This window comes from Stenotrophomonas sp. IS26 (genome assembly GCF_054188265.1).
The window spans coordinates 55,678-112,311 of the sequence record NZ_JBSZJV010000005.1 but is presented as its reverse complement, the minus strand read 5'-3'; the positions used below and the strand labels follow the sequence as shown (position 1 = coordinate 112,311).

The window sequence follows — 56,634 nt, the reverse complement described above, 5'->3', positions numbered from 1 at the left end:
CGCATGCCGATATCCAGGGTGCCGACCGCGATGTACGGAATGTTCGCGGCGCGGATGCCGTTGGCGGTATCACGCAGGGTGGCGGCAGACAGGTCGTTGCCGGTGCTGAAATCCTTGCGGATGCGATCGATGCTGAGCAGGCCGCCGCTTTCGCCTTCGACGTACTCCGCTTCAACCACTTCGTAGCCGGCGCTGCTGAAGGCACCGGTCATCGCGGTGTTGACCTCGGCGGCGTTGGCCACCTTCCAGCTGATGGTGTCGCTGCGCGCAGTGGTGCTGCCGCCGCTGGTCACCGACACCGACGCGTTCTGGTTGACGCTGCCGTTGGTGCTGACCGAGTTGCCACGGAAGGAGTCGCCTTCGCGGGTGTTTTCGTCATAGCTGCGGCTGGCGTCAACGCGGCGGTATTCCTTGTCCTGGAACGACTGCACGGTGTCCTGCGAGCGCGCCATGAACAGGAAGGTCAGCAGCGAGCGTTCGTTGCTGCGTGCGCCGGCCACGGCCGAGCCGGCATCCAGCTTGGTCTGCAGCAGCGTGGTGTTGATCTCGGCGCGAACGCTGATCGTGTAGGTCTTGGCCTTCTTGTCCTCGTTCTCCGACAGGGTCACGGTGGAGAGCACGAAGCGGTCGATCTCGCCGATGAACTCCGGACGGCGCGACTCGAACAGGCGCAGCTTGGCCGCGCCCGATTCGGCGATATAGGCTTCCAGTGCGTTGACCTTGGCTTTGTTCAGGGCCTGGGCACGGGTATCGGCGCTCAGGCGCAGACCATAGCTGGCCGAGCCCATGCCGCGGGAACTGGCGGTCTGCGCCGCGACCGGCGCGGTGACCATCAATGCAATGAGAATCAGCAGTACAGCACGAATCAACGACATGACTTGATCAACTCCTGGAGGGCCTGGATCTGTTGTTGCAGGGGGCGTCCGCCCGGCTTCTGCTCATCCAGCCAGGCGCGCGAATCCGCCCGTTTGGCAGCAGCGCCAGCGAACGCATCAAAGCCGGCCAACACGGTTTCGTAGTTGGCCGACCACTGGTCCACCCGCCACTGCGTGACCGGCACCACCTTGGTGGCACCCTTGCGCAGGGGCTGGTCGAAATACACCTTGCCGGAGAAGGGCTCGGTCACCTTTACCTGGAAGAACGCGCCGAACAGCATCGTCTTCATGGCCGCGGTTTCATTGACGACGCCGCTCTTCATTGCGTCGAGCGTCAGCGTGACCACGTAATCGGGTTCGGGAATCTTGAGCTGATACACCTTTCCGTCGGCAAAGCGCGCGGCCATCGCACCGCCGATCGCTTCCCCGGTGGCCGGTGGCAACAGGCCGATACCGGTGTTGGACGACAGCGTCTTGGACAGCTCATGGGCCAGCGTGGCGCGCAGGGTGCCTTCCATCGCAGGGTCGGGCAGCTTGACCCGGGCCGCATCGGACAACGTCACCCCACCCACCTGCAGCCGCCGCATCGAGGCGTTGGGAAGCTGCGCGTTGGCCAGGGTCTGTGCGAGTACCTGCGGCAGTGCGGTGGCAGCAGTGCCATAGAGCAGATCGGCGATGATCGCGTCGATATCCCCTTCGGACGGGCGGTCGTCCTGCAGGTCGATACGCTGCAGCGTCACCGGGTAGGAGGCGATGACCTGGCGCTCGCGGAAATCGAAGAACAGCGCCTGCAGTGCCACCTCCACCAGCACCTTGTACTGCTCGCCGATCGGCTCGACCGAGACCAGTTCACGGTCCAGCGCCGCGGCGAGCACGGTGGCGCTGGTGGTGCCATCCAGCTTGGCAAGCTGGTCGCTGATCAGCTGCAGGTGACTCGGCGGCTGGCGGCGCAGGGCACCGGCAAGCTGTTGGTTCAAGGCCTCCGCACCGCGCCGGTCGATGACCCGGGTGCTATGCGGCGCAACCTCGCTGCGGGCAGCCTGCTCGCCGGTATAGGCGAAGCCAGCCCAGTACGCCTGCTGTACCTTGTCGGCCGCATGCGCGAACGGGGTGATGAGGAACACGCACAGCAGCAACCACGCGCGCATCGCGCGTGGCGGTTTCTTCCCTGACGGCATCAGCCTTTGTCCCTGTGGTTGCTGACCGGGGGTCAGCCCCAGTCATGCTTGTGAAGGGCGCAACGATAGCCGCAACCATGCAGACCGACAAGATGAGATTGCGTCAGCCTTGTGCCAGAGCCTCCGCGCGCGCCTGCAACAGCGCGCGTTCGCGGCCGTTGGCGGTCAGCGCTGCTGCCCGCTCGAACGCCGCCCGTGCGTCGGCCGCACGGCCCAGCTGGGCCAGCAGGTCGCCCTGCACTACGGCCAGCGGCGCATAGTCGCGAAGGCGCGCATCAGCGCTGAGCTGCTCGACCAGCGGCCAGGCCGCCGCAGCTCCCTGCGCACGCGACACGGCAACGGCCCGATTGAGGTCCACCACCGGCGAAGGCTGCACCTGCGCAAGCCGCGCGTAAAGCGCCGCCATCCTTGCCCAATCGGTGTCTTCGGCGCGGCGTGCGCGTGCGTGGCACTCGGCGATGGCCGCCTGCAGTGCATAGGGATCGTCACCACCACCGAGCGCAATCGCCTGCTGCAGGGCCGCCTGGCCACGAGCGATCTGCAGCCAGTCCCAGCGCGTGCGGTCCTGGTCGGGCAGCAGGATCGGTGTGCCGGTCGCATCGGTGCGCGCGGCGGTGCGCGATGCCTGCAGTTCCATCAACGCGAGCAGCCCGTGCACCTGCGGCCAGGTCGGCAGGCGGCTGGCCAACACGCGGCCGAGCCGCAGCGCTTCATCGCACAAGGCCGGGCGCATCCAGTCGTCGCCGGCGCTGGCCGCATAGCCTTCGTTGAAGATCAGGTAGACCACCTCCAGTACCGAAGCCAACCGCTCCGGCAAGGCGGCCTGGCGCGGCACGTCGAACGGGACCTGCTTCTGCGCCAGGGTGCGTTTGGCACGCACGATGCGCTGGGCGATGGTCGGCTCCGAGGCGAGGAACGCGCGCGCGATCTCCTCGGTGGTCAGCCCGCCGAGCAGCCGCAGCGTCAACGCCACACGCGCATCGGCGGCCAGCACCGGATGGCAGGCGACGAACATCAACCGCAGCAGGTCATCGCCGATATCGTCTTCCAGCGCACCGCTGTCGTCCGGCGCCGGCAATGGCAGCGGCTCCAGCGCACTGCCGTACTGCGCATGCTGGCCGGCGACGCGCTGGTGCTGGCGCAGCACATCGATGGCGCGGTTGCGCGCGGTGGTCATCAGCCACGCTCCGGGATTGTCCGGCACGCCCTGGCTGGGCCAGCGCTCCAGCGCGGCCAGCCAGGTGTCCTGGACCAGCTCTTCGGCACGGCCGACATCGCCGCCAAGCAGGCGGGTCAGGCGGGCGGTCAACACTGGCGATTCCATGCGCCAGATCGTCTCCAGTCGTTGCGTCAGTGCCGTGTCCATGCGGCCGATCAGAGCACCGGTGCGGTCGGGGCACAAGCCGCACCGCGGCGTGCCGTCACCCGGGTTCGCCCTCCATGTGCGCGATCTCCCACAGGTGCCCATCCAGGTCCTGGAAGCCGCGCTGGTACATGAAACCGTAGTCACGCGCGGGCTGCGGCTCACGGGCACCGGCCTTCAGCGCCGTGTCCACCAGCACATCGACCGCCTTGCGGCTCTCGGCCGACAGGCAGGTGATCACCTCGGTCTGGCGGCGTGCATCGCTGATCGGTTGGGTCGTGAACTGCGCGAAGAAGGTCTCCACCAGCAACATCACAAAGATGCTGTCGCTGATGATCATGCAGGCCGCTTTCTCATCGGTGAAAGTCGGGTTGAAGGTGTAGCCGAGGGCGGCGAAGAATGCCTTGGAGGCCTCCAGATCACGCACCGGGAGATTGACGAAGATCATCTGCTGCGTCGCGTTGGACATGTGGACGGTTCCTGTTGAGCGGAAGAATCAAGGCTGCTTCATGCAGTTGACCATCCACGGCTTGCCGTAGCGGTCGATCAGAAAGCCCCAGCGATGGGCCCAGAAGGTTTCGGTCATCGGCATCTTGATCTCACCCCCGTCGGCCAGCGCCTTGAATACGCGCTCGGCCTCGTCGATCGAGTCGACCTCGATGTTGATCGTGGTGCTGCCCTGACCGTCCGGCGACGGGCCATCGGCGGCCATCAGCACCGCCGAGCCAACCTCCAGCTGGCTGTGGGCAACGTGGTCCAGCGTTTCCGGCGGCATCTCGCCACAGCCCTCCTTGCTCTCCATCGGTGGCATATCGCGGTACTTCATCTCCGAGGTGACCTTGCCGCCGAGCACCTGCGCGTAGAACGCCATGGCCTCATGGGTCTTGCCGTTGAAGCCGAGGAACGGAATCAGTTTCATGGGAATGCTCCAGGCATGCGGGATGGATTAATCGGCCGTGCCGATCTGGTCGCGCAGACGTTGTTCCTGCGCCTGTAATTCAGGAGTGAAGGCATCGCCGAAATCCTCGGCGCTGAGAATCGGGCGGAGCTCGACCACATCGCCCGGGGCGAACGGGGCGCGCTTGAGCCATTCGGTGGCCTCGTCCAGCGAGCGCACCTGCCAGAGCCAGAACCCGCAGACGAGCTCGCGCGTTTCAGCGAATGGCCCATCGATGACCCGCGGCGGTTCGCTGCCGAACGCCACCCGGCGGGCGCGCGAGCTCGGGTGCAAGCCCTCGCCGGCCAACATGATCCCGGCCTGGACCAACTGCTCGTTGTAGGCGCCCATGGCGCGGATGTCCTGCTCGGTGGGCAGTTGACCGGCCTCGGTGGCCGGCGTCGCCTTGACCAGTACCATGACTTTCACGGGGTGCTCCTGTGTGCCAGCCCGTAACCCGGGCCGTTCACTGGATACAACGTGCCCGCGGGGCGGAAATCGACACGCCGCACGGATGTATTTTTCCGCCCCTGAACAGGGCGCCGCTGCGGCGCTGCAACACGTCACGGGCGCGGGCTGGGGCATCATGCGGATTCCCCCGCCCACCCCGGTCCGGCCATGCAATTTCTTCTGCTGATCTATATCGACGAGGGCCTGTTGCAGGCCCTGCCCGGCGACGAATACGACCGCCTGATGCACGACTGCCTGCAGCACGCCGACCGGTTGCAGGCCGAGGGCACGCTGGTGCTCGCGCAGAAGCTGGAACCGGTCGACAGCGCGCGCACCGTACGTGTGCGTCAGGGCCAGACCCGGATCACCGATGGCCCGTTCGCCGAGACCCACGAACTGCTGGCCGGCTTCAACCTGATCAACGCGCCGGACCACACCGAGGCGATGCGCATCGCCCAGCAATTCCCGTGGTCGCGTTTCGGCAGCATCGAGGTGCGGCCCCTGGCCGACATGGACGCCGAGCGCGTGCGCGTCGGCGCCTGATGTCGCTCAGGGAAGCAGCGTGATCTTCAGATCGCGCGGGCCGACCGCCTCATTGCCACTGTAGTCGCGCGCACTGGCACGCAGGATGTACTCGCCGGCCGGCAACGCATCCGGCTGCCATCGCCCGGTCTCGACCAATCCGTCACGCACGGTGTTGGTGACCAGATAGCGGAACCGGGTGACCGCGCTGCCATGCACGGTGATGCCACTGGCCGGCGCATAGGCCACGCGGGTGGCGCTGTCTTCGCGCGGCATCCGGTTGAACACGATGTTGAAGCGCGGCTGCTCGTAGCCGGCCAGCGGCTGGCCCTGTGCGTCCAGCACCTGGTAGCCGACCTGGTACAGCCCCAACCGCCGCCGTGGCAGGTTGCGATCCACCTGGTCCCATGCTTCCACCACGATCTGCACGCCCGGGCCCTGGCGGGGGATCGCAACGCGTCCGTCGGCACCGGCCTTGATCGGCTGGTCCAGATCGTCCAGCACGGCGACCTCGGTGATGCGCGGCGCGAACGTATCGGCATAGCCGGTGAAGCCCAGCGCCACCGCATTGCGCTCGAAGCCACTGGCGCCCACGCTCAGGTGGACATGCGCCATGCGGTTGATGCTGCCCAGCGCTTCGCCGGCGGCGAAACGGGTGCCGCGACGCACGCGGATGCGCTCCAACGTGCCGTCCTCACCGAACAGCGGCTGCCAGCGCGCATCGAACGGACGATCGCGCGGGTCACGGCCGACCTTCATGTGGATGTACTTGAGTCGGCCCAGTGACAGGCCCTCGGCCTGGCCACCGACCGACCACGCCGCGAACGGCGTATCGACCTTGCCGTCGGCAATCGCCAGCACCGGCTGACCGACATCGCCGCGGATGTCGAAGCCACCGTGCAGGTGGTGGCGACTCTCGCCCTTGAAATCCCCGCGCACTTCACCCAGCGTGCCGACCACCTCATGCCACCCGTCCTGCGGGGCCAGTGGCCACCGGCCGGCGGTCTGCGGCAGCGGTGCGTCCGGCGCCGGGCCGATCAGCGCCGGCGGCGCGGTCTCTCCTGTCGCCAGCGCATGCAGCCGGTGCACACGGTAGGAAGCGGCATCGGCCAGGTACAGTCCCCCCTCGGCATCCAGCGCGAGCGCGGTCGGCCGGGCGAAGCGCGGCTGCGGCGGCACGCCGGCCAAGGCCAGCTGATGATCCTGCGCCGAGATCTGCACCACCTTGCCGTTGATGTCGCTGGCGTAGATCACCCCGTCGTGGGTTACTGCCACGGACAGGGGCCCACTGAGCAGACCACCGTCGGCCACGCGCGTGCTCAGCGTGCCATCCGGCGCAAGCTGGCGGATCGCGTTGTTGAACAGGTCGGCGATCAGCAGATTTCCCTGCGGATCCAGTGCCAGCGCCACCGGCGTATCCAGGCGGGTGCCCGCGCCGATGCCCTCCATCAGCCCTGGGCGCTCGCCACCAGCCAGGGTATGCACACGGCCATCGGGCTCGATCACGCGGATGCGGTCGTTGTAGGTATCGGCCACATACACGCGGCCACCGGCGGCCACCGCCACCCCCATCGGTCCATCGAACCGCGCCTGCGCGGCTGGCCCATCGACGAAGCCCCGCTGGCCATCCCCTGCCAGCGTGCTCACGGTGCCGTCCACCGCGATGCGGCGGATCACGTGGTTGCCGGTGTCGGCGACGTAGACGTTGCCGGCCGCATCCACCGCAATACCGGAGGGCGTGTTGAACTGCGCCTGCAAGGCAGCCCCATCGCGCCAGCCCTCGCCCTGCCCGGCCAGCGTGTCCACGCGGCCATCGGGATGGACGCGGCGGATGCGGTTGTTGTCGCCGGCATCGGCGATGTAGACCACCCCGTGCGCGTCCACCGCCAGTCCGTAGGGATCGGCGAAGCGCGCCTGGGCGGCGGGGCCTTCGGCGCTGCCACCGACACCGTCGCCGGCCAGCACGCTGAACTGCGGCGTCCAGCCGAGCACGGTCGCCACCGGGCCCGGCGGCGGCGCGGGCGCGGCCGGTTCGCGCAGGAAAGTCCATGCCAGGGCCGCCGCCATCAGGGCTGCTATCAGCACCACCATTGCCCATCGTCCGCGCGTCATCGCTGTCCTTGCCTGCTGCTGTTCGGAACACGACCTTAGCCGCTCGTGGCGTGCCTGCAAACCCTGCGCGGCGACAGCGACCTGTGTGGATGCCTCGTTCCTGTTTCAATACGGGCTGACGCCATGGACGGACGTACCGCATGAAACCAGTGATGTGCGGCACAGCGCGTGCCCAGCGCGGACGTTCCGCCCTGAAACGCCGCGCTATTTCGCCGGCGTTTCCACCTTGAACCCCATCGCTTCGCGGTAGCGCACGTACAACGCGCTGACCTTCTCCACATACGCCAGCGTCTCGGCATACGGCGGCACGCCCTTGTAGCGCGTCACCGCACCGATGCCCGCGTTGTACGCGGCCGCGGCCAGTACGCGGTCACCTTTGTAACGTCGCAGCAGCGCCTTCATGTAACGCGCGCCACCGCTGATCGACTGCTCGGCCGAGAGCGGATCGGCCACGCCGTATTCGGTGGCGGTATCGGGCATCAGCTGCATCACGCCCTGGGCGCCCTTGGGTGAGATCGCGCCGGCATCGAAGCCACTCTCGGCATGCGCGATCGCGCGCAGCCAGGCATCGTCCACGCCGGTGGCTTTGGCTGCCGCCTTGAACTGCTTGGCATGCCGGTTCAACTGCGGCGTGCCGACCTTGCCCAGGCCTTCGTGCGCCGGCTCGCCCGGGGGCGTGGCCACGGTGAACTTCAGGAACACGCGCGAGCCGGGCAGGTTGCGGGTGGAGTAGACCAGCGCACCGTCCTGCTCACGCTCATACAGCGTGCCGCTGAAGACGCCCATGTTGCCCCACAGGTTGGGGGTCTGCACGGCGTTGTCGTCGATCTGCTGCGGCGTGCATCTGGAGCCCGGTTCCGGTGCGGTGGCCAGGCTGACCGTGTTGCTCTGCACGCAGCGATAGACCGTGCGCGCCGATGCCAGGCCAGGCAACAGCAACGACACCAGGGCCAACGCGGCAGGCAGGGTCGGATTCATCGGGCTCGGATCGTGGCACGGAAGGGTGCGGCGCGATGATCCGGCCGGGGGCGCGAACCGAAGGTGAATACCGGGTGGCTATGCCGGCAAGCGCCGGCGACCTGCCCAAGGGTGACGGATTCAACCCCTAATGGAGCGTCCCGCCTCCTATCCGGCCCGTCCCGGCGCGCGGCATTGTTTCAATCCCCGCGCACTGATGGTCATATAGCGGCTCGGGGCGGTGAGTCCCCTGGCCCGCCGGGCTGCCATGGAACCCCTTTTCGACTAGGCATCGAGGTCTGCTTGAACCGCGTCAGGATCATTGCCGTCACTGTAGTGCTCGCCCTGCTTGGCGCCCTGGTGCCGATCGCCACGGTGTTCTATTTCACCTGGAGCCGCGCCAGCGAGTTCGAACAGGTGCGGCTGCAGACCACCGCCGAGCGCACCCTGCAGCGCGCGCACCGCGCCTACGAGGGCGCGTTGAACACCCTGCGTGAACTCAACCGCAGCACCCTGGTGCCCTGCTCGCCCGAGCACCTGCAGGTGATGCGCGGACTGGTGATGCGCACCCACTCGGCCGAGCAGATCGGGTACTTCGAGAACGGCCGGCTGGCCTGCACCTCGTGGGGGCCGATGGACCCCGGGGTCGTGCAGCCCCCACCGACCTATGTCACCGCCGAGGGCGCCGGCATTACGCTGGACATCCGTCCGCTCGCCGGCACGCCGCAGCAGCCCTTGATGGCCCTGAGTTACGGCCACTACGACATCCTGATGGATCCGGCGCGGTTGATCGATGTGATCGTCGATCCCAACGTGCGGCTGGCCGTCGCCAGCCCCGACGGACGGCTGATCGCCCAGCAGGACATCCAGGACCAGGCCCTGCTGCAACGGCTGTTGCGCGAGCCGGCAAGCGGTATCGAAGGGCAGACGCTGTATGCCACCGCGCAGGACCAGGAATGGCTGGCCATCGCCACCGCCCCACGCACCGATCTGGTTGCCGCATTCCGCCACCAGATCGGGCAGTTCATTCCGCTGGGGGTGCTGGGCGCGCTGGCGGCGATCGGCGGCGTGGTGTGGCTGTCGCGGCGGCGGCTGTCGCTGCGAGGCGAACTGGCCACCGCCGTGCGCAGGCGTGAGTTCTTCATGCACTACCAGCCGATCATCGAGCTGGATACCGGCATCTGCGTGGGCGCCGAATCGCTGGTGCGCTGGCGCCGTCCCGACGGCAGCCTGGTGCGGCCGGATCTGTTCATCCCGCTGGCCGAGGAGGCCGGGCTGATCGAGGCGCTGACCGACCAGGTCATCGACCACGTGATCGCGGACATGCGCGCGTTGCTGGTGCAGGACCGCAGCGCGCACATCGCGATCAATCTGGCCGCCGAGGATGTCAGCAGCGGACGGGCACTGAAGGTGCTGAGCACCAAGCTGCACGGGACAGGCATCCATCCCCAGCAGATCTGGCTGGAGGCGACCGAGCGCGGTTTCATCGATATCCGCCGGGCGCGCACCAGCCTGGCCAATGCACGGCGGATGGGGCACTGCGTGGCGATCGACGACTTCGGTGTCGGCTATTCCAGCCTGCAGTACCTCCAGCAACTGCCGCTGGATGCGCTGAAGATCGACAAGTCGTTCATCGATGCGATCGGGACCGACAGCGCCACCAGCCCGGTCACCTCGCACATCATCGACATGGCCAAGACCCTCGGGCTGTTCACCGTGGCGGAGGGCGTGGAAACCCCGGCCCAGCTTGCCTACCTGCAGGCGCGCCAGGTGGAGTTCGGGCAGGGCTGGCTGTTCTCCAAGGCCCTGCCGCCGGCCGAGTTCATCGCGTTCCACCAGCAACGTCAGCAGCAGTACGGGCAGGCACCGGAGGACATGCAGAACCCCAACAGCGACACGCCGGCCTGAGCCGTTGCGTTATTCCGCCTCCAGGCCGGCCAGCGTCATCACCCACGCCGGTACCTGGGGCTCGCCTGCGTAGAAGGCCTTCGGTGCGTTCTCCGCCATCGCCCAGCGCTGGATCCAGCTGATGCCGCCGGCCCCGTTGTAGCCATCGGCATGCTGATACGCCGGATCCTGCAGGGCCACCTCCAGCGAGATGAAGCGATAGCCGCGCCGGCGCGTGGCTGCGACCAGTTCTTCCACACAGTCCGCGCTGAGCGCATTGGCGTGGATCAACCACACCTGTGCAGGCAGCCGGCCCAGCAGCTGCTGCCCCTGCTGCTCGTAGTAGTCCAGCTTATTGAGCATGTAGGGCACATAGCCACGGCGCAGCTGGCGCAGGCGGGCCTCCCGCGCGATGGGATCGCTCTCGGTATCGCGCACGTGATCGTAGGCGAACGCCCAGATCCACTCGCTGTTGTCGACCGTCACCGGCGCGACCTGATAGCCGTGCTGCTGCAGGAACACGCCCAGCGCAGCACGTTCTTCCGGGGATTGCCCGGCACGCAGATAGGGATGCCGGAACCAGCGCGGTGCCTGCCCGGTTTCGGCCAGCAGTGGGCGCAGGGTAGCTTCACCGCGCAGGATGTCCTGCTCATACGCGGCCAAGCCGATCGCATGCAGATCGACATGGCCGAACGTATGGTTGCCCAGCTCGAACCCGGCATCGCGCCAGTCGCGCAGCATCTGCACGCGCGCAGGTTGCACCTGTCCATCCACCTCGAGTTTGACCTCATTGACGAACCCCACCACCGGCACGTCGGCCCGCTTCAGGGCTGCGATCAACTGTGCATGACGGGCGGCAAGCGCGGGCTCGGCGCGTTCGTCCAGACGCTGCCAGGGCAGATCATCGATCGTCAGCGCGATGCGTCGCTCCGGCTCGGCTGCGTGCGCGCTGCCGGCCACGCACAGCAGTGCCAGCACACCCCATCGAACGAATCCCTTGCGCACCCGCTGCTCCCATCGCGATACCCGGCCCCAGCATAGCGCCGGGTATCGCGGCCCACCTTGCCGTGTGCGGCGGCTGGGCTCAGTGCGCGATCGGGGCCCACGCACGCGGCTGGCGCAGCACCACCACCAACGTGGCGAGTAGCAGCACCAGCAGGACCGCGGGCAGCCAGCGTTCACCGACGGTTTCCAGCATCACGCCGCCGACGACGCCCGCCAGCGCGATGGCCAGATTCCAGCCCGTCACCACGAACGACTGCGCGATGTCCCCGGCCTCATCGGCACGACGCGCCACGGCGGTCTGGAACAGCGTGGGGACGCCACCGAAGGAGATTCCCCAGACCACCGTGCCGATCACCAGCACCCACGGCGAGCCCGGCCACAGGCCGAACGCCACGGCCGAGAGTGCAAAGGCTACCGTGCTGGCGACCACCAGCGCGCGCAGCCAGCGGTCCACCAGCAGCCCGGTGATCCAGATGCCGACCAGCGCGGCCACGCCGAACACCAGCAGCAGGCGATCCAGCCAGGCCGCCGCGCCGGACAGCGCCGCAAACGGTTCGATGTAGGTGTAGAGCACGTTGTGCGCCAGCACGTACAGGAACATCGTCAGCAACGCGGTGCGCATGCCGCGCAGCCGCAGTACGCTGACCAGCGGCTGCTGCGCCGCCGCGCCCGGGGCCGGCAGCGGGGGCAGCGCCAGCCGCGCCCACACCAGCAGGCCAACACTGAGCAGCGACATCAACCCGAACGCCCAGCGCCAACCGATGGTCTGGCCCAGCAGCGTACCGGCCGGAATGCCCAACGACAGTGCCAGCGGCGTGCCCACCATCGCCACCGCGATCGCGCGGCCCTGCAGCTGCGGCACCACCATGCGGCTGGCATAACCGGCCACCAGCGACCACAGCAGGCCCGCGCTGATGCCCGCGCAGAAGCGCGCGACCAGCATCAGGCCGTAGTGGTGCGTCATCGCGGTGATGGTGTTGACCACCACGAAGCCGGCGATCGCGGTGAGCATCAACGGGCGGCGTGGCCAGCGCCGGGTCAGTGCGGTCATCGGCAATGCGGCGACCAGCGAGCCCAGCGCGTAGATCGTGACCAGCTGGCCGACCAGCGCGCGGCTGACGCCGAGATCGGCGCTCATCGGCGAGAGCAGGCCGGCCGGAAGCGCCTCGGTGAGGATGGTGATGAAACCCGCGCAGGCCAGCGCCAGCAGCCCGCCGAACGGCAACCGGCTGGCGGCGTTGGGGTGGGGGATGGCGGTGGAACCGACCGCGTGCCCGCTCATGGGCGCGCCTGGGTGGGTGGCGCATCGAAGGAGGTGGGCTCGCGGAGCTCTGGTAGGGAGGACATGGGGGCACCAGCAGAAGGGGGAGCGCCACGGTAGGCGGTGAGCCGCCAGGGAAACAGCCGGTTGGCGCTCCGCACATTCCGGAGCCGCGAGGCCGCAATCGGCAAGTCGCGCTCCCTGCAAGGTCTTCGGCCTCCACCGCCCCCGCGCACCACACTGTTGCGGGCCGATGCCGCCGCCTCCTGCCCCGCCAGCGCTTCCGACCGCTACAGTTCCCCCCTTCCCCCCGTGCAACCGCCCATGTCAGCCTTGGACAATCTCGGCAACCTGCAGACTTTCGTGCAGGTCGCCGACACCCGCAGCTTCGTCGAAACCGGCCGCATGCTCGGCATCTCTGCCTCGGCGGCCGGCAAGACGGTATCGCGGCTGGAGCAGGCGCTGGGCGTGCGGCTGTTTCATCGCAGCACCCGCAGCGTCACCCTCACCGCCGAGGGCGAGCGCTTCCTGGTCCGGTGCCGGCGCATCCTGGATGAGCGTGACGCCGCCCGCGATGAACTGGTCCAGCAGACCGAGGCGCCCACGGGGGTGCTGCGGGTCAGTCTGCCGCTGGTCGGCGACATCTCGCTACCGCTGCTCACCGAGTTCATGGCCGCGTATCCCGGCATCCGCCTGGAGCTGGATTTCGATGACCGCCTGGTGGATGTGATCGAGGAAGGCTTCGATGCCGTGCTGCGGGTCAGCGCGCCAACGGACTCACGCCTGAGCGCGCGGCAGCTCGGCGTGTTTCCGCGCTATCTGGTCGCGTCCCCGGACTACCTGGCCCGCCGCGGTACGCCTCGCGTGCCCGAGGACCTGTTGCAGCACGACTGCCTGCACTACCGCTTCCCCAGCAGCGGCAAGCTGGAACCCTGGCCGCTGCCGCAGACGCCGGGCGCCGCGCCGCTCGCACTGCCGGTCTCGATGGTCAGCAATACGATCGAAGCGCGGCTGGCCTTCGCGCTGGCCGGGCGCGGCATCGCCTATATCCCCGAGCACTCGGTGCGCGAGGCACTGGCCAATGGTCGCCTGCAACGGGTGATGGCCGACCGCATCCATGCCTGCGGCACCTTCTACCTGCTGTGGCCCTCCGGCCGCCATGTGCTGCCCAAGCTGCGGGTCTTCATCGATTTCATCAGCGCCCGGCTGACCGGCGTCAGCTGCTGAGCAGGCGGCGTTCATCGCCCTGCCGCCGGGCGGTTTTATACTGGCCGCGCGGCAGTCAGCCGCCTTTGTTGCCGAGGTAGGCCTACATGCGCCATTGATGCCGCCGTCGTCTGACGGCCCGTCTCCACCCACCTGTTCCGCAGGAGGGGAGTCTTTGGCATCCAATGGAGGTCGCATGACCGCATTCGCTCTCACGCTCGATCGCGTGACGCATACCCTGCCCGACGGCCGGGTTCTGTTTTCCGAACTGTCCGCCGCGTTCGACGGCACCCCGACCGGCCTGGTCGGGCGCAACGGCGTGGGCAAAAGCCTGCTCGCGCACCTGCTCAGTGGCGATCTCACGCCCACGGCCGGCCGCATCCTGCGCAGCGGGCCGGTGCACCTGCTCACGCAGCACAGCGGCGTGCCCGCAGGCCGTATCGCCGATCTGGCCGGTGTCGGCGCAGTGCTCGACGCCCTGCACCGCATCGAAGCCGGCAGCGTCGATCCGGACGACTTCACCCGTGTGGGGGAGCGCTGGGACCTCCGCGAGCAGTTGCAGGCGCAATGGCAGCTGCTCGGGCTGCCCGCGCTGGATCCCCTGCGGCCGGCGGCCACGCTCAGTGGTGGCCAGGCGATGCAGGTCGCGCTGGCCGGTGCGTTCCTGTCCGGTGCCGAGGGCCTGATCCTGGATGAACCCAGCAACCACCTTGACGCCGCCCATCGCGCACGCCTGATCGAGGCGCTGCAGCGCTGGCACGGCGGCCTGATCGTGATCAGCCACGACCGCACGCTGCTGCGGCACATGGCGCGCACCGTCGAACTGTCGCCCGGCGGGCTGCGCCAGTACGGCGGCAACTACGATCTCTACACCGAACAGAAGCAGGACCAGCGGCGCAGCGCGGATGCCCAACTGGCCCTGCGCAAGCGCGAGCGCCGCCAGCAGCAGACCGAGCTGCGCGATCAGCGCGAAAAGATGGCGCATCGGCAGGCGCGCGCCACACGCGAGGCACGCACCGCCAACCAGGCACCGATCCTGCTCGGTGGCATGAAGAACCGCAGCGAGCAGAGCGCCGGCCGCTTGCAAACACAGCAGCACGAGCGCCGCACCGAACTGGATGCGCGCGTGCGCGAGGCTGCCGGCGAGGTGGAACAGGACATCGAGATCGCCCTGCTCGCCCCGGTGATCCACCAGCCCGGGCCCCAGCGCGTGGCCGAGCTCATCGCCGCCGAACTACCGTGGGTGCAGGCACCTTGGATGACGCTGGACCTCACGATGCAGCGCGGCCAGCGGATCGGCGTGCAGGGCCGCAACGGCAGTGGCAAATCCACGCTCTTGAAGGTGTTGGCGGGCACGTTGCAGCCGGTGTCGGGGCACGTCGATGTGGCGGCGAGCGTCGCCCTGCTCGATCAGTCGCTCACGATGCTGCCCGGCGACGCCTCGGCCCTGTCACTGCTGCAGCGCGCGCATCCGTTGGCCAGCGAAGGCACGCTGCGCACGCAGTTGGCCCTGCTCGGCCTGGATGCCGAGCGCAGCCTGCGGCCGTTGGCCACGCTCAGCGGTGGCGAACGCTTGAAGACGGCGCTGGCGTCCGTACTGTACGCGCAGACGCCGCCGCAACTGCTGCTGCTCGACGAACCCGGCAATCACCTCGACCTGCCCTCGCTGACCGCGCTGGAGCAGATGCTCCGCCAATACAGCGGCACGTTGATGATCGTGTCGCACGATGACGCGCTGCTGGAGGCGGTCGGCTTGACTGACGTTCTGACCGCGACGAGCGTCGGGTGGCAACTGACGGGCCGGCTTGAATCCTCATGATCGAGAGGATTATTCTCGTGTCGACACGCGTTCAATAGAAATCCTTACGTTAAAAAGGATTTTGGCGTATTCTCGCGCCACTACCGCAGAATCCACACGTTCGTAAGGATAATGCATGAAGGTCACGCTCAAGCACCATGAAGAACTCGGTCCCTTGGTCCGAGCCACGCGCAAGTGCCAGGGAATGCGTCAGGACGACACCGCCGAAGGCATCGGGGTCAGCGAGAACTTCCTTGCCAAGGTCGAGCGCGGCGGCGGCACTGTGCAGTGGCAGAAGCTGTTCCAGGTTCTAACGGAACTCGGCCTGCGCGTGGAGATCGATGTGCCCGACGCGGCCGTAGCACTGCTGCAGGAGCAGGACAGAATGCGCGGAGCGAAACGATGAATCCGTCATCCATCAACGCTGCCCAACCTGCGTTGGGTGACGTGTTCCTGGAAGGGCTGCACTATCCAGAGCGCTCGTTGTTGGCCACCCTGGATGGCCAGCCCGTCGGTACCTTGCACGAGCATCGAAACCTATGGCGGTTCGAGTACGCGCCCACCTGGCGTGATCATCCAGAAAGCTTCGACCTCTCGCCTTGGCTGCCGCGCAGCCACAGCCCCCTTCTGGACGGCAGTACTTCGCGCCCCGTGCAATGGTACTTCGACAATCTGCTCCCAGAAGATCAGCAGCGCACACGCATGGCGCAGGACGCTGGACTCCGCGGCAGCGATGACTTCGCCCTGCTGACCCACTACGGTGCTGAATCCGCGGGTTCGCTGACCCTGCTGCCCCCGCATGTAACACTGGCGCCAGGGAGCCGGGCGCGATTGCCGGATGCCGAACTCTCCCAGCGGATCCAGAACCTGCCGCGCCACTCACTGGCCGGCGGCGCGGAAAAGCGAATGTCGCTGGCCGGCGCACAACACAAATTGGCCGTCATCGAAGACCAAGGCTTGCTGTACCAGCCTGTCGGCACGGAAACGTCCACCCATGTTCTGAAGCCGGACAGTACCGACCCTGATTATCCGCACACGGTGATCAACGAGTATTTTGTCATGCGCCTGGCCCGCGCGATGGGGCTGATGGTGCCCGAGGTGCAGCGACGCTATGTGCCCGAGCCGGTCTTTCTGATCGAACGGTTTGACCGTGTAACGGACGGCGGCAGCACACGCCGCATGCATGCCATCGACGCCTGCCAACTGTTGAACCTCCAGCGCGGAGACAAATACAGTGCGGGAAGCCTTCGGACGTTGGATGCGGCGATCCACTACTGCCGCGAGAGACTTAACACGCGCAGGCGACTGTTTGACTGGTTGGTGTTCAATGTGCTGACTGGCAACGACGATGCCCATCTGAAGAACCTGAGCTTTCTCGTCGGCACAGGTGGCACCGACCTTGCCCCACACTACGATCTGCTCAGCACCGTCGCGGGCCGCAGCCGCGCCTACAAAGAGGACAGTCCGAGCTGGCCGCAAGCATCTACGCTTGCTTGGGATCTGCTCGGCGTACAGCGTTTCGCCGATATCACGCCAGCCTTGCTGGTCAATGCCGGGATACAGCTGGGCCTGCCGTCGCGCTTGGCGCAGCGGCGCCTTGCCGAGATGACATCCAGTGTCGTTCCGTTGGCTGAATCGGTAAAGGCGGCGATCGAAACAGAAAATTCGTACTGGGCTGATGTCGCCGGAGTGACCCTGTACGGCGAGATGCGCATGGTGCGAACGATCATCGAAGTGGTCATCAAGGAGATGGCAAGGCAACTGGCTACCTGAACCCCTGCATCCGTTTGCTCATGCGCGCGCCCACGCCGGAAACGCATCCGGCAACAACTGCCACAACAGCGGCCCGGCGCGCAGCTCCTCATCATTGAGCAGGCAGGCATCCAGCTCGGCACGCACCGCGTGCTCGTCCATCGCCACGCCGATCACCGCGAGCTCCTGGCGGCGGTCGCCCCACCAGGGATGCCACAGCCGGCGCATCGCCTGGTATTCGCCGGCATCGCCGACCTGATCCACGGTGGGCAGCGGCGCGGTCCAGCACGACGCCTGCTGGCGTGCCCAGCCGATATCCGTGTAGGGCACGCGCGTGGGCGGCAGCTCGGGCACGGTGTTCTCCAGGCCCGCCTCCATGCGCTCGCGCGAGGCGTACCAGACCCCCGCGACCGAGGTCTGCGTGGCCGCACCGACACTGGAGAGCTCGCCCACCGAGTCCATGCGGTTGGCCAGCCAGAAGAAGCCCTTGCTGCGGATCACGCTGCCCAGCCCGGTCTCCAGCAAGCGCGCAAAGCGTTGCGGATGGAACGGCCGGCGCGAGCGGTAGACGAAACTGGTGATGCCGTATTCCTCGGTCTCCGGCGTGTGCTGGCCACGCAGCGCCTGCATCCAGCCCGGTGCCAGCTGCGCTTTGACGAAGTCGTAGCGGCCGGTATCGAGCACCTCGTGCAGCGGCACGTTGCCGTGTTCGGACAGCACCAGCCGCGCATCGCGGTTCATCGCGCGCAGCACGGCCAGCGTGGATTGCAGCGTGTCGTCGTCGATCAGATCGCACTTGCTCACCACGATCACGTTGGCGAACTCGATCTGCTCGGCGAGGAGATTCACCACGCCGCGGTCGTCGTCCTCACCGGCCTGCTGGCCGCGGTCGATCAGCCGATCGCTGGAGCCGAAGTCGTGCAGGAACTGCGCGCCATCCACCACCGTCACCAGCGTATCCAGCCGCGCGATGTCGCTCAGACTGAAGCCATCCTCATCGCGTACCGAGAAGGTCGCCGCGACCGGCATCGGCTCGGCGATCCCGGTCGACTCGATCAGCAGGTAGTCATAGCGCCCCTCCGCCGCAAGCCTGCGCACCTCGTGCAGCAGGTCATCGCGCAGCGTGCAGCAGATGCAGCCGTTGCTGAACTCCACCAGCGTCTCCTCGGTGCGGCTCAGCGCCGCGCCGCCATCGCGGACCAGCTGCGCATCGACATTGATCTCGCTCATGTCGTTGACGATCACCGCCACCCGGCGGCCCTCGCGGTTGCGCAGCAGCTGATTGAGCAGGGTGGTCTTGCCGGCACCGAGGAAGCCGGACAGCACCGTCACCGGCAGACGGGAATCATGAAGGGCAGCAGAGGCAGTCATGGCGGAGCAGGTCTGGAGGGGAAGTGAAATGTTACTATATAACATTCACAGACCAAGACCCCCACGCCCCATGAAGCGATCCTCTGCCCTGTTGGATGCCGGCGCCATCGCGCTGTCCGGCCTATGCCTGCTGCACTGCCTGGCCCTGCCGCTGCTCGCGGCGATGCTCCCGCTGATGGGGGTGTGGGCCGAAGCCGAGTGGGTACATGCCCTGTTCGTGGCGATTGCCGCGCCGGTGACCGGCTTCGCGCTGTGGCGCGCGCACCGCCAGCACCGTCTGCCCGTGCTGGCGATGGCCGCCGCGTTGGTCGGGCTGCTGTTGCTGCTGGCCGGCGCCATGGGCTGGCCGAGCCACGAGGCCGAAACCCCGATGACCGTGGTCGGCAGCCTGCTGTTGGCCAGCACGCACGTGTGGAACGCCTGGCGGCGGCACCGGCACTGAGCCGGCGCGAGCGCTGCGTCGCCTACTTGCCGTAGGCGCGCAGCAGCTTGACCAGCACCTGGGCCTCGGCCGCGCGCTCGACCGGATCGTCTGGGCCGACCACGTGCTCCTGCAGGTGCTCATCGAGCAGCGCCATCAACAGTGCGTGTGCCGCCCCGCGCACGGCCGAGGCCTGCATCAGGACATCGGTGCAATCGGCCTCGGCCGACTGCAGGGAGGCTTCGAGTGCGGCGACCTGGCCCGCCATGCGGCGGACCCGGGCGAGCAAGGGTCTGCGGTGGTGTTGAACGTGCGACATGGGGCCGGAGCATATACCCTATGGGGGTATAGTCCAATGGTTGGATTGCCCCATGATCCTCAACGCTGCCGCCGACGCCCGCCGCCACACCCATCGCTTCGACGGTGGCAATCCCCTGGCCGAGCGCAGCACGCAGCGCGCGCTCTGGCTGACCACGGCGATGATGATCGTGGAGATCATCGGCGGGTGGTGGTTCAACTCCATGGCCGTGCTCGCCGACGGCTGGCACATGAGCTCGCACGCACTGGCGCTGGGGCTGTCTGTGTTCGCGTACGGTTTCGCACGCCGCCATGCACACGACCATCGCTTCACCTTCGGCACCTGGAAGGTCGAGATCCTGGCGGGTTACACCAGTGCCATTGCCCTGCTCGGCGTCGCGCTGCTGATGGCCGTGCAGTCCGGGCAGCGGCTGTTCGTGCCCAGTGCCATCCACTACAACGAGGCCATTGCGATCGCGGTGGTCGGGCTGGCGGTCAATCTGCTGTGCGCATGGTGGCTGCGCGACAACCATGACCACGGGCATCACCCGCATGGCCAACACCATGGGCATGGGCACCACCACGCGCATGAGCAGAGCGGTCACGGCGGTCACGCAGACCACCACGACCACGGTCATGGCGCCCATGGCACACAGGACCTCAACCTGCGCTCGGCCTACCTGCACGTCATCGCCGACGCCGCCACCTCGGTGCTCGCGATCGCCGCCCTGATCGGCGGCAAGGTCTGGGGGGCAGCGTGGCTGGACCCGGTGATGGGCCTGGTGGGCGCAGTACTGGTCACCGTCTGGGCGATCGGCCTGCTGCGCGACACCAGCCGCGTGTTGCTGGATGCGCAGATGGACGCACCGGTGGTGGCGGAGGTACGCGAGGTGATCGAACAGGGGCCGTGGTCGGCGCAGCTGTCCGACCTGCACGTCTGGCAGGTAGGCCGCGGCAAGTACGCGGTCGTGGCCAGCCTGGTGAGCGCCGATCCGCTCAGTGCCGATCAGATCCGTGAGGCGCTGTCTGTGCATGAAGAGCTGGTGCACGTGACCGTGGAAGTACACCGCCTGGACGCAGCGCTGCCTGCTTGATCGACGCACCACCGCACGGAGTGGCCACGTCGGCAGCCGTGCCTCACTGGCTGCCTCAGTGCTTGAACATCATCCCGACCAGGAACAGCACCAGCGGCGCAGCACTGAGCACCGCGCCGATGATGCCCAGCCACGGCCAGCGCTCCTGACGGACGCGCGAGCCCACCGTGGCGATCAGACCCACGGCGGCCGAGGCGAGTACGCCGATGGAGACGCCTGTGGTGCTGGCCCCCGCGGTGACCCCGTGGTTGGCAGCGGTGGCGATGTGGGCGGCGGCGGCACCGACGGGGAGGCCGAGGAAGCTGACCAGGCCGAGCAGCGGCAGTCGCTGGGCCGAGATTGGCACCGTCGACGGTGAGCGCGGCGCTTGCGGAGAATCGGGCAGCACGGGGTGTCTCCTGAGAATCGCATCACCGTACACCATCGCCCGCGGTGCACACAGACGGGATCTTTTCATGCCGTGTCGGACAATGCCGTCAACATCCGCCGACAGGAACCGCCATGCGCTTGTTGCCCAGCTTGTTCTCCAGCCTGCTCCTCCTGTCCCCGCTCTTGCTGACCGGTTGCGGCAACGACAACAGCGCCGGCGTGTTCTCCTCCGATCCAATGCTCGGCTGCTATGCCACCCACGCGCGCAAGCCCGCGGAGTTCCGTATCGAGCAGCAGCAGGGCCAGTACTACGTGTCCTTCAACCGCGATGAGCAATGGCAGCGCGACGCCACGCCGCTGCAGGAATCCAGCCGTGCCGAGATCGCCCAGTTCTTCCGCGACGAAGCCGACCAGATCAATAAGGCCCTGGTGCGCCCCGGTGGCGGCTTCGGCATCTTCAAGTTCAACCCGGGCGCCACACTCAAAGGCAAAGCAAAGGACAGCGACTACATGGCACTGGTCCTGATCGGCGCCGGGCCGGTCTTTCCGGTGAAGTGCCCCTGATGGCCAATGCCTGTTTCCCCCTCCCACCGAGCCACTGATACCGGCGGCGACCGACCGACCGCCCGCACCGGTGGCCCGGCCCGCAACACCCATCCCCTGCATCGCCCCACCCGCAACCCCACGCAGGCGGGGATCCCATCCCCGTACTTCAACATGGCTCTTCCGACTCGCGGCGGCCGCGATGGATCGAGCTGTACGGCCATTGCGTCGCGTCGCGCACATGCCCGTGCTTGACCGGGTTGTGGTGCACGTAGGCCACATGCCGCTGCAGGTCCTCGGCATCTACGATCCGATGCTCGCGAAAGCCGTTGTGCCAAAGCGGCCGCAGGCTGCGATCACGCCGGAGCTGCAGCCGTGGATCAGTCATCGGCAGCTGGCGGTCGAAGATCGCCTGGATCTGCGCCCACCGGCGATGCCCCTCCTCATCGCCCTCCGGTAGCGTCCACACCCCGTGCAGATGGTCCGGCAGCACCACGATCGCGTTGATCCGGAACGGCCGCGCCTGCTGCGCCACCCGGAACGCCAGCCGCAGGATCTGCGCCTGTTCCACCAGCAGGCTGCTGCTGCGATCGCGCAGGTGCGCACTGAAGAAGTACGCGGTACCGGTTGGCCAGAGGAAGTGGTCGTAGGACATTAACCAAGTATCCGAAGCGTCCCTGCGCAGTTCGATCAGCGCACTCCCCGCCGGCGCCTCGGATACCCGCGCACTCGTGGGTCGGAATCCTCGCAGCTCGGGGCCGCATGACGGCCGGCCAGCGGCTTCTCAGGTACGATGCCCACCCCTGACTGCCATACCGTCTGGCGTTCGCGCCGCGGCCTGAAATCCCGTGCCCCATTACACCGGCCCCCTGCTGACCCGCCCGCTCGCTGCGAGCCTGACCCGCGCCCGCGATGCCGGCACCGGGGAATGGACCGGCTCGCTCGACCTCGGCCGCTCCACCGGCACCGCCACGCTGGCGGCCGACCACTGGCAGTGGAAGGGGGAGACCTATGCCTATCCCGGCAAGACCAAGGACCGCACCCTGTACTACTGGGATGGCGAGGAGTTCCTGGCCATCTCGCGCTTCGGCTCGGCGTTGATCAAGCTGGTGCCGACCGACTGGGACGCGCCGACCTTCGAGATCGACGGGATCAAGATGCTGCCCAGCGCGCAGGTCTCCCCGTTCGAGGATGCCCGCCGCAAGGTCGCGTTGATCGCACCGGCCGGCAAAACCGTTCTGGATACCTGTGGCGGCCTGGGCTACTTCGCGGCGTGCTGCCTGGAAGGTGGGGTGACCCGTATCCGCTCGTTCGAGAAGAATCCGGATGTGCTGTGGCTGCGCACGCTCAATCCGTGGTCGCCCGATCCGGACGCGGAAAGCAGCGGCGGTCGTCTGGCGCTGAGCCAGGGGGACGTGTCGCAGGAGATCGAAGGGCTGGAGACCGCCTCGGTCGATGCGATCCTGCACGATCCGCCGCGCTTCGGCATCGCCGGCGAACTGTATTCACAGGTGTTCTACGACCAGCTCGCACGCGTCATCCGCAAGGGCGGCCGGATGTTCCACTACACCGGTGCGCCGAACAAACTGACCAGCGGCCGCGATGTGCCGCGCGAGGTCGCCAAGCGGCTGGAAAAGGCAGGCTTCAAGGCCGAGCTGGCGATGGATGGGGTGCTCGCGGTCAAGCGCTGAGCAAGGGGCTGGTCAACTGCCGCGTGGCAGTTTGGCCGCCCACATGTTGTCGACCAGATTGGGATTCTCTTTACAACAGAGACAACAGATAGGTCTTAGTGTGTTGCTTCTGACTGATGCGTAGAGCAACGCACAGTTCAAGAAAATGATAGTGGGCAGCATGATCTGACCGAGCTGAGCTCGTTCACCAGAGAACGCCGATGTCCATGTTCATTCTTCTACTCTCCGCAGCAGCCACGATGCCGGTCACGCCCCCGCCCGCCGCCTATCGTGATGAACACACCCAAGAGCGCGACGGCACCAAGCGCATCGTGCGCACCGCACAATGGTCTGATTTGGATGGTGGTTTACTCCCTGTGGAGCAGAAGCTTCGACCCAATCCAGATGGCTCCTTTTCCTATTTTTTCTCAGAGCAATCAATCGCGACCCAGTTGTACCACCACGCACTATGTGAGCAGGATGGAATGACAGCGGGCCAAGGCGAAGGCATTTTAAGCGGCCCCGATGCAATCGGAGGTTGGTCATGCGAACAAGACGATGACGAAGATCTCCCCGTGCCCCGACTGGAGCAGGATCCAGAGTCGACATCATCGTCAGAAGGAACGCTTTTGCATGACGACCGCTCAGCGGACTACGTGTTCGCCTACGCGCCGTCTGGCAACGTGGGAGTGAGTGAGAACTTCCGCGCTCACGGTAGCGTTCGTTTTCGCACAACCCGCGCCGGCAACGCGGAGGCCCTGATTGGCGTCGACAACAGGCGTTGTGTCTACAGAGTATCTCGATACTACTCGGCAGGTACAACCGGAAGCTTCGCACCTTGGGTGAATTGCATCGTACATGTACCCACTACTGTCCCCACAGAGACAGTCGGATGTATACCTTGGGGGTGCGCCACCGACCGTGGACGGGTTGTCGCCTATTAGTCAGCTGTGCCACAACGAGAAAGCATAGAAGCGCGAGCGATCAACTGCCGCGTGGCAGTTTAGCCGCCCACATGTTGTCGACCAGATTAGGATAGCGCCGCCCGTTTTCCTCGGCGCGCTGACGGGCCGCGCTCTTCTGCGCCTCGGAGAGCGGCTGCGACTTCTTCTTCCCATTGGGACTGGGCTTCTTCCAGGGCGGTGTCTGGGACTGGCGCATGGACGATCTCGTATGGGCGGGCGCTGGATTCCAGCTCAGCGGGTACAGCGTACAAGAACGCCCGACACGTGATCTCAACGTGCCGGGCGCGCATGGCGGAGAGCGACCTGCGACTTACTTCTTCAGGAAGTCCAACAGTGCCTTGTTGAACGCATCGGCATGGCTGGCATTGCAGCCGTGCGGCGCGTCCTTCAGGACCACCACTTCACTGCCCGCGATGGCCGCATGGGTGCGCTTGCCCGAGCCCTCGAACGGGACCGTGCCATCGCTGTCGCCGTGCAGCACCAGGGTCGGCACCGTGACCTTCTTGAGGTCGCCGCGGAAGTCGGTCGTGCCGAACGCCTTCATGCAGCCCAGCGCGGCGGTCTGGTCGGACTGCTGGCACAGCTTGATCGCGGCCTGGCGTTCTTCTTCGCTGACCTTGAGCTCGCCGTTGGCACTGAAGAAATCCTTGGTAAAGCCATCGAAGAAGGAGTCGCGGTCCTTCTCCAGGCCTTCGCGCATTTCATCGGCCTTTTCCTGCGTCAGCGGGCCCTCGGGGTTGTCGCTGGTCTTGAGCATGTACGGCGGCACCGCCGAGGCGAACACCACGCTGTGAAGGCGCGATTCGCCGTGCTTGGCGACATAGCGCGCCACTTCGCCACCGCCCATGGAGAAGCCGACCAGGGTGGCGTCCTTCAGGTCCAGATCCTCGATCACACCGGCCAGATCATCGGCGAGCGTGTCGTACTCGTACCCATCGGCCGGCTTGTCCGAGCGCCCGAAACCACGGCGGTCATAGGCCACCACGCGGTACCCCGCCTCGCGCAGCGCGGGGACCTGGGCCTTCCACGATTCGGCCGACAGCGGCCAGCCGTGGATCAGGACCACCGGGCGGCCGGTACCACCGGAATCTTCAACGTGCAGGCGAACGCGGGAAGCAGCCATGGGAACTCCTTGGAGCGATGGGGAATGAAGTTCGATCCTAGGGAGAGGCGGTTGGGTGAGCCGTGAAAGAAACCCCGGTGTTGCTGACGTGACGTGCACGGGGCTGACTGATACCCGCCGGTGCGTTCAGCGGTGCGATGCTGTCATCACTAGGCCACGATCTCAGCATCTGAGACGGCGCCGGACGATAGTTGCCATGGGGCATCGTCGACGCTGGGAACCGGTACATGGACTGTCATGAGATCACACCGGAAGCTGCGCAACGTGGGAAGCCAAGCGCGTCCGGAAGCGTCTGCTGTGGGCTGGCACTTACGTTGTTGTTGCATGGCCTCGGCGCGCATCCTGCAGCCCGTGCGGCATTGCGCGCTGCCCTGCGGCAGAGGCCGCTGAGCGAGTGCTGTGCCAGCTGCGCGCTGTTGCGTGGCCATGACGATCCATAGATACGCGCCAGCGACGTAGCCTGCGCGGCGCCATTGTCTGCCATGCAGGCCGGTCATTACTAATTACATAGTTGACACGGCCGATCCGTCGGGCGCACGATGCGGCCATCAACTAACGAACCAGTAGATAGCCATGGCCCGCCCCGTATCGCCTGCCCTGACCGACGCCGAACGCCGCATTCTGGAGGTGCTCTGGAAGAAGAAGGAGGCGTCCGTGCGCGAGGTCGCCGACGAGCTGTCCAAGAAGAAGCCGGTCGCCTATACGACCGTGCTGACCATGTTCAAGGTGCTGGACAAGAAGGGCTTGGTCCACCATCGCAGTGAGGGTCGCGCCTTCATCTACAGCGCCGCGATCACCCGCAGCGACGCGCGCAAGCAGGCGCTGGAGAATCTGCTCAAGTCCTTCTTCAACGATTCGCCTACCGTGCTGGCCCAGCACCTGATCGATGAGCACGACATGGACGCTGACGAGCTTAAAGCGCTGCAGCAGCGCGTGGACGACGCATCTCCTTCGAGGACGCCCAAATGACCGTGCATTGGACCCAGGCCCTGGCAACGATGGCCGTGCAACATCTCTGGCAGAGCGCCTTGTTGTTCGCGCTGGCTGTCCTTGTAGTGGGGCGCAGCCGGCTCAATGCAGAAGCGCGCTCCTGGGCGCTCTGCGTGGCCTTTGTGCTGGCCGCGGCGTCACCGCTGTTGGTCCTGCTGCCTCGCACCGTGCCGACGGCTGGTGAGATCGCGCAGCAGGCCGTACTGCCGTCAGCGACTGGAGCTCCAGTGCAGGTTCTCGCGCAGAAGTTGGACGGCATCACCAACACGATCCCCGCCTCCACCACGCCGACCCTGCTGCACGGCGCCGTGCTGATCTGGCTGCTCGGCACGCTATGGGGCCTGACCCGCTTGGGCCAAGGCGCATGGCAAGCGCGTCGCCTGCATCGCAGCGCGCGGCATTCGCTCCAGCACGAAGCGCTGCTGGGTGGAGAACTGCCTGCGGGTGCCAGCGTTGCACTATCCGATATCGCTCCGGGCCCGATGGTGGTTGGCCTGTGGTCGCCGCGCATTCTGGTGCCGACCACGATGGCATCCACCCTGCCCCCGGCCGCGCTGCGTGATCTGCTGCTGCATGAAGCCGCGCATATTCGTCGGCATGATCTGTGGATCACCGCTGCACAGCGTGCACTGCTCGCCGTGTACTGGTGGAGCCCGTTCCTGCGCCTGCTGGGCCGTCGGCTGGATCTCGCCCGCGAGATGGCTTGCGACGAGCAAGCGGCCCTGCGCACCGGCAGTGGCCCCGGGTACGCCAATTCCCTGCTGGCCGGTATCGCCGGACTGATGACACAGCGGGGACGCAGCGCGCCACTGGCCGTTGCCATGTCCGCCACCCGAAGTGGCTTGAGCCAGCGCATCGATGGGCTGCTGCGCCTGGACACGCGCTCGACCCGCTGGACAACGCGCTTCGGCTGGGGCGCGTTGTGTGCGGTTGCGCTGATCGCGCATGTTGGTGTCACCGTGGCCGCTACGCCGCGGTTGGGCAACGCGATCATCGTTGCAGAGAACGAAACCGCCACTACGTCGCGTACCGTTTCGCCGCACGCCGAGCAGCTGCTCAGCGCGGCCGGCAACGGCGACATCTCCCGCGTGCAGCAGCTGGTCAAGATGGGTATTGCCGTGGACACGCAGGTCGGTGGCGACGGCACCGCGCTGATCATCGCCGCCAAGCACGGCGAACTGGCGATGGTCGACGCCCTCCTCGTCCTAGGCGCGCAGCCCGACCTGGCCTCGCGCGGCGATGGCAATCCGCTGATCGCTGCGGCACGTCGCGGTCATCTGCCGGTCGTCGAGCGTCTGGTCGGCGCCGGGGCCGACGTCAACCGTATCGTCGCCTTGGACGAAACCCCGCTGATCAATGCCGCCCGCTCCGGTGACGTCGACACCGTGGCCTATCTGGTCGAGCACGGTGCCGACGTCAACCTGGGCGTGGTGGCCGACTTCGGGCAATGGCGCTCGCCACTGAACCAGGCACGCAACGATCGCGTCCGTGACTACCTCACCCAGCGTGGTGCGGTCGCCGGCAGACGCTGAGCGGACGCATTGCCCAAGGTTGACGCTGATCGGTGCGATGGCCTTCGTCGCCATCGCCCGCCACGCCATGCTCTCTTTCGCTGAGCCGTACCGCCCCAATCTGCGGCGTGCACGCGCATGCCTGTCTTTCGCGCATCGCCCCCTCATGAGGTATCGCATGGCTTACGCATCCACTCCGCAGGCACCAACCCCATTGCGATTCAACCGCGCTCAGAACGGCCTGCTGCGCGCGTCACTGTGTGCCGCGATGCTACTGCTGCTTGCCGGCCCTGCAGCGGCGGCGGACCGCGAAGACGCGACGATCCGCACGGCGCTCGCCTCCGGCCTGCGCCCCACCGTGGTGCCGGCCGATACCGCGCTGCCGCACTGGTCGCTGCAGGAACGCATGGCCCAGCACCATGTCCCGGGCGTTGCGATCGCCGTGCTACGCGACGGCAAGCTCGTTCATAGCGCCGGCTACGGCACACGCGAGGCTGGCACCCAGGCTGCCGTGAATGCAGACACGCTGTTCTCGGTCGGCTCGGTCAGCAAGGTGGTTACGGCCGCCACATCCCTGCGATTGGTCGCCGACGGCACCCTCGCACTGGACCGGAACATCGCCACCTACCTGCGCAGCTGGAAAGTACCCGCTACCCCGGCAGCACCGGCGCCGCGGCTGACCCTGCGCATGTTGATGTCCCACACCGCCGGGCTCGGCGTGCACGGCTTCGCCGACTACCTGCCCGGCGAACCGTTGCCCACACTGCTGCAGACATTGGACGGCGTCGCCCCGGCCAAGAACAAACCGATACGTCTGATCCATACACCCGGCAAACGGGGCGATTACTCTGGTGGTGGTGTGATGGTGGAACAGCTCGTGCTCGAAGATGTGACCGGCCAGCCGCTGGACACGCTCGCACGCAGGCAGGTCTTTGAGCCACTGCATATGCAGCGCAGTCGCTTCACCGATCCGCCGGCCACCACCGACAACATTGCCAAAGCGCATGACGGCGACGGCAAGCCCACCGCCCTGCCGCGCGGCTGGCAGTCCTTCCCCGAACAGGGCGCCTCAGGCCTGTGGACCAGCGCCAACGACCTGGTCGCGTTCGTCGCCGCCCTCACCGCCAGCTACCGCGGCAAAGGCAACTTCCTGCCGCACCCCATCGCGACCGACATGATGACCGAGGTCTCGCCTAGCTGGCACGGCCTTGGCCCGCGCCTGGACGGTGCCGGACAGACCCGGATCTTCCACCACGGCGGCTCCAACGACAGTTACCGGGCGTGGATCGAGGGGTATCTGGAGACGGGTGACGGCTTCGTCATTCTTACCAACGGTGAGAACGGTGCTGCGTTGGCGACGGAGATCCGCAATGCACTGTCGGATGCGATCGCGCGTGGGGTGAATCCCGCCGTGCGCACGGTTGCGCTGGACCTGCGCGAGCCGCGGTATGCGGACTATCCCGGGGTGTTCGAGCAGGATGAGAGCGTGCCGATGGCGCAGCGCCGTGCGTTGGCCGACATCTTCGACATCCCGGCGTTGGAGGTGAAGGTGGCTGGTGGGGAGGTGCGCGTGGGTGTGGCTGGGACGAAACGCGATGGGCGCGTGCTGCCAGTGTCGCCGAATCGTTTTGTGTCACCGGATATCGATGGGCTGGAGATCGAGTTCCATCGGAATGCGTTCGGGACGGTGGAGGCGTTGAGTGTGGTCTTTGGGGAGGGGCGTGGCTATTACGTGCGGCGGAAGCTAGCAACGCAGTAGCCGCCGGATCGATTCCTATCTGTTTGGACAATCACAACCACTCTCTTCATTGACCCAGTGTATTGCGATACGCTGGCTCTATCGAATCCAAGATTCGCATTAGAGTTACTTGCGCCATGGTGGAGCACTGGACAGACAGTGAGCTGGAAGCAGCAGTGGATGCTTACCTCAATATGTTGACTGATGAGTTGAATGGCCGCCGCGTCGTCAAGGCACACACCTATCGCGAGCTGTCTGAGAAGGTCGGGAGGAATGCCAAGGCGTGGGAGTTCCGCATGCAGAACATTTCCTATGTTCTAGATGGGCTCGGCTTGCAATGGATCGACGGTCTTAAGCCAGCCAAAAACGTGGGACAGGACGTTGCGGCACGCTTGGTCAAGCTGATCGACATGCGGCCATTTCCGCAGCAGACCAGCGCGCCCACTCTGGATCAAGTGACTCAGGACGCTGTAGCGGAAGGCGCATTCAATCCAGGGGCCGCTTCCGACCAGCGAACGCGGGTGCTTGCGAGCATTGTCCGCCGGCGCGGTCAGCCGGAATTTCGTGCGGCCTTGATCAAGGCATATGGCGGACGCTGTGCCGTCACTGGGTGTGACGTACTGGATGCACTCGAAGCCGCGCACATCTTTCCGTACTTGGATGGCGAGACAAACGCAGTAAGCAATGGTCTACTGCTCAGGGCAGACATCCATACATTGTTCGACCTGCGTCTGATTGCCATTGATCCAGATACGCGGATGGTTCTAGTCGCTCCTAGCTTGCGCGCCTCAACCTATGCGTCGCTAGAGGGAGTTTCGCTAGCGACTACGGCACCAGCCATTGACCGTGCCAGCCCGCACGCGCTGGTTTACCACCGAGCGAAGTGCGATTGGTAATCGACCAACCAATGGTCCGAAGGCAAAGCATTGCAGACACCGCCCGGTGAAATTCTCACCGGGCGCCGTCTCGCGATCATTGGTTACAGCGCAATCCGAGCAACAGATTCTTCGCTGCCCTTCGGCTCGCTGTCACCGTTCTTGACGGTCACGTACAGCACGTTCTTCTTGGCATCCAGTGCCAGGCTGTTCGGGTGCGTCGGCACCGCGTATGTGGCCACCTGCTTGTAGGTGTCGCTGTTGTACGCCGTCACGGTGCCGCCATCGCGGTTGGTCACGTACAGACGCTTGCGCGGCGCGTCCAGCAGAATGCCCAGCGGACCGGCATCGGTCGGGATGCTGGCCAGTTCCTTTCCGGTGCTGCGGTCCAGCACCAGCACACGCTGGCCAGGGTGCTTCGATTCGAAGCCCGAGCTGCTGGCCTGGTACTTGCGGATCATCTCCGAGCCCTGGTCGGTCACGAACAGGCGCTTGCCGCCCGGATCCAGCGCGATGTTCATCGGCTGCTCGGCAATGACCTTGAAACGCTGCTCGACCTTGCCGGTGTCGGTACCGACGGTGACGACCTCGGCCAGCAGGTTGGAGGTGTACACGCGCTTGGCCTTGGCATCCAGCGCCAGACCCGGCGCCTTGGCATTGCCCAAGCCCGGAATGGTGTTGATGACCTTCAGCGACTGCGTATCCACCACGAACAACACGCTGCCCTCGCCCGAGTGCCCGGTGACGTACAGACGGTTGTTGGCGCCATCGACGACCAGCTCGCGCAGATCGTGGGTGTAGGCGGCCTTGCCATCCTTGCCGACCTTCTTCTCCATCAGCTGCACGATGCCGACGGATTTGTTGGTGGCGGTATCGACCACGGTGACCGAGGTATCGACGGTGTTGCCGACGTACAGGCGGTTGTTGGCATCGTCCAGCACCACGCCGAACGCCTTGCGTTCCAGCGGGATGGCGGTTTCGACGGCCAGGGTTTCCGGATTCAGGCGCAGCACCTGGGACGGACCGGCGGCGTCGCCGAAGCCGCCCGAGGAGGCGACGAACACGGCGTTCTGCTTGGGGCTGAAGGCCAGCTCGTAGAGGCCCTGGGCGACGGCTTTGCGCTGGACGGCGGCGGTGCTGGCGGATGCTGTCGTCTGGTCAGCGGCGAACGCGGACGGCGCGCCAAGACTCAGGGAAATGGCGAAGGCCAGAGCGGCCGAGCGGATTACGGAATTGCGGTACATGCGAGCTTCCTTGAAGGGGCACGGGAGGGTGTCCTGGCTCGCTGGGCCGTACGTGTGACGGCCGGCCCCGCATCTGTCTGCGCTGGGTGGGCTGGCTGGGTTTGCGGGGGAATGGTAGCAGGATGGCCAGAATGGTGCCGCCAACGAGTTGGGGCCTGCCTGCGACACCCGTTGTCGCATCAGATCGCAGACTTAAACGGGACGGAACGAACGACGGGCAAGGACGCCCGATCTCCCAAGACAAAAGGAAATGCAATGTTCAGGATCATTGGAGCCGCGGTTGTGTATGGATTTGCACTGTACGGTCTTGGAGCCTGGCTGGCCGGTCAGCAGAGCGGCGACTCAGCGAACTGACGCAGCGCTGGTACAGTCAGATCGCACGGTTAGATGATGCGGCCTGATCGCCGCGTGCGCCGGATGCCTGCCACGCAAATACGCGCATGGCGCGTTTGCAGTGCTTTCGCAGAGTCGTTCGACAAACCAAAAGACAATAGGAGCCAGGTCTACCAATCGGTTGAGCTGACTCTTATTGCTATGGAAGATGCTCCAGATGATGTGACCCATCCGCGTCCGGACCTGCCGCCGCTGCTGCCTGCAGAAATCTACACGCCTGCAAGTTCACATCGACAAAGGCATCCCATGACATTGTCGCTGCGTAGTGTCGGCTGAACTGCAGATCGACCCGACAGATGTCGGGCCGATCTTCGTAAATGCCACACCTTCGCGTAGCCACTACGTAATGGCGACAGGTGCCATCGCCACGATCCAAGTATTGAGTCTGCTCAGCCGCGTTGACGTGCTGGCAACACAAGCCACATGCGCTGCACGGAAAGACCTCGCTCATGCCTTCGCAAGGCCACTCAACCAGGAACGGGTGGCAACAGTGTCGCCCAGCTGGAATGGCAGCTCAATCCCGCGCCGCTCGGCCTCCACTGTCAGCAACCATGCGCACTCAAGCTCGGAGTTGCAGGAGCTGAGATCTTCAGCGAATGCCACCATCGCACAAGGATCGACATTCAACTCCAGTTCTGCGAGCTGCAGAAGATATGCATCAAGTCGTCGATTGATCTCAACAAAATCGGCCAATGTCTGCACATGCGCGCTGCGTGCGACGAAGTCCCATATCTTCGCCGCTAATGGACTGTGCAACAGCGACCATGTCAGGCCAAGCGTCACCACGCCACTGATCAGTGCCGCCAAGAAGGAGGTGATTGGTCCACCCACGATAGGCGTCGCGGCCAGAGCCCCCAACTGGGTTAGCACCAGCGATGCCGCAACTGCGCCTGCACCTACGGTAAGTGCCGCCAATGCCGCTCGCTTTCTATCCGTGTCATTCAGTTTCCCCGGATTGAGGCACATGATCTTGATCGATTTGACCAAGGATCCCCACATTTCACGCATGACCTTGGCTGCGATCTTTGCTGACTTTGCAAAGATGTTGAACACGGTGGTGGTTATGCTCGCGGCGACGCCCCCGAGAAACGCGTCACCGAACTCCGTCATCAGATCGCGGAATCGTCGCTGCACTCGTCGCCAAATGCCTTGAAGCATCACACTAACGCGACGCAGGAATCGATCGAAGGTAAAGTTCCTTCCAAGGCTCTTCATCGCCCCGGGCAGCTTGGCACGAAGCTCGAACCAGACTTCGCCCGCGACGAGGCCAAGAACCTGACGCAGCCCCATACGGAATCCAGTATTGACCGACGCGGTGGCCGTGTCCTTAAGGAAACGGCTGCCAGTGTAGTACGTGACATTCACCTCTTTCTCGTAGGCTTCTCTGGCCTCGGCGTCACGTTGACGCATCCCCTCCTCATCAATGGACTTCAGCGTCTCGTTCCGCTTACCAATCTTGTTGATGCCGGCTTCCAGAGTGCGCGCCTCATGCTGCTGCTCCGGGGTGTCGCGAGGCATCACATCAAGCTTTCGCTGAAGCGCAGCGATTGTTTCCTGATTCTTCGCAATCGTCTTGGAGACATCTGACAGGTACTGATCAATCGGCTTGGCACCTTTAGACGAGTTGATCGTCTCGTGCGTCGACTGAAGATTGCTGCTGCGATTTGCGATCTCAATGCCGTCTATGCCCGCCAACACGCGACCAGGGTCGTCGTGGATTTCTTTGGCTGCAACGACGTGATCAAGTGCTCGCTTGTCGCCCGCTGCCATCAAGGTATTGCGGTAAGGGTCGTGCAGCGTTCCTGACTGGTGCGATGTCTTGTCAGCCGCACCCTGCGCCTTGTAAGTGGGGTGCGTGTGATAGGCCGTTGAATCATATGCGCCACGCTCTAAGTACCGTTGCTTTTCTGCTTCGGTGGCGAAGTGCCCCTGGCGAACATTGTGGATGGTATCCACGTCGCCACCTTCCTTGTCCTTCAGCAGTAGGAAATCCAGACCGAAGCTAGTGACCAAGCTGTTGACAACCGTCTTCTCCAACTCAGGGATCCAGTCGAAGTCGTGGTTTGCGTATGTCGTATTCATATGGCAGGCAGGAGGCAGGAGTGTGAAGGGGCGGCGGACGTGTCTAGTCCACCGCCAGGAGAATTACTGAGCGTTGAAGCGCATCGCGCTGTTGCGACCGGTGTCCAGCGCATCGTCAATCCCATCCGAGTTGAGGATCAATGATCCATCTGCATCGGTTTCCATTTCCGGCATGCCGTCAGCGTTAACAATCACATCGTCGTTCTTGACCTTCACCTTAAACATAGGAGTCGAGATGATGTCGGTAAGAATGGCGGCAAGGGCGTATCCGTTGCCGATGGCCAGCATGATTTCTTCCTCGAACTTCGCGAGCTCCTCATCCACGTCACGACCAAGACGCTTCAAGCTGCCGATGAGATTGTCGATACCCTCGAGAGTGTCCAAGTAGCGGTCAAAGTTGACCTGGATCTCTTCCAGTGCGGACTTCACCTTGCGAGCTGCCAAGTCGGTCTTCGCCATCAGCGTAGAGGCCGCTTCCAGCTTGGGAATTGCCCTGTCCACTTCAGCGCTCGCCTGCTTGGCATTCTTCAGCGCCATCTCGCCATGGCTGTCATATGCCCAGCCGGCGATAGCCAAAATAGGCGCGGCCACTGCCGCGCCCAGAATGGCCGTTCCGCCCGCCATGCCCAGCCCCCCCGCCGCGAGAGAGCCGCCACCAATAGCTGCCAACGTGGCATTGGTGGCCGCGACGCCCGCCAGACTAGAGATAGCAGTGCCCGTCGATGCAGCAGCAAAGGTCATGACGCCGCCATACACCGCAAAGCCAGCGGCAACGCCACCTGCGCCAGCGCCAGCAATACTACCGAGCACACCTACGGCAGAGTAGGTGTAGGCCTCCACCTTCTGGAGGGTATGCCGGGGCAGCTTGACCTCCAGCTTGAGATCTCGACTCTGGTTCAACTGCTGCAGAAGTGCAGCTGACAGCGTCGAGAAGCGCTCGAACTCCTTGCCGATGCTCAGCTCCAGGTTCCCGAGTGTATCCAGGGACTCCATGGTCTTCTTCTCTTGTCGGTCGAACTGATCACGGCGCACTTGATAGCGCGAGCGAGCGGATTCGACGATATCATCCGACTCACTGTGCTTCTTGTAGCCGTCGTACGCTTTCTTGGCGCCAAGGGACGCGGCGGCTGCTACGCCGAGACCGATGAGAATGGGAATGGGCATGTCCGTATTTCCTAGTGGTGGGTGGTTGTGGGCTTGATATGGAAGTTGGCCGATGGTTAGGCGAAGGCAGTGGCGTAAGAGGCTGCCGCCTCAAGAATTCGTTTGGCGACGCGCACACGCATCGACTCAGGAGAAAGCACGCGGATACGCTCGGCTTGGCTGAGCAACCACGTCACCATCTCTTGGTCGTCCGGTACCTCGACCTGCAGCCTGTGCCAGTCACTACCTTCAATTGGTTGCAGTGTCTGGTTCAACGCGAGCGGGGTTTCGGCCAGCGCCCATGCCAGTTGAGGGTGTACATCGGCGTTCAGTGCCATCGTCTCTTCGCTGATTCGGGGGCTGAAGGCAGCGGACTTGAGATAGCCCGACATATCGAATCCGCGATCGTCGGCTACCTCGTCGGTAACCCTAACCTCAATAAATCGATGGAGGGCGAAGTGCCTCAGGTCATCGAAATGCCCAACGCGGGCGATCAGATAGGTAGTGGCACCACGAGCCGCCAACCCCGCAGGGTGCAACCTCATTTCAATAGGCTGGGCTTTTGCTCGACTGAGGTATCGGCTTGTCAAGACGCGTCCCGTCAACAAGGCCGTCGCTACGTCGTCCCAGATCTGCGGCTCTACAACGGCAGGCAGCAATGGCTTCACGGGTGGCACCACGCGCACGCGGCGCGACCATTGCGAGAGGCCGTTCTGGTCCATTGTCTGCAGCAGCTCCCGGGCCTCGCAGAAATGAGGGTCGATAAGCGCAAGTACAGTCGGTGGTAGCACGTGGCGCAGATGCTCCTCGGCCATGGTCATTGCCAGTGCTGCCGCTGGGCTGATCACAGGCACCGTACTCTGGGCACTTGCGGCGAAGGACCAGCGATAAGGTCGAAGCCGACGCACTTCCTCGTCGCAATCTTCAGAGCTGCACACCAGTTGGAAGAGCGTGCTGAGCTTGCCTGAGAGATCACGCTGCAGTGAGCGCAGATTGATATCGAACCCTTCCGCCAAAAGTGAATCACGCAGCTCCACGGTTGATATGCTCCGCGGATAGCGTGGGATCAACCTAAGCAGGACGAGATTCCGGGCGAGCGGATCCTTGATTGAACGTTGTGTCATGGCGTCATGCTGGGCGCGGCATTTGCCGACCCCCTCTCATTCGGAACTGGGAGCAGCTTGCGGCCGGCATGCGACATACCGTGTCGCGTGATCACTTTCGACGTAATGCCGAAGAGGCTGGCAAGCCAAGGTCAACCGCGTGGCCCTTGCTAGGTGCGGCGGCTAGCAGACTCAGATTGGAGAGCGGCCCGATCTTTCAGTCTGGAGTGATGAGCTGCATCACTTTGATGGTGGTCCCATGACGCACTTGCGGCAGTACACCCGCCCGCGAGAGAAATCCGTTTCATCTCTAGCCCCCCTGTGGGCCGCTTAGCTTCGGGCAAGTCTACGTCATGGACGGGACATTTGGGCGGGCGTCCTAAACCACTTTTCGGAAAGCTCGAATGCTCCAGTTGCCCTAAAGTCAGCGACCGACTTGCCGATAGTCCTGTCGTGAATCTATAGACCTGCGAAGAATTTAGCCTTCTTTTTCTAGCTTGACCCTCACGGTCGTTCCCGGATTTTGACTGAGAGGTGGAAGAACTTCCGGGCCTCAGCTCACCAGCGCGCTGCTTGCATGAGAGTGTCGGAATTGGCCCAGAGCCAAATGAACTTCATCGAGAGGCGACGTCGCTGGCAGAACAGGTCTTCGAGAACGACGTCATCAAGGATGCGTTGCGAAAAAGTGGTGCCGGTAATTCCCCCGCTTTTAGCGGTCGCCAAAAATGGAACTACGCTGCCAGTGCAAGCTTCTGCATTGGCGTGATGCCGCCGAGCGCCACGTTTGGGCGCTCGTGGTTGTAAGTCCATAGCCAACGAGTGGCGATGTCCTGGACCTGTTCGATGTCATTGAACAGATTGCTAGCAAGCCAAGCGTAACGCACGGTCCGGTTGTAGCGCTCGATGTAGGCGTTCTGCTGAGGATTGCCTGGCTGAATGTAGAGCAGCGCAATGTCTTGCCGCTCGGCCCATGCTTGCAGCGCTCCGCTGATGTACTCGGGCCCGTTGTCGCAGCGTATGGCGCGGGGCTTTCCGCGGCATTGAATGACCTATTCCAAGCTGCGGATGACGCGCGGCGCAGGCAAGGAGATGTCGACCTCCATCGCCAGTCCCTGGCGGTTGAAGTCATCCAGTACGTTGAGCACCCGGAAGCTGCGTCCATCAGCCAGCTGGTCGTGCATGAAATCCATCGACCATGTCTGGTTGACCGCTCAGGCACGGCCAAAGGCTCCGGCACTTCCCGGACGATGCGCTTGCGCGGCTTGATACGCAGATTCAGCTCCAAATCGCGATAGATCCGATACACGCGCTTGTGGTTCCAAGCGAAGCCCTTCACGTTGCGCAGGTGCAGGAAGCACAGCCCAAAGCCCCTATCGCGGTAGGCGCTGGTCAGCCTGAGCAACCAGTCGGCGATGATCGCATTTTCTTGGCAGGCCTTGGCCTGATAGCGGTAGCAGGTCTGACTCACCTCGAACGTCCTGCACGCATGAACGATGCTGGTGATGCCTGCCTGGACCGCCCGTCTGGCCATCTCGCGACGCTGAGATGGCCTCACCATTTTTTTGAGAGCGCGTCCTTCAGCAGCTCGGCACTGAGCTGGGCATCGGCGTACATCTTCTTCAGCCGCCGGCTCTCGTCCTGCAGTTCTTTTAGCTGGGACACCATGGACGCATCCATGCCGCCGAACTTGCTGCGCCACTTATAGAACGTCGCTGAGCTGATGCCATGCTGTCGGCAAAGGTCAGGGACAGGCGTGCCGGCCTCGGCCTGCTTGAGTACGGCGATGATCTGGCTGTCGGTGAATCGTGATTTCTTCATGGGATCTCCTCGGGTTAGGTTACGAGAAAATTCCACTTCTGGCTGCGGCTAACCTGCGGGGGGATTACCCAGGCAAGTAAACGCTGTAGGGGCACAACTCTTCTTGATAGGCAGGCGACAATACGTTCAAGCAAGCAGTTCTGTCTGAATAGGTGAGCGACCTCAATTTTCTAAGAACGAGGTTCTTTCAGACATCAATTGCAGAGGAACAACACTCTCCTCCCAAACGAATTCAATTAACACGTAACCGCGCCATCAGTTCCGAACTTTCGTGAATTTGCCTTTATCGATATAGCCTTAACGGCATCGAAGACGGCGAGGTTTCCGGGGCAAATACTAGCGCAAGAACACCAATGAACTCCACGACTTCATCCTCAACCTCCAGGAAATCTATTCTCGGAAGCCTGTCCATTTTAATATGAAGCGCCGACAGGGCAGTGATCATGTTTCGCCTGTGATTCTCAAACTTGAAGTCAGAACTCTCCGTATAGCTAGATGATGAATTTTTCATTTCACTATATATGACCGAGATGGCAGCAACAAATTGAGGCGACGCCTCACTCGAGTTCAAACTATTTCCTTGATACATCAATCTGTAGAGCGAGTAAACGTCCACGCACGACGAGTGAAGGCGCCTCTTCCTACCAAGCTCAACCTGAATGAATCTCTCAAAAAGCCCAATATGCGCGATTCTATTTCCGAATGCACCGACCGCGGCAGCAGTTAGATAGCTCTTGAGCGCCAAGTATGAGCCGAAAATTAGCGCCACGAAGGAGGCACTCGCCACGCCAAGCTTTATCAGTCTAATCTGCGGGCCGAATGCCGCCGGAATCTCGCCAAAACAGTCAACTTCCAAACAGAAATCATACTGCTGCCAGTAGTATTCAATATTTATTATAGTAATTAAAATTGCTAGCGCAATCGATACAATAAATATAAGAACTATCGCAAATAGTATTCTCGCCGAGCTCAGCCATCTATCAAACGACGGAATGACGCCCAAGAGTGAAGTTTGAATTTTCACTCTTCTTTATATTCCGGGAGGAAATGCGAAGTCATGTAATTTCGCAAGTTCGCGGCCCAGACAGGGTTATCTGATTTAATTAAACTAAGCCTCGCCATCAGCCTATTAAATCTCCGCCGATACCAGAAACTATATTTTTTCTTATCGTAGCCCTCTCGCATATTATAAGATATTTCAGTTGCATAGGAAAAATCAGCATGGGAAGGCAACGGAGAGACTGCTCGGAGCTTACTGACAAGCGCTGCGTGGCTGGAACTCTTTACCCTCGCCAGCTTATTCACAAGACCCATCGCCCTGTTGTAACGCCGCCTGTAATTGATGGATCGCCGCCCAACTTCACGGGCGTCCATAATTGTTTGCTTACAGACGGAGCGGATGCGCCTCACCTCGCTTTTGGGAAGCACCGGGTTTGCGTAGGCCACATTGAGGCCGTGAACTTTCAACGCTTCGAGACCTACCGTCAAATCCTCTACCTTTGACGAATTGATGGTGAAACCTTTAGCTCCAAGCTGCTGCTCAACTAAACGTTTGATTCCGTTGAAATCTTGATTAAACGAAGAAGACGATATTGTTATGTCATCTACATATCGCGTGTAAACGAGCTTTTTGTAAGCCAACTGTCTCACCAGTGCCGGCTCCATATCGTAAAGGCAAAGGAGTGCCAGATAGCTCGATGTAATGCCCCCTTGGGGTAGCACGCCATCTCTAGTACAGAGAAGCGCAGCCAGGTGACCAGCCTCTCTCGACCATCCGAGAAGTCGCACAAATATTCCTTCAACATGGTCGAAGCTGACATTCCCAAAGAAGTCCTCAATGTCCAGCTTTAGTATGCTCTTAGCTTCACAATGCCGTCTTGCACAAGCGACATGGTCTCTTGAGTCTCCGGCCGCAAGTGCATCTTTATGTATGCCTCCGTATAGGAACGGCAACCAGTTTACGACCTTGGGATTCTTAAAGAAGGTTCGCACTAGACGATGCTGAATTAGCCTCACATCTTTAGAAGGGCTAAATACTAACCGAGGACGTCCGCCGCGCTTATCTGGAGCCTTTGCTGGCTTGTATTTTTTCCACTCCGGCCGAGCGGCGACATCCTTCAGCAGAGAAATCGGGAGCCTCAGTGAATCAGCCAGCTTTTCGACCGAGGCGATTGGGCCGGAGGTCCCCCGAAATGACATGGAATCCTTTCCCATCGCCGACCTCAATATAATTTAACCTTGGGACCCAATAAGACAAGCCTAACCCAGCCCTCAATCCAGGACCGGAACGGGTTGGAATACATGTCGACCAACAACAAACAGAGCAACTGCGCTCCAACCCCTGGTTAGGCTGTCCATTCTCCGCTCCTGTATTTTTTGGGAGGCGGGAGACTGAGGTTTCCCTCTGGAGCCCTTACGGGCGCCCACCATTTTCCGGTGGGCAAAACTCTGTTTGCTTAAGATTCGTCGGCTGCCATGAACAGCCCCTACGAGCTGTGCAGCTCAGTAATATCATGAACTAGTTGAGCGCACAACATTTCGGCCCATGAACGAGAAAGGGCTCCTAGAAGTCTAGAAGCCCTTTTACTCGGATCAAGGATTCAGCCCATCAAACCCCAACAGGATTAGCCTTCTCAGGATCAATCTTGTACTGCTTGATCGCCCGGGCCACATCCTTACCCGTCATCTTCCCTTCCTTCGCCAGCGCCGCAATCGCGGCATGCGCGATGTAGTACCGGTCAACCTCGAAGAAGCGACGCAGGTTCGCACGGGTGTCCGAGCGACCAAACCCATCCGTGCCCAGCACCGTGTACGACATCGGCACGAACGCGCGGATCTGGTCCGCATACGCACGCACATAGTCGGTCGCGGCAATCGCCGGGCCCTGGCGGCCTTCCAGCAGCTCGGTCACGTAGGCCTTGCGCGGCTCGGCTTCCGGGTGGAAGCGGTTGTAGCGCTCGGCATCGAAACCATCGCGGCGCAGTTCGTTGATGCTCGGGCAGCTCCAGATATCGGCGGTGACGCCGAAGTCCTTGTCCAGCAGCTCGGCGGCAGCAATGGCTTCACGCAGGATGGTGCCCGAACCCAGCAGCTGCACGCGCAGCTCGCCCTTCTTCGGCTTGCCGGCGTCGGTGAGCAGGTACATGCCCTTGACGATGCCATCGGCCGCGCCTTCCGGCATTTCCGGGTGGGTGTAGTTTTCGTTCATCAGGGTGATGTAGTAGTACTCATCAATCTGATCTTCCATCATGGCCTTGGTGCCGTGCTGCAGGATCACCGTCACTTCGAAGCCGAAGGTCGGGTCATAGCTGCGCACGTTCGGGATGCCACCGGCGACGATGTGGCTGAAGCCATCTTCGTGCTGCAAGCCTTCACCGTTCAGCGTGGTGCGGCCGGCGGTGCCGCCGAGCAGGAAGCCACGGGTGCGCATGTCCGCGGCCTGCCAGGCGATGTCGCCCACGCGCTGGAAGCCGAACATCGAGTAGTAGATGTAGAACGGCAGCATCGGCACGTTGCTGACCGAGTAGCTGGTACCGGCAGCCATCCAGGAGCTGATCGCGCCCGGCTCGCTGATACCCTGCTGCAGCACCTGGCCGCTCTGGTCTTCGCGGTAGAACATCAGCTGGTCCGCATCGACCGGCTTGTACTTCTGGCCGAACGGGGCATAGATGCCGATCTGGCGGAACAGGCCTTCCATACCGAAGGTACGGGCTTCGTCGGCCACGATCGGCACGATGTGCGGGCCCAGTTCCTTGTCGCGCAGGGTGATGTTCAGGCTCTGCACGAAGGCCATGGTGGTGGAGTAGCTGCGTTCGCCGCTGCTCTTGAGCAGGCGCTCGTAGCTTTCCAGCTTCGGTGCGTTGAAGCTCTTGGTCGCCTTGCGGCGGCGCTGCGGCAGGTAGCCACCCAGGGCGGCACGGCGTTCCTGCAGGTACTTCACTTCCGGCGAATCCGGGCCCGGGTGGTAGAACGGCACCTGGCCGTCGGCCAGCTGCGCATCCGTCACCGGGATGTTGAAGCGGTCGCGGAAGTGGCGGACGGCGTCGTCGTCCAGCTTCTTGGTCTGGTGGGTCGGGTTCAGTGCTTCACCCGCGCTGCCCATGCCGTAGCCCTTGACCGTCTTGGCCAGGATCACGGTCGGCATGCCCTTGGTGTTCACGGCCTGGTGGTAGGCGGCGTACACCTTGTGCGGATCGTGGCCACCGCGGTTGAGGCGCCAGATATCGTCGTCGGACAGGCCGGCGACCATCGCAGCGGTTTCCGGGTACTTGCCGAAGAAATGCTCGCGGGTATACGCGCCACCGAAGGCCTTGCAGTTCTGGTATTCGCCGTCGACGGTTTCCATCATCAGCTTGCGCAGGACGCCATTGGTGTCCTTGGCCAGCAGGGCATCCCAGTAACCGCCCCACAGCAGCTTGATGACATTCCAGCCGCCGCCACGGAAGACGCCTTCCAGTTCCTGGATGATCTTGCCGTTGCCACGCACCGGGCCGTCGAGGCGCTGCAGGTTGCAGTTGACCACGAAGATCAGGTTGTCCAGGCCTTCGCGGCCGGCCAGCGCGATCGCGCCGAGGGTTTCCGGCTCATCGCTCTCACCGTCGCCGATGAAGCACCACACCTTGCGGTCGGACTTCTCGATCAGGCCACGGTTTTCCAGGTAACGCAGGAACTGCGCCTGGTAGATCGCAGCGAGCGGGCCCAGGCCCATCGACACGGTCGGGGTCTGCCAGTAATCGGGCATCAGCCACGGATGCGGGTAGCTGGAGAGGCCACCGCCGTCGACTTCCATGCGGAACTTGTCCAGCTGGGCTTCGTCGATGCGGCCTTCCAGGAAGGAACGCGCATAGATGCCCGGGGCGCTGTGGCCCTGGATGAAGAGCAGGTCGCCCGGGTGGTCTTCGCTCGGGGCGCGCCAGAAGTGGTTGAAGCCCACGTCATACAGCGTGGCGCCGGAGGCGAAGGAGGCGATGTGGCCGCCCAGGTCGCCCGGCTTGCGGTTGGCGCGCACGACGGTCGCCATCGCGTTCCAGCGGATGATGGAACGAATGCGCCATTCCAGTTCGGCGTTGCCCGGGCTCTTGGCCTCCAGGGTCGGCGCGATGGTGTTCACGTACTCGGTGGTGGGAGAGAACGGCAGGTAAGCACCCGAACGACGGGTCAGTTCCACCATGCCTTCCAACAGCTGATGCGCGCGCTCGGGGCCCTCGACATCAATTACGGCCTTCAGCGACTCGATCCATTCCTGGGTTTCCACAGGATTCGGGTCGTTGTTCAGCACCTCGTTCAACCAGTTCATTTGCGCTCCCATGACCGCACGCACGCGCGCGACTGTTTTAGATTTCTAGCCGCAAAGTGTAGCGCACCAAGGGGTTTGCTTACTTCGCTACGGTTGCGTATGGAACCATCCCGGCGTGTCCGGAAGGACAGCCGGCGACAGCGCGAGGGCCGCGCCGGAAGGTTCCACGCTGCATTTCAGCCTGCCCGGTGGCGATGACACCGGCGCGTCAGCAGGACACCGATGGACAGCGCAGGCGCTGCGGCGCAGGCGATTGGCGCGGATCGTGCGCGACGCTGGGGCGTTTGAGCGCGCATCGGCGTGGATCATCCGCCGCGCTGGTGGCCGAAGACCACGCGCAGTGTTCCACCACAAGCACGCACCGTCACAGGAGAAATCGACCTGAACGCATTCCTGCCATGCGCGCGCCAGTGCTGGCCGAACGGGAGTTTTCGATATATCGTTCCGCCACTGCATTCGATATATCGAAATGACCTCTCCGCGCGACCTTGACCGCCCTGCCCGCCCGCTGACCGCCCGGCCCCTCAGCCGTGGCGACCTGCGCCTGCTGGTGCTGTCCCTGCTCGCCGACCAGCCGCGCCATGGCTATGAGCTGATCCAGCTGATCAGTGACATGTTCGTGCGGGTCTACACGCCCAGTGCCGGCTCGATCTACCCGGTGCTGGCGCAGTTCGAGGCCGCCGGCTGGGTTGGCGCGGTCGAGGACGGTGGGCGCAAGCGGTACGCACTCACCGCACTGGGCCTGGCCGAACTGGAGGCGCAGCGCGACGAGGTCGATGCCGCAGTGCACCGGGTACGCGACAGCGCGCGCACGATCACCAAGGCCAACCTGCCGCCGTCCGTGCGCGATGCGTTGCGCGAGCTCAAGCACGCGCTGGGCCTGTGCCACGGCCGCTGGCAGGACGACAACGCCGCGGCCGTCGCCGAGGCGCTGCGCGAGGCCGCCGCGCGGATCCGTGCGCAGGGCCGCTGACCTCCCTTCCTCCTTTCAGACCCAGCCAGCCACCGCCCGCCAGGTCCTTCTTTCTCAACGCCGCGCTGCGGCACTGATCCAGGTATTCCCATGGCTCTGCATGAAAACCGACTGCTCCGTCATACCGTGAAGTTCCGCCCGCTGCAGGTGCTGCGCACCGAAGAGATCAGCCCGTGCATGCGCCGGGTGATCGTCGGGGGCGAGGCGCTGGAAGGCTTCGATTCGCCCTCGCCGGATGACCACGTCAAGCTGTTCTTCCCCAACGCCGAGGGCCAGTTCGTGGTCCCGACGATGACCCCGGAAGGCCCGCGCTACCCGGACGGGCAGACGCCTTCCCCCTCGCGCGATTACACCCCGCGCTGGTGGGATCTGGAGACCCACGAGCTGGCGCTGGATTTCGTCATGCACGGCGACGGCCTGGCCTCGACCTGGGCCGCCAACGCGCAGCCGGGCGATGCGATCGCCGTGGGCGGCCCGCGTGGCTCGCACATGACCGCCGATGACTTCGACACCTACGTGCTGATCGGCGATGAAACCGCGCTGCCGGCGATCGGCCGCTGGCTGGAGACGCTGCCGGACGGCGCGAATGCCGATGTCTACATCGAGATCCCGGAATCCGGTGACCGCCAGGAGCTGCCGGAGGACGACCGCATCCGCGTCTCGTGGCTGGAGCGCAACGGCTTCGACGCCGCCAGCAGCACCCTGCTGGAGGACGTGCTGACCGATTTCGAGGAACCGGACGGCGACACCTTCTACTGGATCGCGGCCGAATCGCGCCGGGCCCGGATGATGCGCAAGTACATCGAGGGTCACCTGGGTGTGCCGAAGGACTGGATCCGCTCCACCGGCTACTGGAAGGCCCACGGCAGCGAGCACCACGACGACTGAGCCCGCGACGGGCACCGGCCGCGAATGCGACAATCGCGTTTTGTGCCGGTGCCTTTCATGCAAGTCTCTCCTCTTTCGGCACTGACCGATCTGATCGACCGCGCCGAGCGGGCCGATCCCGCGCTGGATGCCGCCCTGGCGGCGCTGGCGCCTTCCGTGGGCGAGAACATCGCCCCGCTGCGCACCGCCCTGGTGCCGCTGGCCCGCGCGCAGGCGGCGCTGGTGCAGGCGAACATCGATATCGACCTGGTCGCCGATGAGCTGCGCCGTTACCAGAAGTACGCGATGCCCGGTAAGCCGAGCCTGCAGATCGTGCAGCTGCGCAAGCAGCAGGCCTCGGTGAAGCAGGCTGCGCTGCTGGCCCGGCAGGCGTTCGCGCAGGCCACCCATGCGTTCCTGCGTGAGAGCGGCTTGACCGCGCCGGCACGGCGCACGCCGACCGATTTCACCACGCTGTGGCTGGGCAAGGTGAGCGCGCAGGTGGCGACGGGCTGATCAGGTACGGTAGTGCCGGCCGCTGACCGGCTCGCCCTATAAAGAAAGCCCGCCAATTGGCGGGCTTTCTGCCTTCTCACGACGAGTGAGGAGAAACTCAGGCAGCCGGCTTTTCGCCAGTGGCCTCGGTGGTGATGCGGATGTTCACTTCATCGCTGACGTTCGGGGCGTACGCGCCGACGCCGAAGTCGCTGCGCTTGATGGTGGTGGTGGCATCGAAGCCCGCCGCCGGCACCTTGGCCATCGGGTGCTCGCCGCCGCCGTTGATGGTGACATCCAGGGTCACCGGCTTGGTGATGTCCTTGATGGTCAGATCGCCGGTCACGGTCAGCTTGTTGGTGCCGTTGGCTTCCACCTTGGTGCTCTTGAAGGTGGCGGCCGGGAACTTGGCGGCGTCGAAGAAATCGGCGCTCTTCAGGTGCTCGTCGAACTTGGCGGTGAAGCTGTTCAGGCCGGTCAGCGGCAGCTTCACTTCCACGGTGGACTTGGTCACGTCAGCGGCGTCATACACCAGGGTGCCTTCGGCGCTGCCGAAATGCGCGGTCGGGTGCGAGAAGCCGAAGTGGCTCCACTGGACCAGCACGTCGGTGTGGGTCGGGTCGAGCTTGTAGGTGCCCGAGGCGATCTGGATGGCCTCGGCGGCCGGGGCGGCAGCCGCGGCGTCCGCAGCCGGGGCAGCGGTGTCGGTGGCGGCCGGCGCGTCAGCGGCCGGAGCAGCGGCTTCGTCGGCCGGCTTGGAGCAGGCGGCGATGGCCAGGGTCAGGGCGAGCGGCAGCAGCAGTTTGCGGGTCACGGTCATGTCAGGTCTCTCTCGTAATCGAAGGGAAAAGAAAAAAATTCATGCAGCCCATCCGCACGGACGGGCCACGATCCGGCGGTAACGCTTATGCGATGCGGGCGGCTTCGTCGAAGGACAGGCGAGGCAGCCGCGGGAACAGGCCCGAGGCGTCACCGTACCCCAGGTTGACGAGGAAATTCGACTTGATCGCGGTGCCCTTGAAGAAGGCTTCGTCGACCTTGGCGTTGTCGAAGCCGGACATCGGGCCGGCATCCAGACCCAGCGCGCGGGCGGCCAGGATCAGGTAGGCGCCCTGCAGGCTGCCATTGCGGAATGCGCCTTCGGTGCGGCCTTCACGCGGGCCGTCGAACCACGCCTTGGCATCGGTGTGCGGGAACAGGAACGGCAGCTTCTCGTGGAAGTCTTCGTCGAAGGCGACGATCACCGTGACCGGGGCGGCCAGGGTCTTGTCGTGGTTGCCTTCGGACAGGGCCGGGGCGAGCTTGGCCTTGGCTTCCGGGGATTTCACGAACACGAAGCGCGCCGGGCTGCCGTTGGCGGCGGTCGGCCCCCACTTCAGCAGCTCGTACAGCGCCTTGAGCTGGCTGTCGTCGACCGGCTTATCAAGGAAGGCGTTCTGGGTGCGGGCGGTACGGAACAACTGATCGAGCGCAGCATCGTCAAGGACGTGGGACATGAAGCCTCCGGAAATAAGGGGAATCGTTCGCGCATCGGCTACCGTGGCAGGGCGACAGCGCGATCGGCGAAGGCTGGCAGTGTAGAGTGTCGCGACAGTTGCAACACCCAGCCTGACTGAAACGAATTAATGCCATACGTGAAACGATGGAGTCCGCCCTGGACGATCACTGACGGCCGTGCCGGCAATGTGCGGCAGGCGGTGGCCCTGGCCACGGCATTGAAGCTGGGGGCGCATCGTCCGCTGGTGCTCACCCCGCGCGCGCCCTGGCGCTGGCTGGCCCCGCGGTGGTTGCCGGGCGCCGCCAATGGCTACGGTGACGCCTTTGCAGCCCTGGCCGCCGACGCCCCTGAGCTGGCCGTCGGCTGTGGCCGCCAGGCGGCCGGTGCCCTGCGCGAACTGCGCCGCCGTGGCACGAAAGTCGTCCAGATCCTCGACCCTCGCCTCAACCCGCGCCACTGGGACCTGCTGGTGGTGCCTGAGCATGACCGGCTGCGCGGCAGCAACGTGCTCACCCTGCTCGGCAGCCTCAATCCGGTCAACGATGACTGGCTGGCCTGCGGCCGTGCCGCCTTTGCAGCGTTCAGCGCCCTGCCCGGCCCACGCACCGCGCTGCTGGTCGGCGGGCCGACCCCGCATGCCCCGTGGCATGAGCCGGACATGGTGCAGGTGTTCCAGCAGCTCGCTGCCCAGCTGCGCGAGGAAGGCGGCAGCCTGCTGGCCACCACCTCGCGACGTACCCCACCGGCCTTGGTCGGCGCGCTGCGCAGCGCGTTTGCCGAGGTGCCGAATGTGATCTGGGGCGATGGCGGCGACGGCGTGAACCCGTATGCCGGGCTGCTCGGCTGGGCCAACCGCGTGGTGGTCTCGCCGGACTCGGTGAACCTGCTCTCTGAAGCGTGTGCCACGCGGATGCCGGTCGCGGTGGCCCTGGCCGATCAGGCGCAGGGACGGCTGGCGCACTTCCAGCACGCGCTGCGCGACCGTGGCCGGTTGCAGGCGCGCTGGCTGGACTGGCAGACGCAGGGCCGCATCGAACCGCTGCGCGAGACCACGCGCGTTGCCGAGGACGTACGCGCGCGGTTGGGGATTCAGGCCTGACGGCGTCGCGCAGCGTTATGATGCGGCCGCGGCCGGTGCCGCCGGAGACTGTGTGACATGGACGTACCCTTCGCTGCACTGATCAAGCGCCTGCACCCCGTTCTGCTGTGTGGTGTATTGCTGGGCGCTGCGCTGACTGCGCAGGCCGAACCGCAGTGCACCGAACGCAATCCCACGCCGGCTGCGTTGGCCTCCATGTTCGATGTGGCCCTGGCCACCACCGACGCATTGGATGCACTCGATGGCGTGGACGTGGTGCTGATCGCGCGGGGTGGCCAGGACCTGAGCAAGTACGGCCTGCGCCACAGCCATCTGGCCTTCCTGCTGCGCGAAGACGATGGCCAGTGGCGCGCGGTGCACCTGCTCAATCCGTGCAAGACCGCCGAGTCGCACCTGTTCCGCGAAGGTGTCGCCACCTTCATCGGCGAGACCTCCAGCCACACCGACCTGCGCATCGGCGTGCCGACGCCTGCGCTGCGCGATGCACTCAAGGCGATGCTCACTCAGCCGGCGATCCAGGCCAAGGCGCTGCATGAGGCGCGCTACAGCGTGGTGGCCTATCCGTTCCGCACCGAGTACCAGAATTCCAACCAGTGGATCCTGGAAGTACTGGGTGCGGCGATGGCGCAGGTGGAAGAGCGCACCCTGATTGTCAACCGAACCCAGGCGCAGCAATGGCTGCAGCGGCACCTGTATACGCCCAGCACGCTGCACATCGGCGTGGCCAAGCGGCTCGGCGCGCGCTTCTTCGTGCCCAATGCGGCCGTTACCGACCACCCGGCCAGCGAGCGCATTTCCGGCAATTACTCGGTGGTGACGGTGGAATCCATCTTTGATTTCCTGCAACTGCGCAGCAGCCTGCAGCAGGAGCTGGCCGTGCCGCATGTGCCGGTGAAAGGCATTACCGCCCCCAAACCGTGAGTCAGCGGCGGGCAGCCCGCCAGCGGGCATACTGCGGACCCATGTTGAGACATCAGAAGGATCTTCGATGACACGTGTTTCGCGCAGCGTCGTTGCACCGCTGCTGGCCATTGCCGTGTGCGCGGCCAGCCTGCCCGCGCCCGCGCAGGTGGTGGGCATCAATCACCCGGTGACCAGCAGCGTCATCGTCACCTCGGTGGTGAGCGTGGTGGTGGTAACCGCACCGGTGTGGCTGGTCTCGGCCGGCCTGAGCAAGGCCAGCGACGCTTCGGCCCGACGCAGCCGCGCGGCCAAGGACGCACCTGGCAAAGCCGGGCCGCTGCCGCCGCTCACCGTGGAGAAGGTGGAACACACGCCCGAAGGCGGCATCGAGATGGCCCTGCAGAATCCGCAGGCACCGGACGACCTGGCCGTGATTGCCTGGCCCGCGCGCGAGGACAACCCGGCAGCCGCGGTGGCGGTGGGCGACGTACTGGCGCTGACGCCCACCCAGGGCGGCGCCGGCTGGACCGTGACCACGGCCGAAGGCACGGCCTTGGCCTTCCTGCCCATCGATGCGGCGGCGGCGCAGCCGAGTGCACGTTGGTAACCCCTCGCTGTCCGCTGTCTCGTGGAGCTGCTGAATGAACCGGATATCCCGTCCTGCCGTTGCGCCACTGCTGGCGCTGGCCTTGCTCGCGACCAGCGTGCCGGCCGGCGCCCAGAACCTCAGCAATGCCTCGCCGGTCACCAGCAGCGTCCTCACCACCTCGGTGGTGAGCCTGGCGGTGATCACCGCGCCGGTATGGCTCAGCGCGCTGGGCGTGAGCGAGTTGCATGACGCCGCCATGCCGCACAACCGCGCCGCGCGGGCCGCAAAGCGACAGAAGGCCGCTCCGATGCCGCCACTCACGGTGGAGCGCGTGGCGCAACAGCCGGACGGCAGCTACCAGGTGGCGCTGAAGAACCCGCAGGCCCCGGATGCACCGGCCGTGGTGGCCTGGCCGGCGCGTGCCGACAACCCGGCGGCAGGCGTGAAGGTGGGCGATGTGCTGGCGTTCACCCCGACCCCGGCCGGTGCGGGCTGGATGGTGGCCGATGCCGAAGGCGCCGCGCTGGCGTTCCTGCCGACCCAGGATGCGGCGGCCACCAGCATGAGCGAACGCTTCTGACTGAACCGGCCCGGGCTGGCCCTCGGCCGGACAAGCCCGGATAATCCGCCGCTTCCCCCGACTTCCCCGGCTCGCCATGTCCGCGCGTCCTGCCATTGCCTTTGCCCCGTTGACCCCGCGCTCGCTGCTGCTGGCGGTGCTGGCCATGGGCGCGGTGGTGCTGGGCTCGAACGTGCTGGTGCAGTACCCGATCAATGACTGGCTGACCTGGGGTGCCTTCAGCTACCCGGTGGCATTCCTGGTCAGCAACCTGATCAATCGCCGCTTCGGCCCGGCGGCGGCGCGGCGGGTGGCCTGGGCCGGGTTCGCGTTGGCGGTACTGCTGTCGATCTGGATCGCCACGCCGCGGATCGCGGTGGCCTCGTGCCTGGCCTTCATCGCCGCGCAGCTGCTGGACATCACCGTGTTCGACCGGCTGCGCCGCGGGCACTGGTGGCGCGCCCCGATGGTCGCAACGACCTGCAGCGCGACGCTGGATACGACGATTTTCTGGAGCATCGCCTTCGCCGGTTCCAGCCTGCCGTGGGTGAGCTGGGCGCTGGGCGATCTGGCAGTGAAGCTGACGATCGGCGTGTTCCTGCTGGCGCCGTTCCGCGCGTTGCTGTGGAAGATGGCACCGCGCGCGGTGTGACATCGTGCGCCGATCGTCCGGTGTAGCGCTGGCGGTCGGGTATCACCCTGGGTCGGGCATCGCTCTCGGCCGGGTATCGCTATCGGTCGGGCATCACGATGGGTAGTGCCGGCCGCTGGCCGGCTCAGCAGAGTTCATGGGAGCCGGCCAGCGGCCGGCACTACCGGTGCCAGAGCGGTGCGAGGTCGATGACGGTGCAAACCGCCGTCAGCTGACGACATCGATCCGTTGTTGGAACGGCAACCCCGCCGCATCGCTTGCGGCGGTGATCATCGCGCGCGCCGCCTCCAATGCAGGTGTCGGTGGCGCCAGGCGCGGGCGGCGGTCCAGCGTGCAGGCCAGGCCCACATCCAACAGCGCCGCGTGCGCCTCGTGCAGACCATCGCGGGTGCCGCCGGGCAGCCAGGCGATGTCGGCCAGTACATCGATCAGGCTGGGGGTATCGCGCGGTTGCACCACCTGCGGGTGCGTACCGGCGCTGTCGAGCACGCCGGTCTGCAGCAGGAATTCGAGATCGACGATACCGCCTGCGCCCTGCTTGAGATCGAGCCGTGCGGCATCGCTGCGGTCCAGTTCGGCACGCATGCGCGCCCGCATCTTCAGCACATCGGTGTAGAGCACGGTGTTGTCGCGCGGGCGCGCCAGCGTCTGCGCGCGCACCCGTTCGAAGTCGGCCAACAGCGAGTCATCGCCGGCGATGGCACGGGCACGCACCAGTGCCTGGTGCTCCCAGGTCCAGGCGCGTTCGCGCTGGTATTCGGTATAGCTGGCCAGCGAGGACACCAGCGCGCCTTTGCCGCCATCCGGGCGCAGCCGCACGTCGATGTCGTACAGGCGGCCGGCGGCGGTGACCGCGCCGAGCATCGCCATCACCTTCTGCGCCAGGCGCGCATACCAGCGGCCGGGGTCCAGCGGGCGTGGACCGTCGCTGCTGTCCTGATCGGCCGGGTGATCGTGCAGGAAGACCAGATCCAGATCCGAGCCGAAGCCCAGCTCCAACCCGCCCAGACTGCCGTAGCCGATGATGGCGAAACGCCCGCCGGGAATGCCACCGTGCTGGCGCTGCATGTCGGCCTGCACCAGCGCGAGTACCGTGACGACCACCGCCTGCGCGAGTTCGGCCAGTTGCCGGGTGGTGTCGACGGCGCGCTGGCGACCATCCAGCGTGGCCATCGCCATGCGGAAGCTCAGCGCCAGCCGGATCTCGTTGAGCAGCCGCAGCGCGGCTTCGGGATCATCGATGGTCAGCGCGACAGCGCACTCGGCCTGCATGCCCGCGGCGTCCGGCATCGGGCCGGAGACGCGCACGTCCAGCAGTTCATCGAGCAGCAGCGGATACGCCGCCAGGCGCTCGGCCAGCAATGCGCTGCGTGCAAGTACATCGACCAGGCGCGCCAATGCGCTGGGCTGTTCGTCGAGCAGGGCGAGATAGCTGGTCCGGCGCAGGATCGCCTGCAGCAGGCCGAGTACGCGCTTGAGCGCGGCATCCGGCTGCGGTGAGCGCGTGGCGGCGTGCAGCAGCGCCGGCAGCACGCGGTCCAGGCGCGCACGCGCGGCATCGGACAAGGACTTCACCCCGGAGCTCTGCGCGAAATCACGCAGCGATTGATCGGCGCTGCCGGCATCGAAGAAGCCGGCTTCGGCCAGCACCTCGGCGCTGCCGTTGTCGGGCAGGCTGCGCCAGTAGCTGGCCAGTGCATCCGGCGCGGCCTGGCCACGGCGCGGTGCGAGCAGTGCGGCGAACTCGGTGCTGACGCGCTCGCGCTGCACATCCAGCGCGGCAACCAGCGCGTCCCAGTCGTCGTAACCGAGTCCGCTGGCGATGCGCAGGCGGTCAGTGGTGTCGGTGGGCAGTGCATGCGTCTGTGCATCGCGCAGCATCTGCAGGCGGTTTTCCAGGCGACGCAGGAAACCGTAGGCATGCAGCAGGTCGGCGCCGTCCTGTTCGGCCATCTGGCCGGCGGCGACCAGCGCGGGCAGCGCATGCAGCAGGCGACGCTCGCGCAGCGGCGCTTCGCGGCCCCCGCGGATCAGCTGCAGCGCCTGCGCGAGGAACTCGATTTCGCGGATGCCGCCGGGGCCGCGCTTGATGTCATCGTGCATCTCGCGGCGCGAGACCTCGGCGGTGATCGCGGCCTTCATTTCGCGCAGGCCATCGAGCGCGGTGAAATCCAGATAGCGGCGGTAGACGAACGGGCGCAGGGTCTGCAGCCACGCTTCGCCGGCGGCGATATCCCCGGCGACGGCACGCGCCTTCAGCCAGGCATAGCGCTCCCAGTCACGGCCTTCGCGCTGGAAGTACTGGTCCATGCCGGCGAACGACAGCGCCACGCGCCCGGCATTGCCGAAGGGGCGCAGGCGCAGATCGACGCGGTGGCTGAAGCCATCCACGGTGGTGTCATCGAGCAACCGCGCGAGGCGCTGGCCAAGGCGTGCGAAGTATTCCTCGGCGGCGAGCGGGCGCGCGCCATCGGATTCGCCGCCCTGCGGGTAGGCGTAGACCAGATCCACGTCCGAACTGAAATTGAGTTCCCCACCGCCCAACTTGCCCAGCCCGAACACGACCAGCTGCTGCGCGCTGCCGTCCGCCGCACGGACCACGCCATGGCGGCCGGTGAATTCCTGCTCCAGCGCGGAGAGCGCGAGCTGCAGGCACTCCTCCGCCAGGCGGGTGGCACCGGCAAGCGTGGCAGGCACGTCATCCTGCCCGGTCAGGTCGCGCCAGATCAGGCGGGTGGAGGCGGCGGTGCGGTAGCGGCGCAGGCGCTGCTGCCATTCGCTGGGCTGCAGCGGGTCCAGTTCCGGCAGGGGCAGCGGTGGGCAGCCTTCCTGGGTGAGATGCGACAACAGCGCCGGCTGGCGGCACAGGGTGTCGATGGCGAAATCGCTGGTGACGGCCAGCGCACGCAGGGTCGCCAGCACGGGCGCCGGCGGTGGCCAGTGGCCGCCATCGGTCAGCGACAGGGCCAGGCGCGCCAGGGCGCGATCAACCAGGGGAACAAGGGCGTCGGGGACGCGCGCGGGCGCGGCGAGGTCGGAAATCGGCATGGGGGGATTATGCCCGGCGCGTGTCGACGCGAGAGACCCATCGGCGCCCCGATGTTCCGGAAGCGAGACATAAAAAAGCCCGCTTGCAGCGAACTGCCAGCGGGCTCTGCTCCCTCCCCCACGTCGGGATGCAGGTCGATCTTCTAGGGTCGGCGACGAACTTGCACGCTGCACTGCAAAACAATACTTGCGGGTACAGAAGTAGACCGGAAACCTGAACAGGGAGGCGCCGATGTAAAAACGCCATCCCACCAAGGTAGAACCCCTGCCCCTGCGTGGATCGCCGATAATGGCGATCCCCCCAAAAACGTTGTCGTCATGTCTGTCGATCGCATTGCAAACGCGCGTCTGCGTGACCGCGTTGTCTCCGCTGAAGCTGCCGCCGCCCTGATCCAGCCGGGTGAAACCGTCGCCATGAGCGGCTTTACCGGTTCAGGCTACCCCAAGGCGGTGCCGGTCGCGCTGGCGCAGCGCATCGAAGCGGTGCACGCCCAGGGGCTGCCCTTCCAGATCAGCCTGATGACCGGCGCCTCGACCGCGCCGGAGCTGGATGGCGCGCTGGCCAAGGCCGATGGCATCGCGATGCGCATGCCCTTCCAGAGCGACCCGGATGCGCGCAACCGCATCAACGAGGGCAAACTGGATTACATCGATATCCACCTCAGCCATGTCGCCCAGCACGTGTGGTTCGGCTTCTATGGCGATATCGATACCGCGGTGATCGAGGTCTCGGCGATCCGCGAGGACGGCTCGCTGGTGCCCTCCACCTCGGTCGGCAACAACAAGACCTGGCTGGACCTGGCCAAGAAGGTGATCGTCGAGGTCAACGAATGGCAGCCGGCCGGCGTGGACGGCATGCATGACATCTACTACGGCACCGCGCTGCCGCCGCACCGCAAGCCGATCCCGCTGGTGCACGCCAACGACCGCATCGGTGAGACCGCGCTGCGTTGCGACCCGGACAAGATCGTCGCCGTGGTGCGCACCAACGGCCCGGACCGCAACAGCCCGTTCAGCCCGATCGATACGACCAGCGAGCAGATCGCGCAGTACCTGATCGAATTCCTCAAGCACGAAGTGGCCAAGGGCCGCCTGCCGGCCAACCTGCTGCCGCTGCAGAGCGGCGTGGGCAACATCCCCAACGCAGTGCTGGCCGGGCTGGCCAAGAGCGGCTTCCGCGATCTGAGCGCGTTCACCGAGGTGATCCAGGACGGCATGCTCGATCTGCTGCGCGATGGCGTGCTGAGTTACGCCTCGTGCACCGGTTTCGCGCTGAGCCCGCAGGCGAACGAGACCTTCAAGGAACACATCGATTTCTACCGCGAGCGCATCATCATGCGCACGCAGGAAATCTCGAACCATCCGGAACTGGTGCGCCGCCTGGGCTGCATCGGCATGAACGGCATGATCGAGGCCGATCTGTACGGCAACGTCAACTCGACCCACGTGATGGGCAGCAGGATCATGAACGGCATCGGCGGCTCGGGCGACTTCGCGCGCAACGGCTTCCTGTCCGCGTTCCTGAGTCCTTCGACGGCGAAGAACGGCAGCATCTCGGCGATCGTGCCGATGGTCAGCCACGTGGATCACACCGAACACGATGTGTCGGTGATCGTCACCGAACAGGGCCTGGCCGATCTGCGCGGGCTGACCCCGCGCAAGCGCGCGCGGGTGGTGATCGACAACTGCGCGCATCCGGATTTCCGCGATCAGTTGAACGATTACTTCGACCGCGCCAGCCGCGAGAGCTATGGCAAGCACACCCCGCATCTGCTGCCCGAAGCGCTGTCGTGGCACCAGCGGTGGCTGGATACCGGAACGATGAAAGCCTGAGGATGCACGGTACCGACCGACGGTCGGTACCTGCCGGGACGTTCTGTTTCCGGGTAGTGCCGGCCGCTGGCCGGCTCCACGCATTACCGTCCGCAAGCCCGGATGCGCGTTTGGTACATGAGGAGCCGGCCAGCGGCCGGCACTACCGTAGGGCGGTCCGTGAGTGGTCAGCGATCCGGGCGGGTTACCGGTAGTGCCGGCCGCTGGCCGGCTCCTTCCGTCAGCCGCCCCGCAGGCTCGCCAGCGATTCGGCCTGCAGCCGCGCGTAGATCGCGAACTCGTCCTCCACCGTCATGCCCAGCGCCTGCTCGAAGGCATCGCGGTTGGCATGCGCGGCGTAGGCACGCTGTTCGTCGCCGCCGAGGTTGGACTGGAAGATGCCCGCGGCGCTGACCGGCAGGAAATCCTCGTAGACGATCGGATCGGCGCTGGCCAAGCCGGCGGCAATCAGCGCTTCGGCCGGGAGATCCGCGACGGCGGCCGGGTTGGCGCGACCGGCGTCGGTCAGCGCGTAGCGGTAGTACCCCAGGCCCTCGCGGCGCAGGGTGTCGTGGTCGTCCGGAAAGGCGGTGAAGGCCGCGGCCAGACGCGTCGGGTAATCCTGGCCGGTGCTGCCGGCACCCCCACTGTCTCGCGCCTGCGCAAGCAGCTGGTCGTACAGAGCGCGCCCTTTGGGCGTCAGGGCGAGGCCGCGCTGTTCGATCTCACCGAAACGCGCGGTATGCGTGCCGGCATCCCCTGCCTCCCCCGAGGGGAAGTGCACGGTTTC

General features: G+C 65.0%; 50 protein-coding genes and 1 pseudogene (2 of these 51 cut by a window edge). 23 read left to right on the top strand and 28 right to left on the bottom strand.

From position 1 onward, the window contains the following. From ACW6W5_RS06910 to ACW6W5_RS06885, 6 genes are all read right to left on the bottom strand, one after another. Window positions 1-875 carry the 5' portion of a hypothetical protein gene (locus ACW6W5_RS06910; RefSeq protein ID WP_121042405.1) on the bottom strand. The gene continues 226 nt to the left of window position 1, outside the view, so 875 of the gene's 1,101 nt are visible here — the first part of the coding sequence; it begins with the start codon at window positions 873-875; the stop codon falls past the left edge of the window. Then, on the bottom strand, window positions 866-2,023 hold the full coding sequence (locus tag ACW6W5_RS06905) for a hypothetical protein (RefSeq protein ID WP_121042403.1): 1,158 nt from the start codon (window positions 2,021-2,023) through the stop codon (window positions 866-868). The genes ACW6W5_RS06910 and ACW6W5_RS06905 overlap by 10 nt, the downstream gene beginning before the upstream one ends. A 133-nt stretch (window positions 2,024-2,156) precedes the next feature. Further along, on the bottom strand, window positions 2,157-3,419 hold the full coding sequence (locus ACW6W5_RS06900; protein WP_152153004.1) for an RNA polymerase sigma factor: 1,263 nt from the start codon (window positions 3,417-3,419) through the stop codon (window positions 2,157-2,159). A gap of 55 nt (window positions 3,420-3,474) precedes the next feature. Next, the gene (locus ACW6W5_RS06895) at window positions 3,475-3,885 is read right to left on the bottom strand and encodes a VOC family protein (protein WP_152153002.1); all 411 of its coding nucleotides are present in this window, start codon (window positions 3,883-3,885) and stop codon (window positions 3,475-3,477) included. Between the two features lie 27 nt (window positions 3,886-3,912). Continuing rightward, on the bottom strand, window positions 3,913-4,335 hold the full coding sequence (locus ACW6W5_RS06890) for a VOC family protein (RefSeq protein WP_152152999.1): 423 nt from the start codon (window positions 4,333-4,335) through the stop codon (window positions 3,913-3,915). 27 nt (window positions 4,336-4,362) lie between these two features. Continuing rightward, window positions 4,363-4,782 (bottom strand): YciI family protein, encoded by a 420-nt coding sequence (locus tag ACW6W5_RS06885; protein ID WP_152152998.1) that lies wholly within the window; start codon window positions 4,780-4,782, stop codon window positions 4,363-4,365. A 189-nt stretch (window positions 4,783-4,971) separates the two neighbouring features. Here ACW6W5_RS06885 and ACW6W5_RS06880 point away from each other — a divergent pair, with 189 nt between their 5' ends. After that, window positions 4,972-5,346 carry a YciI family protein gene (locus ACW6W5_RS06880; protein WP_152152996.1) on the top strand — a complete coding sequence of 125 codons (375 nt, stop codon included), beginning with the start codon at window positions 4,972-4,974 and terminating at the stop codon, window positions 5,344-5,346. A 6-nt stretch (window positions 5,347-5,352) separates the two neighbouring features. Here the strand turns inward: ACW6W5_RS06880 and ACW6W5_RS06875 are convergent, their stop codons facing one another. Together ACW6W5_RS06875 and ACW6W5_RS06870 are read right to left on the bottom strand one after the other, a co-directional pair. Next, window positions 5,353-7,437 (bottom strand): gluconolaconase, encoded by a 2,085-nt coding sequence (locus ACW6W5_RS06875; protein WP_226956651.1) that lies wholly within the window; start codon window positions 7,435-7,437, stop codon window positions 5,353-5,355. Between the two features lie 204 nt (window positions 7,438-7,641). Next, complete coding sequence (locus tag ACW6W5_RS06870; RefSeq protein WP_152152995.1) at window positions 7,642-8,415, bottom strand: lytic transglycosylase domain-containing protein; 774 nt, start codon at window positions 8,413-8,415, stop codon at window positions 7,642-7,644. A gap of 282 nt (window positions 8,416-8,697) precedes the next feature. Here ACW6W5_RS06870 and ACW6W5_RS06865 point away from each other — a divergent pair, with 282 nt between their 5' ends. Continuing rightward, window positions 8,698-10,302 carry an EAL domain-containing protein gene (locus ACW6W5_RS06865; protein WP_121042389.1) on the top strand — a complete coding sequence of 535 codons (1,605 nt, stop codon included), beginning with the start codon at window positions 8,698-8,700 and terminating at the stop codon, window positions 10,300-10,302. Between the two features lie 9 nt (window positions 10,303-10,311). Here ACW6W5_RS06865 and ACW6W5_RS06860 read toward each other — a convergent pair whose 3' ends face one another. Together ACW6W5_RS06860 and ACW6W5_RS06855 are read right to left on the bottom strand one after the other, a co-directional pair. Beyond that, a complete protein-coding gene (locus tag ACW6W5_RS06860) occupies window positions 10,312-11,286 on the bottom strand; it encodes a polysaccharide deacetylase family protein (RefSeq protein WP_226956650.1) in 975 nt (324 codons plus the stop codon). Window positions 11,287-11,365: 79 nt separating this feature from the next. Then, window positions 11,366-12,568: an MFS transporter gene (locus ACW6W5_RS06855; protein WP_152152993.1), complete on the bottom strand. Its 1,203-nt coding sequence runs from the start codon at window positions 12,566-12,568 to the stop codon at window positions 11,366-11,368. A 303-nt stretch (window positions 12,569-12,871) separates the two neighbouring features. Here ACW6W5_RS06855 and ACW6W5_RS06850 point away from each other — a divergent pair, with 303 nt between their 5' ends. From ACW6W5_RS06850 to ACW6W5_RS06835, 4 genes are all read left to right on the top strand, one after another. After that, window positions 12,872-13,774 (top strand): LysR family transcriptional regulator, encoded by a 903-nt coding sequence (locus ACW6W5_RS06850; RefSeq protein ID WP_152152991.1) that lies wholly within the window; start codon window positions 12,872-12,874, stop codon window positions 13,772-13,774. A gap of 175 nt (window positions 13,775-13,949) precedes the next feature. Then, the gene (locus ACW6W5_RS06845; protein ID WP_152152989.1) at window positions 13,950-15,572 is read left to right on the top strand and encodes an ABC-F family ATP-binding cassette domain-containing protein; all 1,623 of its coding nucleotides are present in this window, start codon (window positions 13,950-13,952) and stop codon (window positions 15,570-15,572) included. A 115-nt stretch (window positions 15,573-15,687) separates the two neighbouring features. Then, a complete protein-coding gene (locus tag ACW6W5_RS06840; protein ID WP_123731323.1) occupies window positions 15,688-15,957 on the top strand; it encodes a helix-turn-helix domain-containing protein in 270 nt (89 codons plus the stop codon). Continuing rightward, entirely contained in the window at window positions 15,954-17,324 is a 1,371-nt protein-coding gene (locus tag ACW6W5_RS06835) for a HipA domain-containing protein (protein WP_152152987.1), read from the top strand. The genes ACW6W5_RS06840 and ACW6W5_RS06835 overlap by 4 nt, the downstream gene beginning before the upstream one ends. An 18-nt stretch (window positions 17,325-17,342) precedes the next feature. Here the strand turns inward: ACW6W5_RS06835 and ACW6W5_RS06830 are convergent, their stop codons facing one another. Continuing rightward, window positions 17,343-18,674 carry a GTP-binding protein gene (locus tag ACW6W5_RS06830; protein WP_152152986.1) on the bottom strand — a complete coding sequence of 444 codons (1,332 nt, stop codon included), beginning with the start codon at window positions 18,672-18,674 and terminating at the stop codon, window positions 17,343-17,345. Between the two features lie 70 nt (window positions 18,675-18,744). On the opposite strand from ACW6W5_RS06830, the gene ACW6W5_RS06825 reads away from it, so the two are divergent. Then, window positions 18,745-19,116 carry a MerC domain-containing protein gene (locus ACW6W5_RS06825; protein ID WP_121042376.1) on the top strand — a complete coding sequence of 124 codons (372 nt, stop codon included), beginning with the start codon at window positions 18,745-18,747 and terminating at the stop codon, window positions 19,114-19,116. A 22-nt stretch (window positions 19,117-19,138) separates the two neighbouring features. On the opposite strand, the gene ACW6W5_RS06820 is transcribed toward ACW6W5_RS06825, so the two are convergent. Next, window positions 19,139-19,414, bottom strand: a complete 276-nt coding sequence (locus ACW6W5_RS06820; RefSeq protein ID WP_121042374.1) for a metal-sensing transcriptional repressor — start codon at window positions 19,412-19,414, stop codon at window positions 19,139-19,141. 52 nt (window positions 19,415-19,466) lie between these two features. Here ACW6W5_RS06820 and dmeF point away from each other — a divergent pair, with 52 nt between their 5' ends. Beyond that, a complete protein-coding gene (dmeF, locus tag ACW6W5_RS06815) occupies window positions 19,467-20,486 on the top strand; it encodes a CDF family Co(II)/Ni(II) efflux transporter DmeF (RefSeq protein ID WP_121042372.1) in 1,020 nt (339 codons plus the stop codon). Between the two features lie 55 nt (window positions 20,487-20,541). On the opposite strand, the gene ACW6W5_RS06810 is transcribed toward dmeF, so the two are convergent. Further along, window positions 20,542-20,874, bottom strand: coding sequence for a hypothetical protein (locus tag ACW6W5_RS06810; protein ID WP_226956649.1), 333 nt, complete (start codon window positions 20,872-20,874; stop codon window positions 20,542-20,544). A gap of 113 nt (window positions 20,875-20,987) precedes the next feature. On the opposite strand from ACW6W5_RS06810, the gene ACW6W5_RS06805 reads away from it, so the two are divergent. Beyond that, complete coding sequence (locus ACW6W5_RS06805) at window positions 20,988-21,419, top strand: hypothetical protein (protein WP_121042370.1); 432 nt, start codon at window positions 20,988-20,990, stop codon at window positions 21,417-21,419. Between the two features lie 148 nt (window positions 21,420-21,567). Here the strand turns inward: ACW6W5_RS06805 and ACW6W5_RS06800 are convergent, their stop codons facing one another. Further along, a complete protein-coding gene (locus tag ACW6W5_RS06800) occupies window positions 21,568-22,053 on the bottom strand; it encodes an REP-associated tyrosine transposase (protein ID WP_152152984.1) in 486 nt (161 codons plus the stop codon). A 193-nt stretch (window positions 22,054-22,246) separates the two neighbouring features. Here ACW6W5_RS06800 and ACW6W5_RS06795 point away from each other — a divergent pair, with 193 nt between their 5' ends. Further along, complete coding sequence (locus ACW6W5_RS06795; RefSeq protein WP_152152982.1) at window positions 22,247-23,089, top strand: class I SAM-dependent methyltransferase; 843 nt, start codon at window positions 22,247-22,249, stop codon at window positions 23,087-23,089. A 963-nt stretch (window positions 23,090-24,052) separates the two neighbouring features. On the opposite strand, the gene ACW6W5_RS06790 is transcribed toward ACW6W5_RS06795, so the two are convergent. Both ACW6W5_RS06790 and ACW6W5_RS06785 read right to left on the bottom strand, forming a co-directional pair. Next, window positions 24,053-24,229 carry a hypothetical protein gene (locus ACW6W5_RS06790; RefSeq protein ID WP_183073794.1) on the bottom strand — a complete coding sequence of 59 codons (177 nt, stop codon included), beginning with the start codon at window positions 24,227-24,229 and terminating at the stop codon, window positions 24,053-24,055. Between the two features lie 114 nt (window positions 24,230-24,343). Further along, entirely contained in the window at window positions 24,344-25,156 is an 813-nt protein-coding gene (locus ACW6W5_RS06785) for an alpha/beta fold hydrolase (RefSeq protein ID WP_152152980.1), read from the bottom strand. 573 nt (window positions 25,157-25,729) lie between these two features. Between ACW6W5_RS06785 and ACW6W5_RS06780 the strand changes: the two genes are divergently transcribed. The 4 genes from ACW6W5_RS06780 (at window position 25,730) to ACW6W5_RS06765 (ending at window position 30,291) form a co-directional block, all read left to right on the top strand. Beyond that, on the top strand, window positions 25,730-26,125 hold the full coding sequence (locus ACW6W5_RS06780) for a BlaI/MecI/CopY family transcriptional regulator (RefSeq protein WP_152152978.1): 396 nt from the start codon (window positions 25,730-25,732) through the stop codon (window positions 26,123-26,125). Further along, window positions 26,122-27,678: a M56 family metallopeptidase gene (locus ACW6W5_RS06775; protein ID WP_152152975.1), complete on the top strand. Its 1,557-nt coding sequence runs from the start codon at window positions 26,122-26,124 to the stop codon at window positions 27,676-27,678. Before ACW6W5_RS06780 ends, ACW6W5_RS06775 begins: the two co-directional genes overlap by 4 nt. Window positions 27,679-27,715: 37 nt before the next feature. Next, window positions 27,716-29,416 (top strand): serine hydrolase domain-containing protein, encoded by a 1,701-nt coding sequence (locus ACW6W5_RS06770; protein ID WP_458233636.1) that lies wholly within the window; start codon window positions 27,716-27,718, stop codon window positions 29,414-29,416. 116 nt (window positions 29,417-29,532) lie between these two features. Continuing rightward, window positions 29,533-30,291, top strand: coding sequence for an HNH endonuclease (locus ACW6W5_RS06765; protein WP_458233635.1), 759 nt, complete (start codon window positions 29,533-29,535; stop codon window positions 30,289-30,291). Window positions 30,292-30,374: 83 nt separating this feature from the next. Here the strand turns inward: ACW6W5_RS06765 and ACW6W5_RS06760 are convergent, their stop codons facing one another. From ACW6W5_RS06760 to aceE, 8 genes and pseudogenes are all read right to left on the bottom strand, one after another. After that, complete coding sequence (locus ACW6W5_RS06760) at window positions 30,375-31,514, bottom strand: YncE family protein (RefSeq protein WP_152153807.1); 1,140 nt, start codon at window positions 31,512-31,514, stop codon at window positions 30,375-30,377. An 840-nt stretch (window positions 31,515-32,354) separates the two neighbouring features. After that, window positions 32,355-33,944 (bottom strand): hypothetical protein, encoded by a 1,590-nt coding sequence (locus ACW6W5_RS06755; RefSeq protein WP_226956691.1) that lies wholly within the window; start codon window positions 33,942-33,944, stop codon window positions 32,355-32,357. 108 nt (window positions 33,945-34,052) lie between these two features. Beyond that, window positions 34,053-35,153: a chemotaxis protein gene (locus tag ACW6W5_RS06750; protein WP_152153801.1), complete on the bottom strand. Its 1,101-nt coding sequence runs from the start codon at window positions 35,151-35,153 to the stop codon at window positions 34,053-34,055. A 56-nt stretch (window positions 35,154-35,209) separates the two neighbouring features. Continuing rightward, window positions 35,210-36,169 (bottom strand): helix-turn-helix transcriptional regulator, encoded by a 960-nt coding sequence (locus tag ACW6W5_RS06745; protein ID WP_193222848.1) that lies wholly within the window; start codon window positions 36,167-36,169, stop codon window positions 35,210-35,212. Between the two features lie 797 nt (window positions 36,170-36,966). Further along, window positions 36,967-38,053: pseudogene (locus ACW6W5_RS06740) on the bottom strand (IS3 family transposase). Window positions 38,054-38,336: 283 nt separating this feature from the next. Then, on the bottom strand, window positions 38,337-39,077 hold the full coding sequence (locus tag ACW6W5_RS06735; protein WP_152153797.1) for a retron Ec48 family effector membrane protein: 741 nt from the start codon (window positions 39,075-39,077) through the stop codon (window positions 38,337-38,339). Next, window positions 39,074-40,267, bottom strand: coding sequence for a reverse transcriptase family protein (locus tag ACW6W5_RS06730; RefSeq protein WP_152153794.1), 1,194 nt, complete (start codon window positions 40,265-40,267; stop codon window positions 39,074-39,076). Before ACW6W5_RS06730 ends, ACW6W5_RS06735 begins: the two co-directional genes overlap by 4 nt. Before the next feature lie 394 nt (window positions 40,268-40,661). Then, window positions 40,662-43,349, bottom strand: a complete 2,688-nt coding sequence (gene aceE / locus ACW6W5_RS06725; protein ID WP_088434592.1) for a pyruvate dehydrogenase (acetyl-transferring), homodimeric type — start codon at window positions 43,347-43,349, stop codon at window positions 40,662-40,664. Window positions 43,350-43,818: 469 nt separating this feature from the next. Here aceE and ACW6W5_RS06720 point away from each other — a divergent pair, with 469 nt between their 5' ends. From ACW6W5_RS06720 to ACW6W5_RS06710, 3 genes are all read left to right on the top strand, one after another. Beyond that, complete coding sequence (locus tag ACW6W5_RS06720; protein WP_152153792.1) at window positions 43,819-44,322, top strand: PadR family transcriptional regulator; 504 nt, start codon at window positions 43,819-43,821, stop codon at window positions 44,320-44,322. 90 nt (window positions 44,323-44,412) lie between these two features. Continuing rightward, window positions 44,413-45,210 carry a siderophore-interacting protein gene (locus tag ACW6W5_RS06715; protein WP_152153791.1) on the top strand — a complete coding sequence of 266 codons (798 nt, stop codon included), beginning with the start codon at window positions 44,413-44,415 and terminating at the stop codon, window positions 45,208-45,210. Window positions 45,211-45,267: 57 nt separating this feature from the next. Next, window positions 45,268-45,705: an efflux RND transporter periplasmic adaptor subunit gene (locus ACW6W5_RS06710; protein ID WP_152153787.1), complete on the top strand. Its 438-nt coding sequence runs from the start codon at window positions 45,268-45,270 to the stop codon at window positions 45,703-45,705. Between the two features lie 97 nt (window positions 45,706-45,802). Here the strand turns inward: ACW6W5_RS06710 and ACW6W5_RS06705 are convergent, their stop codons facing one another. Together ACW6W5_RS06705 and ACW6W5_RS06700 are read right to left on the bottom strand one after the other, a co-directional pair. After that, the gene (locus ACW6W5_RS06705; protein ID WP_152153785.1) at window positions 45,803-46,504 is read right to left on the bottom strand and encodes a YceI family protein; all 702 of its coding nucleotides are present in this window, start codon (window positions 46,502-46,504) and stop codon (window positions 45,803-45,805) included. A gap of 85 nt (window positions 46,505-46,589) precedes the next feature. Continuing rightward, the gene (locus ACW6W5_RS06700) at window positions 46,590-47,180 is read right to left on the bottom strand and encodes a malonic semialdehyde reductase (protein WP_088434587.1); all 591 of its coding nucleotides are present in this window, start codon (window positions 47,178-47,180) and stop codon (window positions 46,590-46,592) included. Between the two features lie 129 nt (window positions 47,181-47,309). On the opposite strand from ACW6W5_RS06700, the gene ACW6W5_RS06695 reads away from it, so the two are divergent. The 5 genes from ACW6W5_RS06695 (at window position 47,310) to ACW6W5_RS06675 (ending at window position 50,984) form a co-directional block, all read left to right on the top strand. Further along, window positions 47,310-48,281 (top strand): mitochondrial fission ELM1 family protein, encoded by a 972-nt coding sequence (locus ACW6W5_RS06695; RefSeq protein WP_152153783.1) that lies wholly within the window; start codon window positions 47,310-47,312, stop codon window positions 48,279-48,281. Between the two features lie 57 nt (window positions 48,282-48,338). Then, a complete protein-coding gene (locus ACW6W5_RS06690; RefSeq protein ID WP_152153781.1) occupies window positions 48,339-49,202 on the top strand; it encodes a DUF2145 domain-containing protein in 864 nt (287 codons plus the stop codon). A gap of 67 nt (window positions 49,203-49,269) precedes the next feature. Beyond that, window positions 49,270-49,791, top strand: a complete 522-nt coding sequence (locus ACW6W5_RS06685) for a hypothetical protein (protein WP_226956690.1) — start codon at window positions 49,270-49,272, stop codon at window positions 49,789-49,791. Window positions 49,792-49,825: 34 nt separating this feature from the next. Further along, window positions 49,826-50,353 (top strand): hypothetical protein, encoded by a 528-nt coding sequence (locus ACW6W5_RS06680; RefSeq protein WP_152153779.1) that lies wholly within the window; start codon window positions 49,826-49,828, stop codon window positions 50,351-50,353. Between the two features lie 76 nt (window positions 50,354-50,429). Next, window positions 50,430-50,984: a queuosine precursor transporter gene (locus ACW6W5_RS06675; protein WP_046272868.1), complete on the top strand. Its 555-nt coding sequence runs from the start codon at window positions 50,430-50,432 to the stop codon at window positions 50,982-50,984. A 207-nt stretch (window positions 50,985-51,191) separates the two neighbouring features. Here ACW6W5_RS06675 and glnE read toward each other — a convergent pair whose 3' ends face one another. Then, on the bottom strand, window positions 51,192-54,032 hold the full coding sequence (gene glnE / locus ACW6W5_RS06670) for a bifunctional [glutamate--ammonia ligase]-adenylyl-L-tyrosine phosphorylase/[glutamate--ammonia-ligase] adenylyltransferase (RefSeq protein ID WP_152153777.1): 2,841 nt from the start codon (window positions 54,030-54,032) through the stop codon (window positions 51,192-51,194). A gap of 318 nt (window positions 54,033-54,350) precedes the next feature. Between glnE and ACW6W5_RS06665 the strand changes: the two genes are divergently transcribed. Next, window positions 54,351-55,865 (top strand): acetyl-CoA hydrolase/transferase family protein, encoded by a 1,515-nt coding sequence (locus ACW6W5_RS06665; RefSeq protein ID WP_070471520.1) that lies wholly within the window; start codon window positions 54,351-54,353, stop codon window positions 55,863-55,865. 220 nt (window positions 55,866-56,085) lie between these two features. Here ACW6W5_RS06665 and hglS read toward each other — a convergent pair whose 3' ends face one another. After that, window positions 56,086-56,634, bottom strand: the 3' portion of a protein-coding gene (gene hglS, locus ACW6W5_RS06660; RefSeq protein WP_152153775.1) for a 2-oxoadipate dioxygenase/decarboxylase HglS. The gene runs 819 nt beyond the window's last position; the window shows 549 of its 1,368 coding nt (coding positions 820-1,368); its start codon lies off the right edge, out of view; it ends in the stop codon at window positions 56,086-56,088.

Excerpts from the sequence above, each read along its gene's own strand:
- ACW6W5_RS06905 (WP_121042403.1), bottom strand. The coding sequence starts at position 2,023 with ATGCGCGCGTGGTTGCTGCTGTGCGTGTTCCTCATCACCCCGTTCGCG.
- ACW6W5_RS06900 (WP_152153004.1), bottom strand. The coding sequence starts at position 3,419 with ATGGACACGGCACTGACGCAACGACTGGAGACGATCTGGCGCATGGAA.
- ACW6W5_RS06895 (WP_152153002.1), bottom strand. The coding sequence starts at position 3,885 with ATGTCCAACGCGACGCAGCAGATGATCTTCGTCAATCTCCCGGTGCGT.
- ACW6W5_RS06890 (WP_152152999.1), bottom strand. The coding sequence starts at position 4,335 with ATGAAACTGATTCCGTTCCTCGGCTTCAACGGCAAGACCCATGAGGCC.
- ACW6W5_RS06880 (WP_152152996.1), top strand. The coding sequence starts at position 4,972 with ATGCAATTTCTTCTGCTGATCTATATCGACGAGGGCCTGTTGCAGGCC.
- ACW6W5_RS06875 (WP_226956651.1), bottom strand. The coding sequence starts at position 7,437 with ATGACGCGCGGACGATGGGCAATGGTGGTGCTGATAGCAGCCCTGATG.
- ACW6W5_RS06870 (WP_152152995.1), bottom strand. The coding sequence starts at position 8,415 with ATGAATCCGACCCTGCCTGCCGCGTTGGCCCTGGTGTCGTTGCTGTTG.
- ACW6W5_RS06855 (WP_152152993.1), bottom strand. The coding sequence starts at position 12,568 with ATGAGCGGGCACGCGGTCGGTTCCACCGCCATCCCCCACCCCAACGCC.
- ACW6W5_RS06850 (WP_152152991.1), top strand. The coding sequence starts at position 12,872 with ATGTCAGCCTTGGACAATCTCGGCAACCTGCAGACTTTCGTGCAGGTC.
- ACW6W5_RS06845 (WP_152152989.1), top strand. The coding sequence starts at position 13,950 with ATGACCGCATTCGCTCTCACGCTCGATCGCGTGACGCATACCCTGCCC.
- ACW6W5_RS06840 (WP_123731323.1), top strand. The coding sequence starts at position 15,688 with ATGAAGGTCACGCTCAAGCACCATGAAGAACTCGGTCCCTTGGTCCGA.
- ACW6W5_RS06835 (WP_152152987.1), top strand. The coding sequence starts at position 15,954 with ATGAATCCGTCATCCATCAACGCTGCCCAACCTGCGTTGGGTGACGTG.
- ACW6W5_RS06830 (WP_152152986.1), bottom strand. The coding sequence starts at position 18,674 with ATGACTGCCTCTGCTGCCCTTCATGATTCCCGTCTGCCGGTGACGGTG.
- ACW6W5_RS06825 (WP_121042376.1), top strand. The coding sequence starts at position 18,745 with ATGAAGCGATCCTCTGCCCTGTTGGATGCCGGCGCCATCGCGCTGTCC.
- ACW6W5_RS06820 (WP_121042374.1), bottom strand. The coding sequence starts at position 19,414 with ATGTCGCACGTTCAACACCACCGCAGACCCTTGCTCGCCCGGGTCCGC.
- dmeF (WP_121042372.1), top strand. The coding sequence starts at position 19,467 with ATGATCCTCAACGCTGCCGCCGACGCCCGCCGCCACACCCATCGCTTC.
- ACW6W5_RS06805 (WP_121042370.1), top strand. The coding sequence starts at position 20,988 with ATGCGCTTGTTGCCCAGCTTGTTCTCCAGCCTGCTCCTCCTGTCCCCG.
- ACW6W5_RS06800 (WP_152152984.1), bottom strand. The coding sequence starts at position 22,053 with ATGTCCTACGACCACTTCCTCTGGCCAACCGGTACCGCGTACTTCTTC.
- ACW6W5_RS06790 (WP_183073794.1), bottom strand. The coding sequence starts at position 24,229 with ATGCGCCAGTCCCAGACACCGCCCTGGAAGAAGCCCAGTCCCAATGGG.
- ACW6W5_RS06785 (WP_152152980.1), bottom strand. The coding sequence starts at position 25,156 with ATGGCTGCTTCCCGCGTTCGCCTGCACGTTGAAGATTCCGGTGGTACC.
- ACW6W5_RS06780 (WP_152152978.1), top strand. The coding sequence starts at position 25,730 with ATGGCCCGCCCCGTATCGCCTGCCCTGACCGACGCCGAACGCCGCATT.
- ACW6W5_RS06775 (WP_152152975.1), top strand. The coding sequence starts at position 26,122 with ATGACCGTGCATTGGACCCAGGCCCTGGCAACGATGGCCGTGCAACAT.
- ACW6W5_RS06770 (WP_458233636.1), top strand. The coding sequence starts at position 27,716 with ATGGCCTTCGTCGCCATCGCCCGCCACGCCATGCTCTCTTTCGCTGAG.
- ACW6W5_RS06765 (WP_458233635.1), top strand. The coding sequence starts at position 29,533 with ATGGTGGAGCACTGGACAGACAGTGAGCTGGAAGCAGCAGTGGATGCT.
- ACW6W5_RS06760 (WP_152153807.1), bottom strand. The coding sequence starts at position 31,514 with ATGTACCGCAATTCCGTAATCCGCTCGGCCGCTCTGGCCTTCGCCATT.
- ACW6W5_RS06750 (WP_152153801.1), bottom strand. The coding sequence starts at position 35,153 with ATGCCCATTCCCATTCTCATCGGTCTCGGCGTAGCAGCCGCCGCGTCC.
- ACW6W5_RS06730 (WP_152153794.1), bottom strand. The coding sequence starts at position 40,267 with ATGGGAAAGGATTCCATGTCATTTCGGGGGACCTCCGGCCCAATCGCC.
- aceE (WP_088434592.1), bottom strand. The coding sequence starts at position 43,349 with ATGAACTGGTTGAACGAGGTGCTGAACAACGACCCGAATCCTGTGGAA.
- ACW6W5_RS06720 (WP_152153792.1), top strand. The coding sequence starts at position 43,819 with ATGACCTCTCCGCGCGACCTTGACCGCCCTGCCCGCCCGCTGACCGCC.
- ACW6W5_RS06715 (WP_152153791.1), top strand. The coding sequence starts at position 44,413 with ATGGCTCTGCATGAAAACCGACTGCTCCGTCATACCGTGAAGTTCCGC.
- ACW6W5_RS06710 (WP_152153787.1), top strand. The coding sequence starts at position 45,268 with ATGCAAGTCTCTCCTCTTTCGGCACTGACCGATCTGATCGACCGCGCC.
- ACW6W5_RS06705 (WP_152153785.1), bottom strand. The coding sequence starts at position 46,504 with ATGACCGTGACCCGCAAACTGCTGCTGCCGCTCGCCCTGACCCTGGCC.
- ACW6W5_RS06700 (WP_088434587.1), bottom strand. The coding sequence starts at position 47,180 with ATGTCCCACGTCCTTGACGATGCTGCGCTCGATCAGTTGTTCCGTACC.
- ACW6W5_RS06695 (WP_152153783.1), top strand. The coding sequence starts at position 47,310 with ATGCCATACGTGAAACGATGGAGTCCGCCCTGGACGATCACTGACGGC.
- ACW6W5_RS06690 (WP_152153781.1), top strand. The coding sequence starts at position 48,339 with ATGGACGTACCCTTCGCTGCACTGATCAAGCGCCTGCACCCCGTTCTG.
- ACW6W5_RS06685 (WP_226956690.1), top strand. The coding sequence starts at position 49,270 with ATGACACGTGTTTCGCGCAGCGTCGTTGCACCGCTGCTGGCCATTGCC.
- ACW6W5_RS06680 (WP_152153779.1), top strand. The coding sequence starts at position 49,826 with ATGAACCGGATATCCCGTCCTGCCGTTGCGCCACTGCTGGCGCTGGCC.
- ACW6W5_RS06675 (WP_046272868.1), top strand. The coding sequence starts at position 50,430 with ATGTCCGCGCGTCCTGCCATTGCCTTTGCCCCGTTGACCCCGCGCTCG.
- glnE (WP_152153777.1), bottom strand. The coding sequence starts at position 54,032 with ATGCCGATTTCCGACCTCGCCGCGCCCGCGCGCGTCCCCGACGCCCTT.
- ACW6W5_RS06665 (WP_070471520.1), top strand. The coding sequence starts at position 54,351 with ATGTCTGTCGATCGCATTGCAAACGCGCGTCTGCGTGACCGCGTTGTC.